The 57,671-nt window shown below is 70.7% G+C and carries 50 protein-coding genes and 2 pseudogenes (1 of these 52 running past the window's edge); 35 read left to right on the forward strand and 17 right to left on the reverse strand.

Features of this window, described 5'->3' with window-relative positions; all coding sequences use genetic code 11:
- Positions 1 to 111: 111 nt before the first annotated feature.
- The 4 genes and pseudogenes from AB0D48_RS08735 to AB0D48_RS08750 form a co-directional block, all read right to left on the reverse strand.
- Complete coding sequence (locus AB0D48_RS08735; protein ID WP_362392349.1) at positions 112 to 702, reverse strand: malonic semialdehyde reductase; 591 nt, start codon at positions 700 to 702, stop codon at positions 112 to 114.
- A gap of 95 nt (positions 703 to 797) precedes the next feature.
- Positions 798 to 1,016 (reverse strand): exodeoxyribonuclease VII small subunit, encoded by a 219-nt coding sequence (locus tag AB0D48_RS08740; protein ID WP_362392352.1) that lies wholly within the window; start codon positions 1,014 to 1,016, stop codon positions 798 to 800.
- A 74-nt stretch (positions 1,017 to 1,090) separates the two neighbouring features.
- A complete protein-coding gene (gene xseA / locus AB0D48_RS08745) occupies positions 1,091 to 2,320 on the reverse strand; it encodes an exodeoxyribonuclease VII large subunit (RefSeq protein ID WP_362392355.1) in 1,230 nt (409 codons plus the stop codon).
- Between the two features lie 158 nt (positions 2,321 to 2,478).
- Positions 2,479 to 2,652: pseudogene (locus tag AB0D48_RS08750) on the reverse strand (amino acid permease); the annotation flags it as partial.
- A gap of 69 nt (positions 2,653 to 2,721) precedes the next feature.
- Between AB0D48_RS08750 and AB0D48_RS08755 the strand changes: the two are divergent.
- Positions 2,722 to 3,726, forward strand: a complete 1,005-nt coding sequence (locus AB0D48_RS08755; RefSeq protein ID WP_362392358.1) for a 4-hydroxy-3-methylbut-2-enyl diphosphate reductase — start codon at positions 2,722 to 2,724, stop codon at positions 3,724 to 3,726.
- 21 nt (positions 3,727 to 3,747) lie between these two features.
- Complete coding sequence (gene ppgK, locus AB0D48_RS08760; RefSeq protein WP_362392361.1) at positions 3,748 to 4,485, forward strand: polyphosphate--glucose phosphotransferase; 738 nt, start codon at positions 3,748 to 3,750, stop codon at positions 4,483 to 4,485.
- 35 nt (positions 4,486 to 4,520) lie between these two features.
- Here ppgK and AB0D48_RS08765 read toward each other — a convergent pair whose 3' ends face one another.
- Complete coding sequence (locus AB0D48_RS08765) at positions 4,521 to 4,922, reverse strand: DUF6542 domain-containing protein (RefSeq protein ID WP_362392364.1); 402 nt, start codon at positions 4,920 to 4,922, stop codon at positions 4,521 to 4,523.
- A 249-nt stretch (positions 4,923 to 5,171) separates the two neighbouring features.
- Between AB0D48_RS08765 and ychF the strand changes: the two genes are divergently transcribed.
- Positions 5,172 to 6,260, forward strand: coding sequence for a redox-regulated ATPase YchF (gene ychF, locus AB0D48_RS08770; RefSeq protein ID WP_362392367.1), 1,089 nt, complete (start codon positions 5,172 to 5,174; stop codon positions 6,258 to 6,260).
- A 110-nt stretch (positions 6,261 to 6,370) separates the two neighbouring features.
- Here the strand turns inward: ychF and AB0D48_RS08775 are convergent, their stop codons facing one another.
- The 3 genes and pseudogenes from AB0D48_RS08775 to AB0D48_RS08785 form a co-directional block, all read right to left on the reverse strand.
- Positions 6,371 to 6,952 carry a Uma2 family endonuclease gene (locus AB0D48_RS08775; protein ID WP_362392370.1) on the reverse strand — a complete coding sequence of 194 codons (582 nt, stop codon included), beginning with the start codon at positions 6,950 to 6,952 and terminating at the stop codon, positions 6,371 to 6,373.
- A 918-nt stretch (positions 6,953 to 7,870) separates the two neighbouring features.
- A pseudogene (locus AB0D48_RS08780) lies at positions 7,871 to 8,047 on the reverse strand (Uma2 family endonuclease); the annotation flags it as partial.
- A 218-nt stretch (positions 8,048 to 8,265) separates the two neighbouring features.
- Complete coding sequence (locus tag AB0D48_RS08785) at positions 8,266 to 9,273, reverse strand: superoxide dismutase (protein WP_362392373.1); 1,008 nt, start codon at positions 9,271 to 9,273, stop codon at positions 8,266 to 8,268.
- An 80-nt stretch (positions 9,274 to 9,353) separates the two neighbouring features.
- Here AB0D48_RS08785 and AB0D48_RS08790 point away from each other — a divergent pair, with 80 nt between their 5' ends.
- The 4 genes from AB0D48_RS08790 (at position 9,354) to AB0D48_RS08805 (ending at position 13,340) form a co-directional block, all read left to right on the forward strand.
- Positions 9,354 to 9,791 (forward strand): MarR family transcriptional regulator, encoded by a 438-nt coding sequence (locus tag AB0D48_RS08790; RefSeq protein ID WP_362392376.1) that lies wholly within the window; start codon positions 9,354 to 9,356, stop codon positions 9,789 to 9,791.
- Between the two features lie 212 nt (positions 9,792 to 10,003).
- Positions 10,004 to 11,101, forward strand: a complete 1,098-nt coding sequence (locus tag AB0D48_RS08795) for an alpha/beta hydrolase-fold protein (RefSeq protein ID WP_362392379.1) — start codon at positions 10,004 to 10,006, stop codon at positions 11,099 to 11,101.
- Positions 11,102 to 11,457: 356 nt separating this feature from the next.
- Positions 11,458 to 12,552, forward strand: coding sequence for an alpha/beta hydrolase-fold protein (locus AB0D48_RS08800; RefSeq protein ID WP_362392382.1), 1,095 nt, complete (start codon positions 11,458 to 11,460; stop codon positions 12,550 to 12,552).
- 5 nt (positions 12,553 to 12,557) lie between these two features.
- A complete protein-coding gene (locus AB0D48_RS08805; RefSeq protein ID WP_362392385.1) occupies positions 12,558 to 13,340 on the forward strand; it encodes a trypsin-like peptidase domain-containing protein in 783 nt (260 codons plus the stop codon).
- Between the two features lie 24 nt (positions 13,341 to 13,364).
- On the opposite strand, the gene AB0D48_RS08810 is transcribed toward AB0D48_RS08805, so the two are convergent.
- From AB0D48_RS08810 to AB0D48_RS08820, 3 genes are all read right to left on the reverse strand, one after another.
- Entirely contained in the window at positions 13,365 to 14,300 is a 936-nt protein-coding gene (locus AB0D48_RS08810; RefSeq protein WP_362392388.1) for an EamA family transporter, read from the reverse strand.
- A 54-nt stretch (positions 14,301 to 14,354) separates the two neighbouring features.
- The gene (locus tag AB0D48_RS08815) at positions 14,355 to 15,173 is read right to left on the reverse strand and encodes an isocitrate lyase/phosphoenolpyruvate mutase family protein (RefSeq protein WP_362392391.1); all 819 of its coding nucleotides are present in this window, start codon (positions 15,171 to 15,173) and stop codon (positions 14,355 to 14,357) included.
- A 414-nt stretch (positions 15,174 to 15,587) separates the two neighbouring features.
- Positions 15,588 to 16,685 (reverse strand): pyridoxal-phosphate dependent enzyme, encoded by a 1,098-nt coding sequence (locus AB0D48_RS08820; protein WP_362392394.1) that lies wholly within the window; start codon positions 16,683 to 16,685, stop codon positions 15,588 to 15,590.
- A 230-nt stretch (positions 16,686 to 16,915) separates the two neighbouring features.
- On the opposite strand from AB0D48_RS08820, the gene AB0D48_RS08825 reads away from it, so the two are divergent.
- The 7 genes from AB0D48_RS08825 to AB0D48_RS08855 all read left to right on the forward strand — a co-directional run bounded on the left by AB0D48_RS08825 (position 16,916) and on the right by AB0D48_RS08855 (position 25,084).
- A complete protein-coding gene (locus AB0D48_RS08825; protein WP_362392397.1) occupies positions 16,916 to 18,487 on the forward strand; it encodes a S8 family peptidase in 1,572 nt (523 codons plus the stop codon).
- A gap of 127 nt (positions 18,488 to 18,614) precedes the next feature.
- Positions 18,615 to 19,781 (forward strand): DUF4190 domain-containing protein, encoded by a 1,167-nt coding sequence (locus AB0D48_RS08830; RefSeq protein WP_362392400.1) that lies wholly within the window; start codon positions 18,615 to 18,617, stop codon positions 19,779 to 19,781.
- Positions 19,782 to 19,918: 137 nt separating this feature from the next.
- Positions 19,919 to 20,671 (forward strand): GntR family transcriptional regulator, encoded by a 753-nt coding sequence (locus AB0D48_RS08835; RefSeq protein ID WP_362392403.1) that lies wholly within the window; start codon positions 19,919 to 19,921, stop codon positions 20,669 to 20,671.
- A 435-nt stretch (positions 20,672 to 21,106) separates the two neighbouring features.
- On the forward strand, positions 21,107 to 21,292 hold the full coding sequence (locus tag AB0D48_RS08840) for an SPOR domain-containing protein (RefSeq protein ID WP_362392406.1): 186 nt from the start codon (positions 21,107 to 21,109) through the stop codon (positions 21,290 to 21,292).
- A gap of 27 nt (positions 21,293 to 21,319) precedes the next feature.
- Positions 21,320 to 21,745, forward strand: a complete 426-nt coding sequence (locus AB0D48_RS08845) for a (deoxy)nucleoside triphosphate pyrophosphohydrolase (RefSeq protein ID WP_362392409.1) — start codon at positions 21,320 to 21,322, stop codon at positions 21,743 to 21,745.
- 139 nt (positions 21,746 to 21,884) lie between these two features.
- The gene (locus tag AB0D48_RS08850; RefSeq protein ID WP_362392412.1) at positions 21,885 to 22,313 is read left to right on the forward strand and encodes an ATP-binding protein; all 429 of its coding nucleotides are present in this window, start codon (positions 21,885 to 21,887) and stop codon (positions 22,311 to 22,313) included.
- A gap of 212 nt (positions 22,314 to 22,525) precedes the next feature.
- Positions 22,526 to 25,084: a SpoIIE family protein phosphatase gene (locus tag AB0D48_RS08855; RefSeq protein ID WP_362393024.1), complete on the forward strand. Its 2,559-nt coding sequence runs from the start codon at positions 22,526 to 22,528 to the stop codon at positions 25,082 to 25,084.
- 191 nt (positions 25,085 to 25,275) lie between these two features.
- On the opposite strand, the gene AB0D48_RS08860 is transcribed toward AB0D48_RS08855, so the two are convergent.
- From AB0D48_RS08860 to AB0D48_RS08885, 6 genes are all read right to left on the reverse strand, one after another.
- Entirely contained in the window at positions 25,276 to 25,992 is a 717-nt protein-coding gene (locus tag AB0D48_RS08860) for a PspA/IM30 family protein (RefSeq protein WP_362392414.1), read from the reverse strand.
- Between the two features lie 50 nt (positions 25,993 to 26,042).
- Positions 26,043 to 28,049, reverse strand: coding sequence for a TPM domain-containing protein (locus AB0D48_RS08865; RefSeq protein WP_362393027.1), 2,007 nt, complete (start codon positions 28,047 to 28,049; stop codon positions 26,043 to 26,045).
- A gap of 127 nt (positions 28,050 to 28,176) precedes the next feature.
- Complete coding sequence (locus AB0D48_RS08870; protein WP_362392417.1) at positions 28,177 to 29,019, reverse strand: succinate dehydrogenase/fumarate reductase iron-sulfur subunit; 843 nt, start codon at positions 29,017 to 29,019, stop codon at positions 28,177 to 28,179.
- 2 nt (positions 29,020 to 29,021) lie between these two features.
- A complete protein-coding gene (locus AB0D48_RS08875; RefSeq protein ID WP_362392420.1) occupies positions 29,022 to 30,917 on the reverse strand; it encodes a fumarate reductase/succinate dehydrogenase flavoprotein subunit in 1,896 nt (631 codons plus the stop codon).
- 1 nt (position 30,918) lies between these two features.
- The gene (locus tag AB0D48_RS08880; protein WP_362392422.1) at positions 30,919 to 31,743 is read right to left on the reverse strand and encodes a hypothetical protein; all 825 of its coding nucleotides are present in this window, start codon (positions 31,741 to 31,743) and stop codon (positions 30,919 to 30,921) included.
- A 118-nt stretch (positions 31,744 to 31,861) separates the two neighbouring features.
- Positions 31,862 to 32,086: a hypothetical protein gene (locus tag AB0D48_RS08885; RefSeq protein ID WP_362392425.1), complete on the reverse strand. Its 225-nt coding sequence runs from the start codon at positions 32,084 to 32,086 to the stop codon at positions 31,862 to 31,864.
- Positions 32,087 to 32,431: 345 nt separating this feature from the next.
- Between AB0D48_RS08885 and AB0D48_RS08890 the strand changes: the two genes are divergently transcribed.
- The 21 genes from AB0D48_RS08890 to AB0D48_RS08990 all read left to right on the forward strand — a co-directional run.
- On the forward strand, positions 32,432 to 34,846 hold the full coding sequence (locus AB0D48_RS08890; protein ID WP_362392428.1) for an ABC transporter family substrate-binding protein: 2,415 nt from the start codon (positions 32,432 to 32,434) through the stop codon (positions 34,844 to 34,846).
- 346 nt (positions 34,847 to 35,192) lie between these two features.
- A complete protein-coding gene (typA, locus tag AB0D48_RS08895) occupies positions 35,193 to 37,097 on the forward strand; it encodes a translational GTPase TypA (protein ID WP_362392431.1) in 1,905 nt (634 codons plus the stop codon).
- A 434-nt stretch (positions 37,098 to 37,531) separates the two neighbouring features.
- Positions 37,532 to 39,184, forward strand: a complete 1,653-nt coding sequence (locus tag AB0D48_RS08900) for a peptide ABC transporter substrate-binding protein (RefSeq protein WP_362392434.1) — start codon at positions 37,532 to 37,534, stop codon at positions 39,182 to 39,184.
- Between the two features lie 177 nt (positions 39,185 to 39,361).
- Positions 39,362 to 40,285 (forward strand): ABC transporter permease, encoded by a 924-nt coding sequence (locus AB0D48_RS08905; protein ID WP_362392437.1) that lies wholly within the window; start codon positions 39,362 to 39,364, stop codon positions 40,283 to 40,285.
- Positions 40,286 to 40,316: 31 nt separating this feature from the next.
- Positions 40,317 to 41,246 (forward strand): ABC transporter permease, encoded by a 930-nt coding sequence (locus AB0D48_RS08910; protein WP_362392440.1) that lies wholly within the window; start codon positions 40,317 to 40,319, stop codon positions 41,244 to 41,246.
- A gap of 17 nt (positions 41,247 to 41,263) precedes the next feature.
- The gene (locus tag AB0D48_RS08915; protein WP_362392443.1) at positions 41,264 to 42,319 is read left to right on the forward strand and encodes an ABC transporter ATP-binding protein; all 1,056 of its coding nucleotides are present in this window, start codon (positions 41,264 to 41,266) and stop codon (positions 42,317 to 42,319) included.
- Positions 42,312 to 43,457: a dipeptide ABC transporter ATP-binding protein gene (locus tag AB0D48_RS08920; RefSeq protein ID WP_362392446.1), complete on the forward strand. Its 1,146-nt coding sequence runs from the start codon at positions 42,312 to 42,314 to the stop codon at positions 43,455 to 43,457. Before AB0D48_RS08915 ends, AB0D48_RS08920 begins: the two co-directional genes overlap by 8 nt.
- Positions 43,458 to 43,582: 125 nt before the next feature.
- Positions 43,583 to 44,527, forward strand: a complete 945-nt coding sequence (locus AB0D48_RS08925) for a GNAT family N-acetyltransferase (protein ID WP_362392449.1) — start codon at positions 43,583 to 43,585, stop codon at positions 44,525 to 44,527.
- A 106-nt stretch (positions 44,528 to 44,633) separates the two neighbouring features.
- On the forward strand, positions 44,634 to 46,268 hold the full coding sequence (locus AB0D48_RS08930; protein WP_362392452.1) for an ABC transporter substrate-binding protein: 1,635 nt from the start codon (positions 44,634 to 44,636) through the stop codon (positions 46,266 to 46,268).
- Positions 46,269 to 46,360: 92 nt separating this feature from the next.
- The gene (locus AB0D48_RS08935) at positions 46,361 to 47,284 is read left to right on the forward strand and encodes an ABC transporter permease (RefSeq protein WP_362392455.1); all 924 of its coding nucleotides are present in this window, start codon (positions 46,361 to 46,363) and stop codon (positions 47,282 to 47,284) included.
- Positions 47,285 to 47,372: 88 nt separating this feature from the next.
- Positions 47,373 to 48,305 carry an ABC transporter permease gene (locus AB0D48_RS08940; protein ID WP_362393030.1) on the forward strand — a complete coding sequence of 311 codons (933 nt, stop codon included), beginning with the start codon at positions 47,373 to 47,375 and terminating at the stop codon, positions 48,303 to 48,305.
- 12 nt (positions 48,306 to 48,317) lie between these two features.
- Positions 48,318 to 49,301 (forward strand): ABC transporter ATP-binding protein, encoded by a 984-nt coding sequence (locus AB0D48_RS08945; protein ID WP_362392458.1) that lies wholly within the window; start codon positions 48,318 to 48,320, stop codon positions 49,299 to 49,301.
- Positions 49,294 to 50,391 carry a dipeptide ABC transporter ATP-binding protein gene (locus AB0D48_RS08950; RefSeq protein WP_362392461.1) on the forward strand — a complete coding sequence of 366 codons (1,098 nt, stop codon included), beginning with the start codon at positions 49,294 to 49,296 and terminating at the stop codon, positions 50,389 to 50,391. Before AB0D48_RS08945 ends, AB0D48_RS08950 begins: the two co-directional genes overlap by 8 nt.
- Positions 50,392 to 50,745: 354 nt before the next feature.
- Positions 50,746 to 50,940: a hypothetical protein gene (locus AB0D48_RS08955; protein ID WP_053677094.1), complete on the forward strand. Its 195-nt coding sequence runs from the start codon at positions 50,746 to 50,748 to the stop codon at positions 50,938 to 50,940.
- Between the two features lie 24 nt (positions 50,941 to 50,964).
- Positions 50,965 to 51,861 (forward strand): N-acetyl-1-D-myo-inositol-2-amino-2-deoxy-alpha-D-glucopyranoside deacetylase, encoded by an 897-nt coding sequence (mshB, locus tag AB0D48_RS08960; RefSeq protein ID WP_362392464.1) that lies wholly within the window; start codon positions 50,965 to 50,967, stop codon positions 51,859 to 51,861.
- Entirely contained in the window at positions 51,858 to 52,241 is a 384-nt protein-coding gene (locus tag AB0D48_RS08965; protein ID WP_362392467.1) for a DUF6113 family protein, read from the forward strand. Before mshB ends, AB0D48_RS08965 begins: the two co-directional genes overlap by 4 nt.
- Before the next feature lie 343 nt (positions 52,242 to 52,584).
- Positions 52,585 to 54,447: a peptidoglycan binding domain-containing protein gene (locus AB0D48_RS08970; protein ID WP_362392470.1), complete on the forward strand. Its 1,863-nt coding sequence runs from the start codon at positions 52,585 to 52,587 to the stop codon at positions 54,445 to 54,447.
- 132 nt (positions 54,448 to 54,579) lie between these two features.
- Positions 54,580 to 55,515, forward strand: a complete 936-nt coding sequence (locus AB0D48_RS08975; RefSeq protein ID WP_362392473.1) for an ABC transporter ATP-binding protein — start codon at positions 54,580 to 54,582, stop codon at positions 55,513 to 55,515.
- Complete coding sequence (locus AB0D48_RS08980; protein ID WP_362392475.1) at positions 55,512 to 56,252, forward strand: ABC transporter permease; 741 nt, start codon at positions 55,512 to 55,514, stop codon at positions 56,250 to 56,252. Before AB0D48_RS08975 ends, AB0D48_RS08980 begins: the two co-directional genes overlap by 4 nt.
- 4 nt (positions 56,253 to 56,256) lie before the next feature.
- Entirely contained in the window at positions 56,257 to 57,423 is a 1,167-nt protein-coding gene (locus AB0D48_RS08985) for a sensor histidine kinase (protein WP_362392478.1), read from the forward strand.
- Positions 57,420 to 57,671, forward strand: partial view of a response regulator transcription factor gene (locus tag AB0D48_RS08990; protein ID WP_362392481.1) — the 5' portion only. 366 nt of this gene lie beyond the right edge of the window; 252 of the gene's 618 nt are visible here — the first part of the coding sequence; it begins with the start codon at positions 57,420 to 57,422; its stop codon lies off the right edge, out of view. Before AB0D48_RS08985 ends, AB0D48_RS08990 begins: the two co-directional genes overlap by 4 nt.

Raw genomic sequence — 57,671 nt, forward strand, 5'->3', positions numbered from 1 at the left:
GGGCCCCCGTGCCTCCTTCCGGGAGGCGCCCCGGGGCGGGCGCCGCCGCGCCCCCCCCCCCCGGGGGCCCCGCGGCCGTTTTCGTGCTCGGACGCCTCGGGCGCCTCGGGCTCAGACGGTGGTGACGACCTCGTCGAACGCCAGGCGCGGGGAGCGCGGGAACCAGGCGTCCTCGCCCGGCTTGCCGATGTTGACGATCATCAGCGGGGTGTGGTCGGCGTCCAGGAACTCCTTCTGGATGCCGGCGAGGTCGGCGCCGGTCATCGGGCCCGCGGCCAGGCCGGCGGCGCGGACGCCCACGATGAAGTACGCGGCCTGCAGCGCGGCGTTGAGCAGGGCGGACTGCTCGCGGACCGGACGCTCGGCGAAGAACATGTCCTTGGCCTGCGGGAAGTGCGGCAGCAGCTGCGGGAGCTCCTCGTGGAACTCGTTGTCCGCGGAGAGGATCGCGACCAGTGGGGCGGCGGCCGTCTTGGCCTGGTTGCCCTCGGCCAGGTGCTTCACGAGACGCTCGCGGGCCTCGGGGGAGCGGACCAGCGTGATGCGCAGCGGGGTCTGGTTGAAGGCGGTGGGGCCGAACTTCACCAGGTCGTATATCGCCTGGACCTGCTCCTCGGTGACCGGCTCGTCGGAGAACGAGTTGGCCGTGCGGGCCTCGCGGAACAGCAGGTCCTGCGCGGCGGAGTCAAGAACGAGAGACATCGGAAGCCTTCTTCCATCCGGGTGTGAAGCGATGTCCCCGACTCTACGGCGAAAGTAGGTGAATTTTCAACTAAATTCCTCGGCGGTGACCGGGATCACTCCTCCTCGGCCGAGTCCCGGGCCGCGAGCGCCGAGTCGAGCCTGGCCCTGGCCCCCTCCAGCCAGTGCCGGCACACCTTCGCCAGCTCCTCGCCGCGCTCCCAGAGCGCGAGGGAGTCCTCCAGGGACGTCCCGCCCGCCTCCAGCTTGCGGACGACCTCGATGAGCTCGTCGCGCGCCTGCTCGTACCCCAGCGCCGTCTCGGCCTCTGCCATTCCCGTTTCCACCCTGTCTGTGTAGTGCGACGTGTTGATTGCGGCTGTGTACCGCGTCCGGGGCCGCAGGCCCGCTACTCGGACGCGACCAGTGGTACCGGGGTGACCGTCACGGAGAACTCGCCCTCCGCGACCCGCGCGCGCAGCACCTCGTCCGCCGAGACCTCCTCCGGCGAGCGCACGACGTGCCCGTCAGCCCGCTGGAGCACGGCGTACCCCCGTTCCAGGGTGGCCGCCGGCGACAGCGCCACCACCCGGGCCAGCGTGTGCGCGAGCTCCGAGTCGGCCCGGTCCAGCAGATGCCCGAGCGTCCGCCGGCCGCGCGCCAGCAGCGCCTCCAGCTCGTCCTCGCGGGTCTCCACCATCCGCTGCGGGTGGACGAAGACCGGCCGGGCGAGGGCGTGCGCCAGGCCCCGCTCCTCCCGGTCGAGCAGCCCGCTCACCGCGCGCAGCCCCCGGCCCTGCAGCTGGCGTACGCGCTCCAGCTCCTCGCCGACGTCCGGGACCACCTTCTTGGCCGCGTCCGTGGGCGTGGAGGCCCGCAGGTCCGCGACCAGGTCCAGCAGCGGCGAGTCCGGCTCGTGACCGATCGCCGAGACCACGGGGGTGCGGGCCGCCGCGACCGCCCTTACGACCTCCTCGTCGGAGAAGGGCAGCAGGTCCTCCACGCTGCCGCCGCCGCGCGCCACGATGATCACGTCGACCTCGTCGAGGGCGTCGAGCTCCTTGACCGCCTGGATCACCTGGGGCACCGCGTGCACCCCCTGGACGGCGACGTTGCGCACCTCGAAGCGGACCGCCGGCCAGCGCCGCCGGGCGTTCTCCAGGACATCGCGCTCGGCCGCCGAGGCCCGCCCCACCACCAGGCCGATCAGCTGCGGCAGGAAGGGCAGCGGCTTCTTGCGGTCCAGCGCGAACAGCCCCTCCGAGGCGAGGGACCGCTTGAGCCGCTCCAGCCGGGCCAGCAGTTCGCCGATGCCGACCGGCCGTATCTCCGTGGCCCGCAGCGACAGCTGCCCGCGCGGTGCGTACCACTCCGGCTTGGCCAGTACGACGACCCGCGCGCCCTCCGAGACCGCGTCCGCGACCTCGTCGTAGACCTGGCGGAAGCAGGTCACGCTGACCGAGATGTCGTGCGAGGGATCGCGCAGCGTCAGGAAGACCACCCCCGCTCCCGGCCGCCGCGAGAGCTGCGTGATCTGCCCCTCCACCCACACTTGGCCGAGCCGCTCGATCCAGCCCCCGATGAGCCGGGACACCTGCCCTACCGGCAGCGGCGCCTCGGCCGACGTATTGAGTCCCATGCACGCAGGCTAACGGGCGCCGCTGACAGCGTCTCAGGCTCTGGCGAGGGTGTCGGGATCCGGACGGTCGCCAGGGGCGGTCGTCAGAGGTGCCGCCGGCTGGTCGCCATAGGCGGTCGCCATGTGTAGTGGTCAGAGGCGGTGGTCAGAAGTGGTGGTCAGAGGCGGTCGTCGGGGACGCCGCCAGGGGCGCCTTCGCCGCGCCGTCTGGGCGAAGAGCACCCCCAGGCCGACCGCCAGCCACGCCGCCCCACCAGCTGCGCCGTCCAGGAGGCTTCCACGATCACCGCGACGGTCACCGCCGCGCCCAGCACCGGGGTCACCAGGTGCCTCCCCTTCGGGTCTTCCGGGCAAGTGTGTGCCGTACGGGCGACGACCGGCCTGCTGGAGACCCCCGTACGATGGAGCGTATGACTGCTCCCGCCCCTGCTCCCGCTTCCCGCCGTGTCCTGCTCGCCGCGCCCCGCGGCTACTGCGCGGGCGTGGACCGAGCCGTGATCGCCGTCGAGAAAGCCCTTGAGCAGTACGGCGCGCCGGTCTACGTGCGGCACGAGATCGTGCACAACAAGTACGTCGTCCAGACGCTGGAGAAGAAGGGCGCCATCTTCGTCGAGCGGACGGAGGAGGTCCCCGAGGGCTCCATCGTGATGTTCTCCGCGCACGGTGTGGCGCCGGTGGTGCACGAGGAGGCGGCGCGCGGCAAGCTCGCGACGATCGACGCGACCTGCCCGCTGGTCACCAAGGTGCACAAGGAAGCCATCCGGTACGCGAACGAGGACTTCGACATCCTCCTCATCGGCCACGAGGGCCACGAAGAGGTCATCGGCACCTCCGGCGAGGCCCCGGACCACATCACGATCGTGGACGGTCCGGACGACGTCGCCGGCGTCGAGGTGCGCGACGAGTCCAAGGTCGTCTGGCTGTCGCAGACCACGCTCTCGGTCGACGAGACGATGGAAACGGTCGACGCGCTGAAGACCAAGTTCCCGCTGCTGGTCTCGCCGCCGAGCGACGACATCTGCTACGCCACCTCCAACCGGCAGGCCGCCGTCAAGCAGATGGGCGCCGACTCGGACCTGGTCATCGTCGTCGGCTCGAAGAACTCCTCGAACTCGATCCGCCTCGTCGAGGTCGCGCTGGACGCGGGCGCCCGCGCCGCGCACCTGGTCGACTTCGCGAGCGAGATCGACGAGGCCTGGCTGGAGGGCGTCACCACGGTCGGCCTGACCTCGGGCGCCTCGGTGCCGGAGGTCCTGGTCGAGCAGGTGCTCGAGTGGCTGGCGGAGCGCGACTATGTGGACGTGGAGATCGTCAAGACCGCCGAGGAGTCGATCGTCTTCTCGCTGCCGAAGGAACTGCGCCGCGACCTGCGCGCCGAAGCGGCGGAACTGGTCGCCGACAAGTAACTCCTTTCGTACGGTATGTCCATGCAGATCATGGGTGTGGACATCGGCGGTACAGGGATCAAGGGCGCTCCTGTGGACCTGGACCGCGGCGACCTGGCACAGGAGCGCCACAAGGTACTGACACCGCATCCGGCCACCCCCGAGGGGGTGGCCGGATGCGTTGCGGAGGTGGTCGGCGCCTTCTCGTGGACGGGCCCGGTCGGGGTCACCTTCCCGGGAGTGGTCACGAACGGGATCACCCGTTCGGCGGCCAACGTCGACAAGGCGTGGCTCGGCGTCGACGCGGCGGCGCTGCTCACGCGCGAGCTGGGCGGGCTGCCCGTCACGGTCCTCAACGACGCGGACGCGGCGGGGGTCGCGGAGATGACGTACGGGGCCGGTCGAGGCCGGGGCGGCACGGTCATCATGCTCACCCTGGGCACGGGCATCGGGAGCGCCCTGTTCACGGACGGACGGCTGGTGCCGAACACGGAGCTCGGGCACCTGGAGCTGAAGGGCCACGACGCGGAGACGCGGGCGTCGGTCAAGGCCAAGGAGGACGGGGACCTCACCTGGGAGCGCTGGGCGCACCGGCTCCACAAGTACCTGGCGCACGTGGAGATGCTGTTCTCCCCGGACCTCTTCATCCTCGGCGGCGGCGTCAGCCGCAAGCCGGAGAAGTTCCTGCCGCTGATCGAGGGCATCCGGGCCGAGATCGTCCCGGCCAAGCTCCAGAACAACGCGGGGATCGTGGGAGCGGCGATGGCGGCGAAGCACTAGGCCCTGCCGCCCGTTCGGGCCCTGAGGGGGCGGTGTTACGCCGTTCTCCGGGGCAGCCTTCGCCTGCCGATGAGTACGGCTTTGCGCACCACGGCGATCAGGGCGGCGACCAGCGTCCCCGCGTACAGCCAGCCCGCGTGCAGGGACAGGGCGGACACCAGCCCCATCAGCTGCCCGCCGAAGCCGCCGGAGCCGCCCGAGATGGGCCACACTCCGGCGGCGAAGGCGATGGGGACGGTGATCGGGGCGGTGATCAGGTCGGCGGGCCGTACCCAGAGGGCGGTGGCGGCCGCTACGGGCAGGAAGAGCAGCCCGTAGACGAAGAGCGAGGAGCCGAAGAGCAGCCAGCAGATCCCGCCGGCCAGCAGCATGGCGGCGCACGCGAACAGCCCGCCGCCGAGCCCGGTCAGCCGGGGCAGGGGCATGCGCCGCGTCATCGAGGGCAGGGGGCGGCCGCCGCCCTGGGCGGGTACGGCCGCGGGCCGCGTTCCCCTTCGCTGGGCCGGGGGTCGCTGCGGGTGAGGGGCCGGTCGCGTCCTGTATTGCTCCACGCCCTCCACGCTAGGCGGGGGGAGCGCGGTATCCGCGTGGGGACACGCGTACATCCACCGCCACTCATCGGAAAGTAAACTGTCCGATGGCCCACCTCCGGGCCGCCGCCCCTCCAGCTACGGGAAGTCGCCAACGTGTCGCTCACGATCGGAATCGTCGGCCTGCCGAATGTCGGCAAGTCGACCCTGTTCAACGCCCTGACCAAGAACGACGTGCTGGCGGCCAACTACCCGTTCGCCACGATCGAGCCGAACGTCGGCGTCGTCGGCGTCCCGGACGCGCGCCTCGCGGTCCTCGCGGGCATCTTCGGCTCCCAGAAGGTCCTCCCGGCGACGGTGGACTTCGTCGACATCGCGGGCATCGTGCGCGGCGCCTCGGAGGGTGAGGGCCTGGGCAACAAGTTCCTGGCCAACATCCGTGAGTCGGACGCGATCTGCCAGGTCATCCGCGCCTTCAAGGACGAGAACGTCGTACACGTCGACGGCAAGGTCTCGCCGAAGGACGACATCGAGACGATCAACACCGAGCTGATCCTCGCCGACCTCCAGTCCATCGAGAAGGCAGAGCCTCGCCTGACGAAGGAGTCCCGCCTCCAGAAGGAGAAGGTCGCGGTCCTCGCGGCCGTCGTCGAGGCCAAGAAGATCCTCGAGGCCGGCGACACCCTCTTCTCCAAGGGCATCACCAAGGGCACGGAGCAGGGCGACCTCCTCCACGAGCTGCACCTGCTGACCACGAAGCCGTTCCTCTACGTCTTCAACGTGGACGAGGACGAGCTGGTGGACGACGCCTTCAAGGCGGAGCAGAGCGCGCTCGTCGCCCCGGCCGAGGCGATCTTCCTGAACGCCAAGCTGGAGCAGGACCTCTCCGAGCTGGACGAGGACGAGGCCCTCGAACTCCTCCAGTCGGTCGGCCAGGCGGAGCCGGGCCTGGCCACCCTCGGCCGCGTCGGCTTCGCCACGCTGGGCCTCCAGACGTACCTGACGGCCGGCCCGAAGGAAACCCGCGCCTGGACGATCAAGCAGGGCGCCACCGCCCCGGAGGCGGCGGGCGTGATCCACACCGACTTCCAGCGCGGCTTCATCAAGGCCGAGGTCATCTCCTTCGCGGACCTGGTCGAGTGCGGCTCCGTCACCGAGGCCCGCGCGAAGGGCAAGGCCCGCATGGAGGGCAAGGACTACGTCATGCAGGACGGCGACGTGGTGGAGTTCCGCTTCAACGTGTAGTCGTCTCATTACTGCATGTTAGTTAGTTTCGTCAAACGTGCAGGTCAGAAGGGGTCGGACCCTGACGAGTCCGACCCCTTCTGCATTCGTGCTGACTTGGTGCTGACTTTTCAGCTGCTTCGGGGCGGCGTGAGCTTGTCGAGGTCCAGGCTGACCTCGAAGGGGACCGGGCGCTGGAGGGTGCCCCGGAAGATCCCGGCGGGCGCGTAGGCGCCGGTGGGTTCGTCGAGCTCGTAGACGTGGACGACGGGTGCCCCGTCCTCGTCCTCGATGCACCAGTAGTGCGGGATGCCGGCCTCCGCGTACTTGCGGAGCTTTACTGTGCGATCGCGATGGGCGGACTCCGGGGATACGGCCTCCACGACGAGCTTCACGTCCTCCGGGGCGTACCAGGTGCGGTCGGGGTCATAGGGCAGGTCCGTCAGCAAGAGGTCCGGCTCGGGGCGGTTGCGGGCATCGAGGCGGATTGTCATCTCCCGCTCGACCTCGAATCCGGCCGGCGCCTGCGCCATGAGCGTGGTAGTCAGGGCGGTGACGAGGCGGCCATGCCAGGACCGCTGGGGCGACATCATGAAGACGAGGGCTCCATCGATCAACTCGGTGTGGCGGGGTGCCTCGGGGAGGCGGTCGAGGTCCTCCGCGAACCAGCCTTCCGCGCGCGGCGGGCGCATCCAGTCGGGCAGTGCGGTCATGGCTTCACGGTAGCGGCCCGCAGCTCAAGCTGGAGAGCCAACGATCCCGGCCGGAGGATTTCCGGCAACTTGCCGCGCCATAACCGGCCACCCCCCAAACATCCGGCCATGAGCGACTCATCGGTCCAGATCGCCACGGTGGTCATCTCCGTGGCGGCTCTCGTCTTCTCAACGACGGCCGCGTTTTGGGCCCTCGTCTACAACCGACGTCAGGCGAGAGCGGTCGCGCAAGCCAACGCCCTCACGGAGAAGGCGCAACGCGAGCAGGCGGAGCCGTACGTCATCGTCGACATCAGGCCTCGTATCCCTGGGTCATCGCTGCTCGTGCTGGTGATCGAGAACATCGGTCAGACCCTGGCCCGCAACGTACGCATCTCGGTGAGCCCTCCGCTGCAGACCACTCTGGGGGCCGAGCGGGCCGGGACTCTCAACGTGCTGTTGGTCGTCCCATCGCCACCCTGCCTCCGACGCGCCGCATTCCCTTCGGAGCGCGCACCAGATCGCCAAGCACCTCAAGAGAAGTGCGGATGCGCAGGAGGGGCAGTTGCGCTCCGTCGAAGCACTGAGCCGTCAGATTCAGAGGGGAATGGAACGTCAGAACCCGGAACACAGGTCGGACATTGAGGGCTCTGGCTCGGTGGAATCCGCGATCCATCAGATCCCATGCAGCCGCTGGGCGATGAAGGCGATCTCGCGTGATGGATGACGTGATCCCGTGCTGATTCTGTGCTGACTTAGCCCGCTCAGAACCACGTTTCCGCAGGTCAGAGCTCTACGCGACACGTTCCGCTTCAGCGTGTGAGCGGATGAAATAACACCACGTCGCTGACGTGGCAAACATGCAGTTCAGAAGGGGTCGGACTCTGTTTAGTCCGACCCCTTCGTTGTCACCGTGCTGGATGAATCTGCACCGTGTTTTGCGACCGTGAGCATGGTGACGAGGTGGCCATGCCACCACCTCTGGGGCGACATCATGAAGACGAGGGCTCCGTCGATGAGCTCGGTGTGGCGGGGCGCCTCGGGGAGGCGGTCCAGGTCCTCCGCGAACCAGCCTTCCGCGCGAGGCGGGCGCATCCAGTCGGGCAGTGCGGTCATGGGTCAACCGTAGCGATTGCAGCCCTCGCGAGGGGGTGTGTGCCGTTGATCCGTACTCGGCGCGGATGACCGGGCGCTCGGGCTCCGGTGCGCCTGCTGCCCCTGACCGCGACGCGATCAAATGTGCAGGTCGGAAGGGGTCGGGCGCTACGGAGTCCGACCCCTTCTGTGTTTCCGCCGTGGGCGGCACACCCGGCCGGTCCGTGACGGCGCGCTCCCTACAGGCCGCGGACCGAGGCGATCGTGAACGTGGTGGGGGTGCCGGAGCCGGGGGACACGGGGCCGCCCTTGTCGAACTGGGAGCGGACCACCAGGGTGCGGCCCGGGGTGTGGGCGAGGGTCGTGGGGATCTGCAGGGACGGGTCCGTGATCGTGTGGAGCAGGCGGGCGCGGGTGCCGTCCTGGCCGAGCCGCCAGCGGGTCAGCGTGTTGGTGGTGTTGTGCGCCACGCGCAGGGTGCCGTCGGGGGAGAGGTCGAGGCCGTCGCCGGCCTTGAGGTCGGCGCCGCCCAGGTCGACGCGGCGGACGGCGCCGGTGCGCAGGTCCACGCGGTAGAGGTCGCCCTCGGGCATGTCGACGGTGAGCAGGTAGCGCCCGGCCCGGTCCGAGACGATGCCGTTGAGGCTGAACGAGCCCGCCGGGCGGGGGCGCAGCGCCGGAGTGAGGTCGTACGCCTCGGTCAGGGTGCCGCTGCCGGCGGCCAGCTGGGCCGGAGTCACTCGGTAGATCACCCCGCGGACGCTGTCGGTCAGGTACGCGTTGCCGTCCGGGGTGAGGGTCAGGTCGTTGACGAAGCGGGGGGAGGTTCCGGCCACCTCGAAGTGGGCCAGACGGGCCCCGGTCGCGGTGTCGTAGACGGAGACGCCTGCGGTGGAGTCCGTGACCCACAGGCGGCCCCGGGCGTCGACGCGCAGGCCGTTCGCCGTGTGGCGCCCGTCGGTGCCGGAGGGCAGGAACACCTCGGCCTCGGGCCGGCCGGGGCGGGCCCGGTAGACGGTGCCGTCCGCGTACGAGCCCACGTAGACGGTGTGGGTGCGGGGGTCCGTGGCTATGCCCTCCGGATAGACCTTCGCGCCGGGCAGGGTGAAGGCCGTGGATATACGGGCGTCAGCGGCGGGCGTCACGGCCTGGGCGGGGCCCGCTCCGCACACCAGCGCCCCGGCGAGGGCCGCCGTCAGTGCCGCCGCCATGGCCGGGAGCCGCCGCCGCTTCGTCGAGTACGTCATCACATGTGTCCTCTACTGAGTAGGTGAAGGTGAATGTAAGTTAGAGCTCTAATGCATGCAAGTGGCCGTAGGATGCGGGAATGACCTCCATGGCCCCCGCGGAGCGCATCGGCTCGCACCTCAAGCGCGCTGAGCAGGCACTTCTCGCGGCGAAGAACGCAGCGTGCAAGCCGGCCGCAGTAACGGTTCCGCAGTACGCCGCGCTGCTCTGGCTGGACGAGAAGCCCGGCATCTCCGCTGCCGCGCTCGCGCGGCTGTGCGGGGTGACCCCGCCGACCATGAACACCGTGCTGAAGAACCTCCAGGAGCGCGGGTTCATCGAGCGGACCCCGCACGAATGGCATCGCAACGTGCTGGAGACCCGGCTCACCGACGAGGGGCGCGCGGCGCTGGAGTTGGCCGATTCCGGTGCGGTGCGGGTGGAGCGGGCGCTCGCCGCGGCGTTCACCGAGGAGGAGCGGGAGCAGCTCGTACGGCTGCTCGGCCGGTGTGCGGAGGTGCTCGACGGCCAGCGTTGACACGCCCGTCGGGACACCGGTGGGGACACCGGATGGGAGCCCGTTGGGCCACTGGTCGGGACACGTTGCGGCGCCCCCTGTTCCGCTGAGGATCCCTTGATGTTTTTGCTGAATTCGGAACTGGGTGGGGGATTCGTACATCCCACCCCCTAGGGGATGCCCAGCCGTTCTGCTCCGCCCCGGGGCAGCCATGATCGTTCGGAGCGAAGTCCGTGCACGAGTACCCGCAGCGCCCGCAGCCCAAGCGCTCCCGCCGTCGAATATGGATCGCCGCGGTGGTCGCCCTCGTGGTCCTGCTCGGCGGTGGCGGCGGTTTCGCCGCCTGGAAGCTGGACTGGTTCTCCGGCAACGGCGAGAAGGTGAGCTTCGGCAAGGCCGCGCCGACCCCCGCCGCGGAGCAGCAGGCCACCCCCAGCGGGTCCCCGTCCCCCAAGCCCACCGGCGACCCGGACGTGCTCATGCCGACGGGCCCGAAGTCCGACTTCAAGCAGACCACCAAGCTCGACGACGGCACGATCATCGCCAAGACCCGCCTCGCGGGCGCGAAGTCCGGGTTCGAGGGTGACGTGTGGGTGTGGGCGCCCAAGGAGTACGACGACCCGAAGTACGCCAAGAGCGGCTTCCCGGTGCTCATCGCGCTCCCCGGCGGCAACGGCTTCCCGGCCAACTACTGGTCCGACCGGAGCCTCGGCCTCCAGAAGGCCATCAGCGAGGGCGTCCAGGCCGGTACCAGCCTCCCGTTCGTCGTGATCATGCCGGTGCTCAACCCGGACAACAAGTACTACTACGACGGCGCCGACATCCCCGGCCAGCCCAAGATGGGCACCTGGATCGCCGAGGACGTCCCGGACTTCGCCAAGGCCAACTTCCGTACGTACAAGTCCCGTGACGGCTGGGCCTTCATGGGCTCCTCCTCCGGCGCGTTCGTCGGCATGAAGACGGTCCTGCAGTACCCGGACCGGTTCAAGGCCGTGATCGCCAGCGGCGGCGAGATCGTTCCCGACTCCCCGCTCTGGAAGGGCCACCAGGCCGAGATGGACGCGAACAACCCGGAGACGCTCGCCAAGAAGCTGATCGACGCCAACGGGCCCGAGGTCTACATCAACTTCCAGGTCGGCACCAAGGAGAGCGGGAAGGGGCGGATGACGAAGTTCCAGCAGCAGTACGGCAAGGGCCCCGTCAAGATCACCATCCGCGACATCCAGAACGGCGAGCACAACGGCTGGCACTACGTGCGGGGCATGAAGGAAGGCTCCCTGGAGTGGATCAGCAAGGTGCTCAAGGCTCCGCAGCCCGAGACCGCCGGCTGACACCCGTAGCGAGGCCCGCACTGACGTCCGTACCGAGGGGCTCGTGCTGACGCCCGTACCGAGGGGTCGCACTGATGCCCGTACGGAGGGGCTCGTGCTGACGCCCGTGCTCGGGGTCGCACTGACGCCCGTACCGAGGCTCGTAGAGGCCCGTACCCAGGCCCGTACCCAGGCCCGTTCGGCGCCCGTACCCCCGCGCGCACGGCACGTGGTGAACACCTCGTGGTGCTCACCACGTCACCCCCGTCCCAGGCAACCCATCCCGTCGTTCATACCTCTGTAAAGGGTGTAAGGGGGACCGATCGGTCCGACCCGCGCTCCGCAGCGAGCGCCGGAGAAGGAACGGGACAAAATCCGTGCAGCATGACCAGCAAGGCGACGGCAGCCCCACGACCAAGGGCGGCCGTCGCCCCAAGCGCCTGCGCCTGATTCTGATCGGCGGTGGGCTCGCGCTCACCCTCACGGCCGGGGGCGCCGCCGCGTACAAGTACGGCCTCTTCTCGGACATAGGGGATCCGGTGTCCTTCGGGAAGGTCGACGCCGACGTCAAGCCGAAGGCCTCCAAGGCCTCCGACGTCCGGCCGGGCGTACGCATGCCCACCGGCCCGAAGGCCGAGTTCGTCCGCACCAGCCGGCTGCCGGACGGCACCCAGATCGGCCGGACCACGCTCACCGGCGCGAAGTCCGGTTTCACGGGTGACGTATGGGTGTGGGTGCCGAAGGAGTACGACGAGCCGAGGTACGCCAAGAGCGCCTTCCCGGTCCTGATCTCCCTGCCCGGCGGCCGCGGCTACCCCACGAACTACTGGGGCACGGGCCCCGGCCTCGGCCTCCAGAAGGCCGTGAGCGACGGGGTGAAGGCCGGTACCAGCCTGCCCTTCATCCTGATCATGCCGGTGCACAACGCCGACACCAAGCACCACTTCGACGCCTCGGACATCCCCGGCCAGCCCAAGATGGGCACCTGGATGGTCGAAGACATCCCGGATTTCACGAAGGCCAATTTCCGCACCTTCACGTCCCGCGACGGGTGGGCCTTCATGGGCTCCTCGGCGGGCGGATTCGGCGCCTTCAAGCACGTCCTGAAGTACCCCGACCGCTTCAAGGCGGCCATCGCGAGCGGGGTCGACATCGTCCCCGACTCCCCGCTGTGGAAGGGAAACACACAGGCCATGGACGCGGACAACCCGGAGAAGCTCGCCGAGAAGCTGATCAAGGACGGCGGTCCGGACGTCTACATCAACTTCCAGATCGGCACCGCGGAGACCGGCCGAGAGAAGGCCGAGCAGTTCATGAAGGACTACGGCAAGGGCCCCGTGCACACCACGCTGCAGGTGATCCAGGATGGTGAGCACAACGGAAAGTCGTACGTACGCGGCATGAGGGAGGGCGCACTGGCGTGGATCAGCAAGGAGATGCTGGCACCGACACCCGACCCCGGCGTGCGGTGAGCCCGGTGGCGAAGGGGGCATCGGTGGCCGCCGCCGCGGGGATCGCGGCGGTGTTCGCCGTCGCGTTCCTCGAGGCGCCCGGCGACCGGCAGGTGCACCCCTTCCCCACCGTCGGCGTCCTCACGGCCAACGGCGAGCACTGGTGCACGGCGAGTGTCGTCGACAGCCCGGAGGGCAATGTCGTCGCCACCGCGGCGCACTGCGTGGCCCCGCCCGGCGAGGACGGGCAGCCCGGAGAGCTCGCCCACGACGGCCATGCCATCGGTGAGCTCGCCTTCGCTCCCGCCTTCTCCGGAGAGGGCTCCGGCAGCCACCCGCTGGGGGTGTGGAAGGTCAGTTCGATCCACGTGGACGAGCGCTGGACGAAGTGGGGCGAGGACACCGCCGACTTCGCCTTCCTCACCATCGCCCCGGACGAGGACGGGCGCAGCATCCAGGACGCCGTGGGCGGCCGCGGCGAGGCGCCGAAGCCCGAGTGGACCTCCGGCTACCAGCGCGACGTGACCGTCGTCGGCTATCCGGAGTCCGAGCACAACCCGCAGAACAAGCCCGTCTCCTGCACGACGCAGACCCGCCACGACGAGGACGACCCCGACATGCTGTACATCAGCTGCGCCGGGTTCTGGACCGGGACCAGCGGCAGCCCCTGGATCGCCGACCGGGGCGGTCCGGTCGGGCCCGGCCGGCTCATCGGGGTGCTGAGCGGCGGGGACACGGACGTGGACTCCACGGCCGCGCTGTTCGACGAGCGCGCGAAGGCGCTGTACGAGCGGGCCGCGCGTGGCTGAGCGAGGCCCGCGCCGGCTCCCCCGCTACCTGCGCTCCGTACTGACGATCACGCCCACCGCCGCCACGACGATCGCGCCGCCGAGCAGGATCGGCCAGGTCAGGGCCTCGTCGAGGATCAGCGCGCCGAGTGCGACGGCCACCACCGGATTGACGTACGCGTACGTGGACACCAGCGACAGCGGCGCGGCCTGGAGCAGCCACACGTACGCCGTGAAGCCGACGAGCGAGCCGCAGACGACGAGGTAGCCGAGGGCCAGCCAGGAGGCGGTGGAGAAGGCCGCCGGGTCCAGACCTCGGTGCTCACCGCGCAGCAGGCCGACCAGCACTCCGGCGACCCCGCCCGCGAGCATCTGGTACGCGCTGCCCGTGAAGGGATTGCCCGGCAGGCTCACCTTCGACGCCGAGAACGAACCCAGCGACCACAGCACCGACGCCGCCACCACCAGCAGCACGCCGGACAGCCGTACCTCTCCGCTCAGCCCCGGGCTGGTCAGCACCGCCAGCCCGGCCAGGCCGACCAGGACCCCGCCCAGGGTGCGCAGGGGCGGCCGGTCCCCGGTGCTCGCCCGAAGCACCACCACCCACATCGGCACCGCCGCCACCAGCAGCGCGGCCAGCCCGGACGGCACGGAGGTCTCCGCGAGCACGACCAGGCCGTTGCCCCCGAGGATCAGCAGGAGGCCGACCAGGACCGCGGAGCCGAGCTGGGCGCGGGTGGCCTTGAGTGCGGCAGTGCCGTACCGCCAGGCGACGGCGACGGTCAGCAGCAGCCCGGCGGCGATGAAGCGGGCTCCGGCGGAGAGGAAGGGCGGCATGGTCTCCACGACGATCCGGATGCCCAGGTAGGTCGAGCCCCAGACGACGTAGACGAGCAGGAGGGCCGTCCACACGGCGCCGGTGATCTTGCGGTCCGGGGTGGTGGCCGTCGGCTTGCTGTCCACCGGAGTCGATATGCGCATGACCCGGATCCTCTCAGTCGTTGATCCGCTCTGATCCGCTCTGATCTGCCTTGGTCAGCCCTTGAGCAGGCCGTTCAGCTCACCGTACGGGAGGGAGTCCGCGAGCGATCCGTAGGTGCCGTCGGCGAGCAGCTCCTCGGCGGCGCGGCGGACCACGGCGTACGCGGCTTCGGCGACCCAGGACCCGAGGCTGACGCGGGCGGCGCCGAGGGCCCCGAACTCGGCCACGGTGGGGGCGCCGGGGCCGACGAGGACGTTGAGCGGGGCGTCGATGCCCTTGGCGAGCTCGGCGACGGTGGCCGGATCGGTGACGCCGGGCACGAAGATACCGCTGGCTCCCGCCCGGAGGTAGGCGGCGGCGCGGGCGAGGGTCTCGTCGAGGCGGCCGGCGGGGTCGCCGAGGCCCTTGAGGTAGGTGTCGACGCGGGCGTTGATGTACAGCGGGACGCCGGCGGCCTCGGCCGCGGAGCGGGCGGCGGCGACGCGCTCCGCGTGCTCGGCGGGGACGCGGGTGCCGTCCTCGATGTTGACGCCCACCGCGCCGGCGGCCAGCACCCCGGCGACGGTCTCCGCGACGGCGGCGGGGTCGGCGCCGAAGCCGCTCTCGATGTCGGCGGTGACGGGGACGGAGACGGCGGCGGCCACGCGGGCGACGAGGTCGAGGGCGCGGTCCCGGGCCAGGGCGTCGCCGTCGGGCGAGCCGAGGGACCAGGCGACGCCGGCGCTGGTGGTGGCGACGGCCGGCGCGCCGGCCGCCTCGACGATACGGGCGCCGGCGACGTCCCAGGCGTTGGCCAGGGCGAGAGGGGCGGCGGGGGTGTGCATCGCCGCGAATGCGCGGGCCCGGGCGGCGAGGTCAAGGTTGCTGGTCATGCGCCCAGTTCAGCAGACCGGCCCGATCGGGTCTCGCGAGTTTCCGACACGAACGTCCGGCCCGGCGCCGCTGCCGGGGGGCTCCGCCCCCGCCCGCGCGTCTCACACGCGTCGGCGCGGCTGGGTGGGTGCGCCTCGAGGGTCGGCGGGGCTCAACGATCGGGGCACCGCCCCGGACCCCGCGCCTCAAACGCCGGCGGGGCCGGATTCGGCTGATGCCGTCCGCACACGGCACACGGCGGGGCCGGATCGCCCGCAGGGCAATTCCAGCCCCGCCGGCGTTTGAGGCGCGGGGGGTCCGGGGCGGAGCCTCCCGGCAGCGGCGGCGCCTGTTTGGTTGGACCATCCGACCATCCGACCATCCCCCGGCAGCGGCGCGGCACCGTTTGGGCGGACCATGCCCCTCGGCCGCGCCTACTTGGCGCCCGCCCCGCACAAGGGGAGGACCGCCGTGCGGCCCTGGAGGGGGTTGTCCGGGGCCAGGGGACCGACCGCGGCCCAGCAGGCGGCCGCCGTCGGTTCCACGAAGAGACCGCGACGGGCCAGGTCCCGCCGGGCCTCGCGCACGTGGTCCTCCGGGACCGTCAGGAACGTGCCGCCGGACTTGCGGACCGCCGCCAGGATCTGGCGGGCCCGCGGAGGCGCCGGGATCGCGATCCCCTCCGCCAGGGTGGGCAGTTGCGGCACCGGGTCCGCTTCCTCGGCGCCCGCGGCGAACGCCCGCGCCAGCGGGGCCACCGCCTCCGCCTGTACGGCGATCAGCGCCGGCGGCCTGACTCCGCGCCGGGCCAGTTCCTCCACGGCCAGCGATGCCCCCAGCAGGAGGGTGCCGTTGCCCACCGGGACGACCAGGGCTTCCGGGAGCCGGCCGCCGAGCTCCTCCCACACCTCGTACACGTACGTCTTCGTACCGTGCAGGAAGTACGGGTTGAAGACGTGGCTCGCGTAGAAGACCCCCGCCTCGTCCGCGGCCTCCCGGGCCGCCGCCGCCGCGGCCTCGCGGCCTCCCGGGACCAGCCGTACGGCCGCCCCGTGTGCCCGCATCCGGTCCGTCTTCCCCTCCGAGGTGCCCTCCGGCACGAAAACTTCACAACTCAGTCCGGCCCGGGCGCAGTACGCCGCCACCGCGGTCCCCGCGTTGCCGCTGCTGTCCGCCACCACCCGCCGCGGGGCCAGCCGCCGGGCCAGCTCCGCGAGCATCACCGCGCCCCGGTCCTTGAACGACAGCGTCGGCATCAGGAAGTCGAGTTTGGCGTGAACCCGCTCCGCCAGCGGCACCATCGGAGTGTGCCCCTCCGCCAGCGACACGGAGAACGCCCCCGGCAGCGGCAGCGCCGCTGCGTACCGCCACAGCGAGTTCGGTCCGGCGGAAGGTTCCAGCACACTGGCCGGATCCGGCGTGAAGTCGAGGTCCCAGGGGCTGCCGCAGACCGGGCAGCACCAGGGGGCGGTCCGGACGTCCGCGCGGGTGCCGTCCTCGGGGCAGACGTATCCGGGGAGTGCGTGCGTCATGTGCGGGGCGCCTTTGCTCAATCATGGCCTGTGTATGGCACGGATGTTACGGCTCGGCCGGGCTCTTGTGGGTCGCGACGACGGTGCGTCAACCTTTTGGTGGCGACAGCCCGTTGGGCCGAATGGTTTGTCATGGACATGGCTATTCCGCCATGTCCCGTGCGACCCTGCGGCGCGTACGGCTCCGCCTCACCCCCCGCAGCGCACCACCTATGAGGAGGACCCCTCACATGTCCGTGATGCGTCACACCCGCCGCAAGACGGCCGGCATCAGCGCGATCGCCGTCGTGGCCCTCGCGCTCGGCGCGGCCGCCGCGTTACCCGCTTCCGCGGCCGGCAACGCCCCGCTGGGCGTCATCGAGAACGCAGGTGCCGCCGGAACCGTCTCCGGCAGCTACATCGTGACCCTGAACGACTCCGCCGCCCGCTCCACCGCGGACAGCGGCAAGGCCGTGGCCGAGCGGTACGGCGCGAAGATCGACCGGACCTACAGCGCGGCCCTCAACGGATACTCCGTCGAGGTCTCCGAGGCGCAGGCCAGAAAGCTGGCCGCCGACCCCGCGGTCAAGTCGGTCGTCCAGAACCGCGTCTTCACCGTCGACGCCACCCAGCCCAACCCGCCCTCCTGGGGCCTGGACCGCATCGACCAGCGGGCGCTCCCGCTGAACCAGAGCTACACCTACCCGGACAAGGCCGGCGAGGGCGTCACCGCGTACATCATCGACACCGGCGTCCGCAAGACGCACCAGGACTTCGGAGGGCGCGCCTCCGACGGCTACGACGCCATCGACAACGACAACACCGCGCAGGACGGCCACGGCCACGGCACGCACGTCGCCGGCACCGTCGCGGGCGGGTCGTACGGCGTGGCCAAGAAGGCCAGGATCGTCGGCGTCCGCGTGCTCGACAACAACGGCTCCGGTACGACCGCCCAGGTCGTCGCGGGCATCGACTGGGTGACGCGCAACGCCGTCAAGCCGGCCGTGGCCAACATGTCGCTCGGCGGCGGCGCGGACTCCGCGCTCGACACCGCCGTACGCAACTCCATCGCCTCCGGCATCACCTACGGCGTCGCCGCGGGCAACGAGTCCACGGACGCCTCGACCAAGTCCCCGGCGCGCGTCGCCGAGGCCATCACGGTCGGCGCCACCACCAGCACCGACGCGAAGGCCAGCTACTCCAACTACGGCTCCGTCCTGGACATCTTCGCGCCGGGCTCCTCCATCACCTCCTCGTGGGGTACGGGCGACACCGCCACCAACACCATCTCCGGTACGTCGATGGCCACGCCGCACGTCGTGGGCGCGGCCGCCCTCTACCTGTCGCAGAACCCGTCGAGCACCCCGGCCCAGGTCCGCGACGGCCTGGTCGCCGCGGCCACCCCGAACGTGGTGACCGGCCCCGGCACCGGTTCCCCGAACCGACTGCTCAACGTCGGCACCGGCGGCACCGTCCCGCCCGGCCCGCGCTTCGAGAACACCGCGGACTACGCGATCAACGACAACTCGACCGTCGAATCGCCCGTCACGGTCAGCGGCGTCTCCGGCAACGCCCCGGCGGCCCTGTACGTCCCCGTCGACATCAAGCACACCTACATCGGTGACCTGAAGGTCGACCTGATCGCCCCTGACGGGACCGTCTACACCCTGCACAACCGGGCCGGCGGCAGCACGGACAACATCAACCAGACCTACACGGTCAACGCCTCGTCCGAGGTCGCGAACGGGGTCTGGAAGCTGCGCGTGAACGACAACGCGAACATCGACACCGGCAAGATCGACTCCTGGGCGCTCCAGTTCTGAGGACGTGACCCGAGCACACCGGCTGAGCCGCGATGAACAGGCGGGGGCGACCGACAGGGCGGGCGCCCCCGCTGCGTACTATTCGCGAATTCGTTCGCCCCCGCCCTGTGATGGAGTCCCTCACCCCGTGAGCACCCCGCCGAGCCCGCCGCCCGGACCTGGCCACTCCTGGCCCCCGCCCGCTCCGCAGTCGGTGTGGGCGCCGCCGCCCGGCTACGGGCAGTCGCAGTCGCAGCCGGAGCTCAACGGCTTCGCGCTCGCCTCGCTCCTCGTCGGGCTGCTGTGCCTGCCGCCGCTGGGCATCGTCTTCGGCGTCGTGGCCCTCGTACAGATCACGAAGAAGGGCCAGCGGGGCAAGGCGCTGGCGATCGTGGGCCTGGTGCTGTCCGTGGTGATGACCGGAGTCCTGGCGGTCACCGTCGACCGGGTCGGCGGGGCGGTCCGCGACCGGCTCGACGCGATGAGCGAGCTCAGCGACGTCGAGGGCGACCTCACGGACCTCGACGACCTGCGGGCGGGCGACTGCTTCAACGTCCCGGACGGGGACCTGCTGGCCGAGCGGCCGCTGACGTACAAGGTCGACTGCGCGCAGGCGCACCACGGAGAGGTCACCGCGTCGAAGGCGACGGACCTGACGGGCGTGCCCGAGTCGGACGAGGCGGACCGCGCGTCCGAGGAGGCCTGCTGGAAGGCGCAGGACGAGTACGCGATGGACACGTGGGCACTGCCCGCGTACGCGGACATGTTCTACTTCGCGCCCTCACGCCAGTCCTGGCGCCAGGGGGACCGGCGGCTGCTGTGCGTGATCGGCACGACCGAGGAGGAGCAGCGGGGCAGCCTGCGCCGGGACGCGCGCATGCTGAAGCCCGAGCAGGCGGCGTTCCTGCGGGCCGCGAACGCCGTCGAGTTCCTCGTTGGCCGGGCGCCCGAGGAAGAGATCGAGGACGCGCTCCCGGAACACCAGGCGTGGGCGCGCGAGGTGTACGCGGCGCTGGGCGAGGAGGCGAAGGTGCTGGAGGCCGACAAGGCCCGGCCGGGACTGGAGAAGGCCGTCCAGGCGCAGCTCAAGGAGATCGGGGCGGCCCGCGCGGCGTGGCAGCGGACCTCCCAGGCGAAGACGGCGGCGGACTTCGACAAGCAGTGGGGCCGGGCCCTGGGCGCGATGTCCCTGGACACGGAGAAGGCGCTGCGCGGCGCGTACGGGCTCTCGACGGAGGTTCCCGAGTGGCTGGAGGACTCCTCGGGCAGTCCGGAGGGCGAGCCCGGCCGGGGCCCCTCGGCACAGGCGGCGTGACGTCGTCGGGGTAACGCCTGGTAACGGGTTTGAGTGACCTGGCTTCATCACTTCGGGTGAAACTCTGGCCCTTGCTTGCGATGTACAACCGTCGGTTGCCAGGGTGTAGCTGTCTGTCAACCTGATGGGAGTGGCCAGTGACTTTCGGTGAGCAGCCGGCCTACCTGCGCGTGGCCGGGGATCTGCGACGGAAGATCGTCGACGGTTCCCTTCCCCCGCACGCCCGGCTCCCCTCGCAGGCCCGCATCCGCGAGGAGTACGGGGTCTCCGACACCGTGGCGCTGGAGGCGCGCAAGGTCCTCATGGCGGAGGGCCTGGTCGAGGGCCGGTCCGGGTCGGGTACGTACGTACGGGAGCAGCCGGTGCCGCGGCGGGTCGCGCGCTCCGGCTACCGCACGGGCGGCGCCTCGACGCCGTTCCGTCAGGAGCAGGCGGACTCCGGCGCGCGCGGCACCTGGGAGTCGAACAGCGAGCAGGCTGCTGCGCCGGCGGAGATCGCCGAGCGGCTCGGCATCCAGCCGGGCGAACGGGTGATGCGGACGCGGTACGTATTCCGTGACGCGGGGGAGGCGATGATGCTGTCGACCTCGTGGGAGCCGCTCTCCGTGACCGGCCGGACCCCCGTGATGCTGCCGGAGGAAGGCCCGCTGGGCGGCTCCGGGGTGGTCGACCGGATGGCCGCGATCGACGTCGTCGTGGACAACGTGGTGGAGGAGGTCGGCGCACGGCCGGGCCTGGCGGAGGAGATCTTCCTCCTGGGCGGGGTCCCGGGACACGTGGTGCTGGTGATCGGGCGCACCTACTTCGCCTCTGGCCGCGCCGTGGAAACCGCCGACGTGGTCGTCCCGGCGGACCGCTACCGCCTGTCGTACCACCTCCCTGTGCGTTAGACCCTCTCGCCGAAGTCCGCCCGGCCCGCGACGCCATGGCCCGGCCGCCGCCGCGCCCGTGCGGCCCGCCCGCCGGGGCTCGCCACCTGTGCGTTCCGCCCGCCGGGGCTCGCCCCTGACCCGCGGGTCCGGGGGTGTGACGCCCTGATGATGCGGGGTCGGGGTGTAACCCCCCGGGCAGTCTCCAGGGGTGATGGAGCGTCACGGGCGGGCCCGGGTTCCCTCGTCACGGCCGGCCCGCCCCCTCTCACCGGCATCCGTGCGCCGGATCCGAGCCGGAGCGCACGGCCCACTCGCACGCGTGGCCGGATGCGTACGCCCCCGAGGTGCCTCTTCGTGAAAAACCGTATCCGCTCCGTAAAGTCCGGGCGTAAGCTCAGGCATATGCGCAATGCGGTTTCCTGGGCAGGTACGCCGGCGGAGGGTGAAAACGCGATGAACGACAGCGGTGCCCTGCTCCCGTGGCACGTCATACGTCAGGACGACAACGGCAACCGCTACCGGGTGGGCCGCTACCCCACCCGGGCCGAGGCCCAGAAGGTCGTCGACAGCCTCGACGACCAAGGACACAAGCAGCTCTACTGGGTCGAGCGGATCGGTCAGACCGCCACGATGAATTGAGCGACAGCGTTGACATAGGCTCCGTCCATGACTGTACGAGTGGTCGTGGGCGGAGCCCTTTGTCATGAGGGGCGCCTGCTGGCCGCCCGCCGCAGTGCACCCCCCGAGCTGGCCGGACGCTGGGAACTGCCCGGCGGCAAGACCGAGCCCGGCGAGTCCGCCCCCGAGGCCCTGGTACGCGAACTGCGCGAGGAGCTCGGCGTCGAGGCCGAACCGCTGGAGCGGATCCCGGGGGAGTGGCCGCTGAGACCCGGTCTCGTCCTGCACGTCTGGACCGCCCGCCTGGTCTCCGGCGAGCCCGCGCCGCTGGAGGACCACGACGAGCTGCGCTGGCTGGGGCCGGAGGAGCTGGAGTCGGTGGACTGGCTCGACCAGGACCGGCCCGCGGTCGCCGAAGCCGGGCGCCGTCTGCGCGGAGAGGGCGCAGGGGGGCGCGTGACGCTCGCGCTGTAGGCCGTCTGCGCCACAGTGCGCCGTGCGTGCGGGATCGAGTGGTACGACGCCCCAAATATCGGGTATGTCGCTATTAATCCCTGTCTCGTCCCCCTTTCGTCCCCGACGAACCGGACTGGGGTCCCAGCTGGCCCGGGAAGTGATCGGCGTGATCGACACAGACGGTGAATGTGCCGAGTGGGCCTTCCCCGCCGAGCCCGGTGCCGTCCGCACTGCCCGCAACGCCGTGCGCGGCACCCTCCGGGCCTGGGGTCTGGACTCCATCGGCGATGTGACCGTCCTGCTGGTCAGCGAGCTCGTCACCAACTCCCTGCGGTACGCGTCCGGCCCCATCGGTGTCCGTCTGGAACGTCGGAATCCGGCCGTCGGCGGAGCGGGGGGCGGCCCCGCACTGCTCGTGGAGGTTTCCGATCCGCTTCCGGATCCGCCCCGCGAGCGGGTCGCCAGAGCCGACGACGAGGGCGGCCGGGGACTGCACCTCGTCGCCGTCTCCTCGAAGCGCTGGGGGACCCGCCACGGGAAGTCGGGCAAAACTGTGTGGTTCGAGTTGGCCCTTCCTGGTGAGTAACAAGGGGAAGGGTGGCCGTCCATCACATGAGGTGGCTAAAAACTAACGGGACCTTTTTGTGATCGTGAACGCCGTGCCGTCAGGGGCCGTGGTGCTGAATACTGCGGTCATGGCCGGTCCGGTTGCGGTGAGCTGGAGGGGACGGTCGCGTGAGCGAGATACCTGCGCAGGCACATCAGACCAGGGTGCCCGGGGAGACATGGCACGACTCCCTGTGGCACAGCAGTCCGCCTGGCTCGATATATGACTACATAAAGGTCGCTTCCTTCTCGATCGGACCCGACGGGCTCATCGATCAGTGGAGTCTGCGCGCCGAGGAACTCTTCGGACTGACCGCCGCCCAAGCCGTGGGCCGCGATCCGGTCGACGCCTTCATGCCGCCCGAGCTTCGTGCCGGCGGACACCGCCGGGTCGCCGAGATCCTCGACGGCAAGGAGTGGACCGGCCTCGTCCCGTTCCGGATCCCGGGCGGCGACGGCGAGCACGGCGTGGCCGAGATCTATGTGATGCCCACCCAGACGGAAGCCGCCGAGCGGGCCGCGCTGTGCGTCGTCGTCGACGTTCGCGCGCTGCGGCGGATCGAATCCGATCTTGCGGCCTCCCAAGCCATATTCGGCCAATCTCCCTTCGGCTTCCTGCTCTTCGGTACGGACCTCACCGTGCAGCGCGCCAACCGCCGCTTCGCCACCGTCTTCGGCGGCGCCGCCGAAGAGCACCGGGGCCGGACCGTGCACGACTACCTCCCGGTTCACGAGGCGGACCGGATGGCCGAGGCCCTGCGCCGGGTGCTGGAGACCGGGGACTCGGTGACCGACCTCCGGATCACCGGGGCCGCCCCCGGAAGCCGGGAGAACCGGCACTGGTCGATCAACCTCTACCGCGTGCACGGCGGCACGGGCCGGCCCATCGGCGTCGCCGGCATCGGCACCGACGTCACCCGCCGCCACCTCGCCGCCCGCGAGGCCGCCGGAGTACGGCGAAATCTCGCGCTGCTCAACGAGGCCGGACACCGCATCGGGAACTCCCTCGACCTGGAGACCACCGCCCGCGAACTCCTCGACGTCACCGTCCCCGGGTTCTGTGACCTGGCCGCCGTGGACCTCTACCAGGGGCTGCTGCTCGGCGACGACGACCGGCCCGCCCGTCCGCAGGGCCCCGGGGTGCCCTCGCTGCCGCCCGGGCTGGGCGCCGGACGGGCTCCGTCCGCGCCCCTGCGGCGGGTCGCCTTCGCCTCCGCCGTCTCGGACGCCCCGCTGTCGGGACCGGGCGCGCCGGTCTCCGTAGGGGAGATCCACCGCTATCCGGCGGCCTCGCCCGGCGCGCTGGCGCTGCGCACGGCGCGGCCGCGGCTGATCGAGGGCGGCGGACCGGACGGCCTCGTGCAGTCCACGCTGGTCGTGCCGATGGTCGCCCACGACACGGTGGTCGGCCTCGCTCAGTTCTCCCGTACGAAGGGCAGCGAACCCTTCGGGGAACGCGACCGGGCGGTCGCGGTGGAACTCGCCGCACGGGCCGCCGTGTGCATCGACAACGCGCGGCTCTACCGGCGCGAACACGAGCGGGCGCTGATACTGCAGCGCAGCCTGCTGCCGCCCGGCGACCCGGAGGCGGCCGGTCTGGACATCGCCTGCCGCTACCTGCCGGGGAACGCGGCCACCGAGGTCGGCGGCGACTGGTTCGACGTCATCGAACTCCCCGGCCACCGCACGGCGCTGGTCGTCGGCGACGTGATGGGCCGCGGGCTGCGGGCCGCCGTCGCGATGGGCGAACTGCGGACCGCCGTACGGACCCTCGCGCTGCTCGACCTCGAACCGGCGGAGGTGCTGACCGCGCTGGACGAGATCGCCCGGGGCCTCGGGGCCCCCGGCGGATCCCAGCAGGCTTCGCGTGCGGCCCTGCACTCACGGGACGCGGACCGCTCCGAGGTGTACCTCGCCACCTGCGTGTACGCCGTCTACGACCCGGTGACGCGGCGCTGCACGATCGCCAACGCGGGCCACATGCCCCCCGTGTTGGTGGAGCCGCCCGAGGAGGGCGGGGCGGCGCGGCCCGCGCTGCTGCTGGAGGTACCGCCCGGGATGCCGCTGGGCGTGGGCGGGGAGCCGTTCGAGGAGGTCGAGGTGGACCTGCCGGAGGGGGCGCTGCTCGCGCTGTACACCGACGGCCTGGTCGAATCCCGCGACCACCCGCTGGAGGAGGGCCTGCGCGGCCTGCGCGAAGCCCTCGCGGACCCGGTCCGCCCGCTGGAGGACGTCTGCGACCACGTCCTGAACACGCTGCACACCCGGCACGGGGAGGACGACATCGCCCTGCTGATGGCGCGGGTGCAGGGCCTGCCGGTCGACGCGGTGGGGGACTGGCAGCTGCCCCGCGAGGCCCGTTCGGTGGGCCGGGCGCGGGAGCTGGCGCGGGCGAAGCTGCCGGCGTGGGGCCTGGAGGGCCTGCTGGACACCACCGAACTGCTGGTCAGCGAACTCGTCACCAATGCCCTGCGGTACGGGGAGGGCGAGATCCGGCTGCGGCTGCTGCTGGACCGGACGCTGGTGTGCGAGGTGTGGGACGCGAACCTGGTCCAGCCGCGGCGCCGGCGGGCCCGCGACACCGACGAGGGCGGGCGCGGCCTCCAGCTGGTGGGCCTGCTCTCGGCCGGCTGGGGCACGCGCCGCACCCACCGGGGCAAGACGGTCTGGTTCGAGCTCCCCCTGCCGGGCGCGGCGGCGGAGGCGGTCTCGGAGCTCTCGGCGGAGCAACTGCTGAGCATGTACGGCTGACCGCCGCCGGGGCTCCGCCCCGCGCACCCCGCGCCTGACATGCCGGCCGGGCCGGACACGGCTGATGCCGCCCGCCCGGCGCGGGCTGGATGACGCGGGGAAATTCCAGCCCCACCGGCGTTGGAGGCACGGGGGCACGGGGGCTCGGGGCGGCCCCCCCCGCAGAGGCGCCGCACCCGCCCCCGGAAGGGTCAGGCCGCGCCCGCCTTGAGCGCGGCGAGCCTGGCCTCGATCTCGCTCTGCTTCCCCAGGTCCTCCAGGGACTCGAACTGCGCGTCCAGTGAGGACGCGGCCAGTTCCTGCTTGCCCATCGCCAGGGCCTCCTCGCGGCGGACCTTCTCCTCGAAGCGGTTCAGGTCGCTCGTCGGGTCCATCACGTCGATGTTCTCCACCGCGTCCAGCATCGTGTTCTGCGCCTGCGCGGTCTTCGCCCGGGCCACCAGCTCGTCGCGCTTCGCCTGGAGTTCCGTCAGCTTGTTCTTCATCGACTCCAGGCCCGACTTGAGCTTGCCGACGACCTCCGTCTGGGCGGCGATCACCGGCTCCGCCGTCTTCGCCTCCTTCTCCGACTGCATCTGCCGGCCCAGCGCCACCTTCGCGAGGTTGTCGAACTTGTCGGCATCCGCCGCGGAACCAGCCGCCCGCAAGCCGTCCGCCTTCTTGCTCGCCGCGAGGGCCTTGCCGCCCCACTCGGCGGCCGCCTCCACGTCCTCCTTGTGGTCCGCCTCCAGCATCCGGAGGTTGCCGATCGTCGTCGCGACGGCCTGCTCCGCCTCCGAGGTGTTGTTCGTGTAGTCGCGGATCAGCTGGTCCAGCATCTTCTGCGGGTCCTCGGCCTGGTCCAGCAGGGCGTTGATGTTGGCTTTGGCGAGCTGGGTGACGCGGCCGAGGATGGTCTGCTTGCTCATGAGGGGTCTCTCCCGTGCTCCGGATGAGGGGGTTGGTGTGTGCGTACCGTTCAGAAGCGGCCGCCGCCGCCCATCCGGCCGCGGGTCCCGCCGCCGCCGAAGGATCCGGGTCCACGGCCCCCGCCTCCTGCGAAGCCCCCGCCTCCCCCGAAGCCGCCCCCGCCCCGCAGGATCTCGCCGAGGATGATCCCGCCCAGTACGGCGCCGCCCCCGCCGCCCGAGCGCCGGCCCCCGTACGGGTCCTGGTACGCCCGTACGTCCTGCTCCGCCAGCTGCTGCGCCTGGCGCGCCAGCGCGTCCGCCTGCTGTGCCTCCGCCAGCGCGCCCGCCGGGTCCCCGGCCGTCAGGGACACCGCCCGCTCCAGGTGCCGCCCGGACTCCGCCAGCCGGGTGCGGGCCTGGCTGCCGACCGCCCCCCGGCTGGTGGTGACGTAGTCCGTGGCCGCCCCGATCGCGCTGCGCGCCGAGAGCATGGCCTGGTCCAGCAGGGCCGCCGCCCGCTGTCGGCCCGTCTCCCGCTCCCGCGCCCCGGAGAGGGACTCGTCCAGCGCCGCGTCGGCCTCCTCGACGCGGCGCAGGGCGTCGATCGGGTCGTACCGGCCGCCCGCCTGTTCCTGCTGTACGTCGGCCAGCACGGACTCGGCCCGGCCGATGCGGCCGCGCAGGTCTGCCGTCGAGGTGCCCTCCGCGGTGCCGGTCAGCAGCCCGCGCGCGTCCGCGAGGTCGGCCTCCGTCTCGTTGAGCGCGCCCGGCAGCTTCCCGGCCGCCTCCGCCAGCTCCTGCGCCCGCCGCTCCACGGCGTCGACCAGGGTCGCGGCCTGGTCCACGGCGCTCTCGGCGGCCCGCACGTGCACGGCCGCCGTGCCGTTGTCGCCGCCGTCCACGGCCGTACGGGCCTCCCCGAGGTGGGTGGTGGCGAACAGCAGCCGGTCCTTGGCCTGTTCGGGGTTGGCGGCGACGGGCGAGGACGCGGAGTCCGCGTACCGCCGCGTCAGCGCGGTCAGGGTCGCCTCGGCCGTCGTGGTGCGGCCGCTCAGCGCCCGGAAGTGTGCCTCGACGGTGGCGAGGGCCTGCGGGGCGTTCTTCTCCAGGTCCCGCAGCCGGTCGAAGTCCGCCGATTCGGCGTCCAGCCGCCGACTCGCTTCCGTGCACCGGGCGACGATCTCGTCCAGCATCCGGCGCCGGGGCGCGTCGTCCTCCGGGTAGGCGTCGTCGAGCTGCTGGCGCAGCCGGAAGGCGTGCGTCAGCTCGCCCTTGGCGTACTCCACGGCCGCGGTGAACGGGACGACCGCCTCGTCCCCGAACTGCGCGGAGGCAAAACCGAGTTCCTCGGTGCTCGTACGGACGGAGTCGTCGGTCTCCACCAGCAGCGCCTTGGCCCGGGCGTCCAGTTCCGGCAGCGGGAGCCGGTCCGGCGCTCCTTCGGGCCAGCCCGGGCCGGTCGTGGTACCGCGGCCGCCGGCGCCGATCTCGGCGTCCTTGCGCTTGCGGCGGCGGTACGCGTACACCCCCAGCGCTCCGGCGGCGCCGACCGCGACCACCGGAAGGACGAAGTCCCCGGCCCCGTTCTCCCCGCTCGTCCCACCGCCGGGGTCGGCCGGGCCCGGGGTGATGGCGGGTACGGGTACGGGCTGCCCGCCGAGCACGGCGTCGTAGCCGCGGGCCGCGCCGACGGCGGCGCCCGCCCAGTCGTTCTGCTTCAGGGCGGGCTCGATGGCGGTCCGGGCGACGGCAGCGAGCTGCTCCTCGGTGAAACCGGAGTCGACGGCGGCGGAGTAGGCGTACTGACGGGCCCCGGTCGCCACCGTCAGCAGCACGTCGTCCTGGCCCAGGCCGTTCTTCGCCGCGGTGGCGTCGGCCCAGCTCTGCGCGGAGCGCCCGGAGAAGTCGCGCACGTACGCCACGAAGAGCTGGATCCGCCGGTCGGCGTACAGCTTGTCGAGTGCCGCGGTGACCTCGGCCTTCCGGTCCCCCAGCGCGCCGACCCGGTCGGTGATCTGACCTTGCTGCGAAAGGGTGACGGGATCGTCGGCCCGCGCGGGCGGTGCGCCGGCCACGCCCCCGCCGCCGAGCGCCAGCAGCGCGGCGGCGAGGGCGAGCCCGGCCCGTACGCACAGCCCGCTTCGCGGTCTGCTTCTCGTCTCGCTTCTCGGCGGAATCACATATCGGAGATTATGGTCGGTTTCACCCCTCCGCACCCGGAGTCGCGCCCGGAGCGGCGCCCGGCGTCGCAGCCGGAGCCGCAGGCGGTGACTCCGGGTCGGACCGGCGCCGGATCTTGTTCCCCAGCCACACCAGCGGGTCGTACTTGCGGTCCACCGCCCGCTCCTTCAGCGGGATCAGTGCGTTGTCGGTGATCTTGATGCCCTCGGGGCAGACCTCCGTACAGCACTTGGTGATGTTGCAATAGCCGAGCCCGTGCTCCTCCTGCGCGGTGCGCTTGCGGTCCAGGCCCGCCTCCGCCGCCGCGTCCAGGGGGTGCATGTCCAGCTCCGCCACCCGCATCAGGAAGCGCGGACCGGCGAAGGCGGTCTTGTTCTCCTCGTGGTCGCGCACCACGTGACAGGTGTCCTGGCACAGGAAGCACTCGATGCACTTGCGGAACTCCTGCGAGCGTTCCACGTCCATCTGCTGCATCCGGTACGCGCCCGGCGCCACCCCTTCCGGCGGCACGAAGGCCGGGACCTCCCGCGCCTTCCGGTAGTTGAAGGACACGTCCGTGACCAGGTCCCGCACGACCGGGAAGGCGCGCAGCGGGGTGACCGTGATCGTTTCCTCGCGCGTGAACGTCGACATGCGCGTCATGCACATCAGCCGCGGCCGCCCGTTGACCTCCGCGCTGCAGGAGCCGCACTTGCCGGCCTTGCAGTTCCAGCGCACCGCGAGGTCAGAGGCCTGGGTGGCCTGCAGCCGGTGGACGATGTCCAGGACCACCTCCCCGTCGTGCACCTCGACGGTGAAGTCCCTGAGCGATCCGCCCTCGGCGTCGCCCCGCCAGATCCGGAAGCTCGCGTCGTACGTACTCATTTCTAGAGCTCCTCTTCGGCGAGGTACTTGACCAGCTCTTCCTTCTCGAAGAGCGCGAGCAGGTCCGGGCGGACGGGATCGGTACGGGTCCGGACCAGCGCGATCCGGTCGGCTGCCGGATCCGCCGGCGCCGGGTCGACGGGACGGCACAGCAGGTTCACCGGGCGCCAGCTCCGCTCCATCGCCGGGCAGTCCTCGCGGGTGTGCCCGCCCCGGCTCTCGGTGCGCTCCAGGGCCGCGCGGGCCACGCATTCGCTGACCAGCAGCATGTTCCGCAGGTCCAGCGCCAGGTGCCAGCCCGGGTTGAACTGCCGGTGCCCCTCGACACCGGCCCTGGAGGCCCGTTCGCGCAGGGACGCGAGCTTCTTCAGGGCCTCTGCCATCTCGCCCGCCCGGCGGATGATGCCGACCAGGTCGTTCATGGTCGTCTGGAGCTCCTGGTGGAGCGTGTACGGGTTCTCCGCGCCCTCGGCCGCGTGGAACGGGGCCAGCGCCTCCGCGGCGGCCGCGTCGATCTGCGCCTGGGAGACGGCCGGGCGCCCGGCCGGCGAGGAGGCGTACTCAGCCGCGTGCAGCCCGGCCCGCCGGCCGAAGACCAGCAGGTCGGAGAGGGAGTTCCCGCCGAGCCGGTTCGAGCCGTGCATCCCGCCCGCGACCTCGCCCGCCGCGAACAGCCCCGGCACCCCGACCGTGGCGGCGGTGTCGGAGTCGACCGCGATCCCGCCCATCACGTAGTGGCAGGTCGGACCGACCTCCATCGGCTCCGCCGTGATGTCCACGTCCGCCAGCTCCTTGAACTGGTGGTACATCGAGGGGAGCCGCCGCTTGATCTTCTCGGCCGGCATCCGGGTGGACACGTCCAGGAAGACCCCGCCGTGGGGGGAGCCGCGGCCCGCCTTCACCTCGGAGTTGATGGCGCGGGCCACCTCGTCGCGCGGCAGCAGCTCGGGCGGACGCCGGTTGTGGTCGGGGTCCTCGTACCAGCGGTCGCCCTCCTCCTCCGACTCGGCGTACTTCTCCTTGAACACGTCGGGGATGTAGTCGAACATGAACCGCTTGCCCTCGGAGTTGCGCAGCACCCCGCCGTCGCCGCGCACGGACTCGGTGACGAGGATGCCCTTCACCGACGGCGGCCAGACCATGCCCGTGGGATGGAACTGGACGAACTCCATGTTCAGCAGGGGCGCGCCCGCGAGCAGCGCCAGCGCGTGGCCGTCACCGGTGTACTCCCACGAGTTCGAGGTGGTCTTGAAGGACTTGCCGATCCCACCCGTGGCCAGGACCACCGCCGGTGCCTCCAGGACGAAGAAGCGGCCGGACTCGCGCTCGTAGCAGAAGGTCCCCGAGACCCGCTCTCCTTCCTTCAGCACGCGGGTCACCGTGCACTCCTGGAAGACCTTGAGCCGGGCCTCGTGGTCCCCGTACTCCTTGAAGTCCTCCTGCTGGAGGGCGACGATCTTCTGCTGGAGGGTGCGGATCAGCTCCAGGCCCGTGCGGTCGCCGACGTGCGCGAGGCGCGGGTACTCGTGGCCGCCGAAGTTGCGCTGGGAGATCCTCCCGTCGGGGGTGCGGTCGAAGAGGGCGCCCCAGGTCTCCAGCTCCCAGACCCGGTCCGGGGCCTCCTTCGCGTGCAGTTCCGCCATCCGCCACTGGTTCAGGAACTTGCCGCCGCGCATGGTGTCGCGGAAGTGCACCTGCCAGTTGTCGCCCTCGTTGACGTTGCCCATGGAGGCGGCGATCCCGCCCTCCGCCATCACCGTGTGGGCCTTGCCGAAGAGGGACTTGCAGATCACGGCCGTACGGGCGCCGCGCTCGCGGGCCTCGATCGCGGCCCGCAGGCCGGCGCCGCCCGCGCCGACCACCACCACGTCCCACTGCTGCCGTTCCACTTGAGCCATCTCAGAAGATCCTCGGGTCGGTGAAGGCGCCGCTGGCCAGCAGGTACACGTAGAAGTCGCACAGGGCCACGCTGACCAGGGAGGCCCACGCCAGTTGCATGTGGCGGGAGTTGAGCCGGCTGATCCAGCCCCACAGCCGGTAGCGCACCGGGTGCTTCGAGAAGTGCCTGAGCTTGCCGCCCATGATGTGGCGGCAGGAGTGGCAGGACAGCGTGTACGCCCAGATCAGCACGATGTTGACGACGAACAGCAGGCTTCCGAGGCCCATGTGGCCCCACTCGTAGTGCTCGTCACGGAAGGTCAGCACGGTGTCGTACGTGAGGATGCCCGCGACCGGGACCGCCGCGTAGAAGAAGTACCGGTGCATGTTCTGGAAGATCAGCGGGAAGCGGGTCTCCCCGGTGTACTTCGCGTGCGGCTCGGCGACCGCGCACGCGGGCGGCGAGGCCCAGAAGCCCCGGTAGTAGGCCTTGCGGTAGTAGTAGCAGGTCAGCCGGAAGCCCAGCGGGAAGACCAGGATCAGCAGGGCGGGGGACAGGCCCCACCAGCTGCCGAAGAGGTCCCAGTTGGGGCCGCCGCGCATCTCCTGGCAGTTCTCCGCGAGGCACGGGGAGTAGAAGGGGGAGACGTAAGGGGCCGCGTAGTAGTCGGCGTTCGCGAAGGCCCGCCAGGTCGAGTAGACGATGAAGGCGAGCAGCCCGGCCGCGGTGCCGGCGGGGGCCAGCCACCACCGGTCGGTACGCAGGTGCCGGGCAGCGATCGCGGCCCGGGAGGCGTCGTGGACGCCGCCGGGCCGCTGCTGGGGTGGTCGTGTGCCTGTGGCCAAAGGGGACTCCGGGAGGAGTGATGAGGGGTGGCCCAGGAGGCCCGGCCGCCTCGGGCGGCCGGGCCAGATGGGGGAGCGGGTCGAAGCGGGTCGTACTGCTGGAGCGGGGTGGCCGGCGTCAGGGGGCGCGGCGGTCGCGCGCGCCCAGGCCCTCGTCGTCGGTGTCCGTCCACAGCGCGTTGTCGTACGGCGTGTCCGGGATGGTCACCATCCGGGACTGATCCGGCGAGGCCGACGGCGTCGCCGGCTTCTGCCGCTTCGCCTGCTGTTCCAGCTGCTCGACCTTGCGCGTCAGCTCGTCGAGGTTGCGCCGTACGGCAGTCAGATCGTCTTGCAGGGACATGATTTGCCCTCACTTCCGCAGGTGCGGTGGCAGCGCTCATGTGCGCCTGCGAGTGTCGCGCTTCCCGTCCCCGGTTGTGAAGGGACGTGCAGCGATTGCGGGCGCGCAAGCGTGAACTGTGCGCCCCTCCCTGGACCCCATTGTCATCCCTCTTCCGAGGGAATGCCTGTTTGCCGCGCAAGCCGCATTGGTCCGCACGGGTGGGGTTCGCGGCGTGGCGCGAGGCGGCTGCGGGGGGTACGGGGGGCGGTCGATTTCAGTGGGTTCCGGCAACCGGTGTGATCAGCTCCATATACCGCCGAACGTGATCATGCTTCCCTGACGCCCGCCCCGGAGGTACCACCCATGTCCCAGAGAAGGCGCAGGTCCTTGGCGCTCCTGACCTCGGGAGTCCTCGCACTGCCGCTCCTCACGGGCTGCGGCGCGGGTGACGACGAGGGCGGGCCGGTCGCCGCCGGACAGGACATCGCGACGACCGCCCGCGACAAGGTCGCCGACGGGGGCGTGCTGCGGTGGGCGGTGGACGCCCTCCCGGAGACCCTGAACACCTTCCAGGCCGACGCGGACGCCGCCACCGGCCGGATCGCAGCCGCCGTGCTGCCGCACCAGTTCGTGATGGACGCCAAGGGGCGGCCGGTGGCCAATCCCGACTACCTGGAGAAGGCGGAGGTCGTCGAGCGGGAGCCGAAGCAGGTCGTCCTGTACAAGCTGAACCAGCAGGCGGTGTGGAGCGACGGCCGCGAGATCGGCGCCCCCGACTTCGTCGCGCAGTGGCGGGCCCTGAACGGCAAGGATTCGGCGTACTGGACGGCCCGCAACGCCGGCTACGAGCGGATCGAGAAGATCGAACGGGGCAAGAACGACCTGGAGGTCAAGGTCACCTTCGCCAAGCCGTACGCGGACTGGCGCTCCCTCTTCAGCCCGCTCTACCCCAAGCAGGTCACCGGCACCCCGGACGCCTTCAACGAGGGAGCCCGCGGCGCCCTCAAGGTCACCGCCGGACCCTTCGGCCTCGGGGCCATCGACAAGAAGACCGGCACCGCCGCCCTGAACCGCAATCCGCGCTGGTGGGGTCAGCCGGCAAAACTGGACACGCTGGTCCTGACGGCGGTGCCCCGGGCGGAGCGCCCGGCGGCGCTGGCCGCCGGCAAGCTCGATCTGGCGGAGATCGACCGCACCGGTGCCGACCGGATCGCGCTCGCACACCGGGATGCGAAGAAGCAGGACGGCGCGGGCGGCGCGGGCAGCGCGGACGGTGCGGGCACGGGCGGGGCCCCGGCCCACGGCCCCGGCGCCTCGATGACCGCAGCGGAGGCCACCCTGTCGTGGGCGGTCGCCTTCGGCGCGGACGAGGACAAGGCCCAGGCGGAGAAGGCGACCCGGCAGAAGAACGCGGAGGCGGTCAGCCGGTACGCCGACGAGCAGGCGGCCCTGCGGGCCTTCACCGTCCGCAAGTCCCTGGAGCCGGCCTACACGCAGCTCGCGATGAACGGCGCCGGCGGCCCGCTGGCCGACGAGCGGGTCCGCCGGGCGGTGGCCCGGGCGCTGGACCGCAAGGAGCTGGCCGAGATCGTACTGAAGCCGCTGGGCCTGCCCGCGAAGCCGGTCGGCAGCCACGTGGCACTGGCCGGGCAGCAGGCGTACGCCGACAACAGCGAGGCGCTGGGCGGCCAGGACACCCAGGCCGCCCAGGCCCTCCTCGCGGACGCGGGCTGGCGCCGGGGCGGCAAGCTCACCGAGCCCCCGGGCACGAAGGCCGGCCCGGAGAGCGAGCAGCAGGACGACGGGAAGACCCCCGCGGGCTCCGGCACGGGCAACGACGGCCTCTACATCGTGGGCGAGGACGACGAGCGCAACGGCGACCACGGCGGCACGCACGGCAGCCGCCCCGAGGGCCCCGCGGGGCACAGCGGCGACGGCGCGCTCCCCGAGGGCGTGGCGTACGGCCCCGACGGCGAGATCGTCGATGCGGACGCCTTCGCCCCGGAGGCGCAGGCGCAGGACCGGTCCTCCCCGGTGCTGGTCCCCGCGCCGTTCGCGGAAGGGCAGGAGGCGGCCCTGCGGGCCCAGGCCGCCGCCGCGGGAGCCGTCGAAGACGGCAAGCGCAGCCCGGCCCGCGACGGCGAGGCCGCGGAGCCCGCCGAGCCCGCCAAGGGCTCCGCACCCCCGGCCAAGCAGGCCGTACGCACCTCCGGCGCCATGCTCGCCAAGGACGGAAAGCCGCTCAACCTGCGCTTCGTCCTCCCCGCGGGCCCCGGATCGGAGTCCCTGCGCACGGTCGGCGAGCGGATCGCCCAGATGCTCCGGAAGATCGGCGTGAGCACCGAGATCACCAAGGTGGCCGACGAGAGCTTCTTCAAGGACCACATCGCCTCGGGCCAGTACGACCTGGCCCTCTACTCCTGGCCGGCGACCGCGTACCCGGCCACCGACGCCCGGCCGATCTTCGCCAAGCCGGAGCCCGCCGCGGACGGCTCGCTCCTCGTCGAACAGAACTACACGCGGGTCGGCACCGACCACATCGACCAGCTCTTCGACCAGGCGGCCGGCGAGCTGGACGAGACGCAGGCCCGTGACCTGATGCGCAAGGCGGACGCCCGGATCTGGGCCGCCGCCGGCTCCGTCCCCCTGTATCAGCGCCCGGAGCTGGTGGCCGTCAAGCCGGCCCTGGTCAACGCGGGGGCCTTCGGACTCGGCGCTCCCCGCTTCCAGGACATCGGCTGGAAGAAGCCCGCGACCGCCAAGGGCAAGAAGAAGTAGCGCGAGGAGGAGAGCGGGAGAAGAAGTGGTGACAAAGGGGTGCCTGTCAGGTTGACCTCGGGATTCCAAGCTCAGATGTGACTCAAGTCGCTTGCCCGCCGGATCCCCCGGCGGGCAAGGTCGTGCACACCCGTTGACCCGCATGAATACAGGCCGGACCGGCGGTCGGCGCACCCCACCCCGCGTCCGGCCTCCCTCATTCGTCCGGCCTCTTGACAGACCCCCGGCAGGCAGTTCCCGCCACGCGACGTACCATGGGGTAAGGCCGTGGCAGGTTTTCGCCCGGTCGAGGCGCGCGTGCCAGGCCGTACGCGACGCCATCCACGATCCCGGGAGAAGCGCCGAAGTGCCCACGCGCCACGACATCCGTAACGTCGCCATCGTCGCCCACGTCGACCATGGCAAGACGACCATCGTCGATGCCATGCTCAAGCAGGCCGGTGCCTTCGCCGCCCACCAGCACCTCGACGACCGCATGATGGACTCGAACGACCTGGAGCGTGAGAAGGGCATCACGATCCTCGCCAAGAACACGGCGGTGAAGTATCACCCCAAGGACGGCGGGGCCCCGATCACGATCAACATCATCGACACCCCCGGCCACGCCGACTTCGGTGGTGAGGTCGAGCGCGGTCTGTCGATGGTGGACGCCGTCGTTCTGCTGGTGGACGCCTCCGAGGGTCCGCTGCCCCAGACCCGCTTCGTCCTGCGCAAGGCCCTGCAGGCGAAGATGCCGGTCATCCTCTGCATCAACAAGACGGACCGCCCGGACTCCCGGATCGACGACGTCGTCAACGAGACGTACGACCTCTTCCTGGACCTGGACGCGACCGAGGAGCAGATCGAGTTCCCGATCGTCTACGCCTGCGGCCGTGACGGCATCGCCTCGCTGACCAAGCCCGAGGACGGCACCGTCCCGGCGGACAGCGACAGCCTGGAGCCGTTCTTCTCCACCATCCTGGAGCACGTCCCCGCCCCGGTGTACGACGAGGAGGCCCCCCTCCAGGCCCACGTCACCAACCTGGACGCCGACAACTTCCTCGGCCGCATCGCGCTGCTCCGCGTCGAGCAGGGCGAGCTGCGCAAGGGCCAGACCGTCGCGTGGATCAAGCGTGACGGCACCATGTCGAACGTCCGCATCACCGAGCTGATGATGACCGAGGCGCTCACCCGCAAGCCGGCCGAGGTGGCGGGCCCGGGTGACATCTGCGCGGTCGCCGGTATCCCCGACATCATGATCGGCGAGACCCTGGCCGACCCGGAGAACCCGATCGCGCTGCCGCTGATCTCGGTCGACGAGCCGGCGATCTCCATGACCATCGGCACGAACACCTCGCCGCTGGTCGGCCGTGGTGGCACGGGCAAGGGCGCGGACGCGAAGTCCGCGGTCAAGGACCGCAAGGTCACCGCCCGCCAGGTCAAGGACCGCCTCGACCGCGAGCTGGTCGGCAACGTCTCGCTCCGCGTCCTCGACACCGAGCGCCCGGACGCCTGGGAGGTCCAGGGCCGCGGTGAGCTCGCGCTCGCCATCCTGGTCGAGCAGATGCGCCGCGAGGGCTTCGAGCTGACCATCGGCAAGCCGCAGGTCGTCACCCAGGAGATCGACGGCAAGGTCCACGAGCCGGTCGAGCGCATGACGATCGACGTGCCCGAGGAGCACATGGGCGCCGTCACGCAGCTCATGGGCATCCGCAAGGGCCGCATGGACAACATGTCGAACCACGGCTCCGGCTGGGTCCGCATGGAGTTCGTCGTCCCGTCGCGCGGCCTCATCGGCTTCCGCACGGAGTTCCTGACCAACACCCGCGGTACGGGCATCGCCCACTCGATCCACGAGGGCCACGAGCCGTGGTTCGGCCAGCTGGTCACCCGCAACAACGGTTCGCTGGTCGCCGACCGCGCCGGTGCGGTCACCCCGTTCGCGATGATCAACCTGCAGGAGCGCGGTGTCCTGTTCACCGACCCCGGCACCGAGGTGTACGAGGGCATGATCGTCGGCGAGAACTCGCGCTCCGACGACATGGACGTGAACATCACCAAGGAGAAGAAGCTCACCAACATGCGTGCGGCTTCCGCGGACAACACCGAGAACGTGGTGCCCCCGCGCAAGCTCTCCCTGGAGCAGTCCCTGGAGTTCTGCCGCGACGACGAGTGCGTCGAGGTGACCCCGGAGGCCGTCCGCATCCGCAAGGTCGTCCTGGACCAGAAGGAGCGCTCGCGCACCGCGTCGCGCGCCAAGTCCGCCAAGTAGCCACTCCTTTCCGGGCGCTGCCCGGGGGTGGCTGAAAATCAGCGCACAAGCCACAGCCCGTCTTCTCGCGACCTTCGCGCAAAGACGGGCTGTGGGCTTTTGTCAAGCGGTTTGTGACGTCCATGTGTCCGCATACCGACCGTGACACTCCGGAAGAAGAACTAACCGTCCGTTTCGCGCGTGTCTGTCTCCTATCCGTTTGTCCGTATTTCGGGTTTTCGCCATGCGCTGATGTTGTGAAAACGAGACCACTTAAGTGTGGTTTACAGTCTGGGCGTCCCTGAGGATGGCTCCATTGAGCTCGGGTCAATGGGTCACACGCTGTGGGGAGCGTCGACTCACGAGCACACGACGGGACCGGATTTCGCTGTCAGGGGTGTCAGCGGGGGATGGCCCTTCCTTATCGACAGTGACTCCTGAGGAGGCAATTACCCATGCGCGGAGCAACGAGCGCCAAGTGGGTCGTGGGTGCCGTCATCGTGGCGATGGCTGCCACGGCGTGTGGCGGTGGCGACGGAGACAAGAAGGACAACGCGGGCGGCAAGGGCGGTGGAACCTTCCGCCTCGGTATCACCGAGCCGACCGCGATCGACCCGTTCAACGTCCAGGAGTCCGAGGGCGCTCTCGTCGCGCACAACCTCTTCACCGGGCTGTACAGCGCCACCCAGGACGGCAAGCTGAAGCCCGAACTCGCCGAGTCGGTGCAGACCAGCGACGACGGCAAGATCTGGACCTTCAAGATCAAGCCGGGCACCAAGTTCTCCAACGGCGAGGTCGTGGACGCCGAGGCCTTCATCCGCGGCTGGACCCGTGTGGTCGCCAAGGAGTCCGCCTCCGACGTCGCGTACCCGATGGAGGGCATCGCCGGCTACAAGGAGCTCAACGGTGGCACCGCCACCACCTTCGCCGGTGTGACGGCTCCTGACGCCAACACCCTCAAGGTCGAGCTCTCCAGCGGTGACTTCGAGTTCGACAAGAAGACCGTGCACTCGGCCTTCAGCCCCGTCCCGAAGGTCGCCGGCGCGGCGAGCAACAAGGCGTACAACGACGCGCCGATCGGCAACGGCCCGTTCAAGATGGCGGGTGCCTGGGAGCACAACAAGTCGATCACGCTCGTCCGTAACGACGACTACGGCTTCGAGAAGGCCAAGCTCGACAAGGTCGAGATCTCGATCCTGAACGCGGCCAACGGTTCCACCCTGGAGTACCAGGGCTTCCAGTCGGGTCAGTTCGACTGGGCGCGTATGCCCACGCCGCAGATGCCGGTGGCGAAGGCCAAGTACGAGCCGAAGAAGCAGTGGATCGAGGCCGACACCAGCGGTATCAACTACCTGGTCGCCTTCAACCAGCAGGCGCCGCTGAACAACGTCGACGCGCGCAAGGCGATCTCGTACGCGATCGACCGTGACGCCATCGCCAAGGGTGTCTTCCAGGGTCTCCAGAAGCCCGCCACCTCCGTCCTCCCGCCGTCCTTCGCGGACACGTACCAGGACGGTGTCTGCACCTCCTGCGTCAAGCAGGACAAGGAGAAGGCCAAGGAGTACGCGGCCAAGGGCGGCCTGAAGCCGGGCACCGTCATCGACTTCGGCTACAACACCGGCGCCGGCCACGAAGAGTGGGTCCAGGCCATCGCCCAGCAGCTGAAGGACGTCCTCGGCCTCGAGGTCAAGCTGAACGGCAAGCCGTTCAAGGAGGCCCTGGCCCAGCAGCAGGACAAGGCGACGGGTGGCCTGTGGCGCTCGGCGTGGGGCGCGGACTACCCGACCCCGGACAACTTCCTGTTCCCGCTGCTCGCCACCGGTTCGATCAACGAGGACCCGGAGACGGGCAAGGCCCAGGGTGACAACCGCGGCCGTTACAGCAACCCGAAGTTCGACGAGCTGATCACCCAGGCTCGTAGCACCAAGGACGCTGCCGCGCGCGCCAAGATCTACAAGGAGGCTGAGAAGCTGGCGGTCGACACCGACCAGGCCCTCATCCCCACGTGGAAGCGCACCCAGTACCGCCTCGCGAACACGGAAAAGTTCACCAACGTGAAGATGGACTTCTTCGAGGACCCGAACCTCGCTGAGATCGCCGCCAAGTAGCAGCCTCCTCAACATCAGGTAGGCGAAGGTCGTGGGGGCCGGAGTTACGTCTTCGACCCCCGCGGCCTTCGCTCAGTCCCGGGCGCACCCCTCTCGTCGAATCCGCGCCCGGATGCGGCCAATCTCCCGATCGGATGATGCCGCCAATCCCCACGCTCAGTATGTGAAGGAGGCATCGTGGGCAGATATGTGATCCGGCGGCTCGGACAGATGGTTGTCGTTCTCTTCGGTGCGACGGTTATTCTCTTCTGCTGTCTTTTCGTGCTCCCCGGCGACCCGGTGGGTTCGCTCGGCGGTGACAAGGCCCGTGACCCGGCTGTGGTGGAACAGCTCCGGGAGCGCTACGGCCTCAACGACCCGCTGCCCGTCCAGTACGGGAACTTCGTCAAGCACCTCGCGCAGGGTGACCTCGGTGAGGACTACACCCAGCGCCGGCCGGTGACGGAGGTCCTCGGGCCGAAGCTCGTGAACACCGCGCAGCTCGCCCTGGCGGCCATCGTCCTGGACATCGCGATCGGCTTGCTGGCAGGCCTGATCGCCGCGTTGTTCAGATACTCCTTCTGGGACGTGCTGATCACGCTGTTGACCACCATGGCCGTCGGCTTCCCGTCCTTCGTGATCGGCATGGTCCTGCAGAAGGTCTTCGTGATCCAGCTCGAATGGGTCCCGCTGATCTCCGACGGCACGATGAAGTCGCTGATTCTGCCTGCCTTCACACTGGCCATCCTCGACGCCGCCCTCGTGGCGCGGCTCATGCGCGGCACCATGCTCGAGGTGCTGCGGGCCGACTACGTCAAGACGGCCGTCGCCAAGGGTCTGCCGCGGCGGACCGTGCTCGTCAAGCACGTCATGCGGAACTCGATCATCCCGGTCATCACGTACCTGGGTATCTCCTTCGGCTCCCTGCTCGGTGGTGCGCTGATCACCGAGGCGATCTTCAACTGGGACGGCATCGGGCTCGCCCTGGTGCAGGCGGTCCAGCAGCAGAACAACCCGATCATCATCGGCGTCGTGAGCTTCGGTGTCGGCGTGTTCGTTCTGCTCAACCTCATCGTCGACCTGTTGTACGCGGTCCTCGACCCGCGCATCCGTCTCGCCTGATCCCAGGCAGCCCGTTCTAGGAGTCATACCCATGACCGAGCTCACCAAGAGCACATCGGTGGCGGGGGACGCGACCGCACCGGCGCAGGGCGCGACGGCGGAGGCCGAACCCGCCGTCGCCCGCGTGACCCAGTGGGGCGAGATCCGCCACCGCTTCCTCGCCAACAAGCTGGCGGTCGTAGGCCTCGGCCTCGTCCTGCTGCTGTTCCTCACCGCGATCTTCGCCCCGCTGATCGCACCGCACGACCCGTACGCGCAGGACCTGACCAACACCCTGCAGGACCCGGGCAACGGGCACCTGCTCGGAACCGACGCCCTCGGCCGCGACCAGTTCTCGCGCATCATCTACGGCTCCCGCATCGCCGTGGAGATCGGTCTGGCGTCGATCTTCCTGGCGTGCCTCATCGGCATCGTCGTCGGCGCCCTGGCCGGCTACTTCGGCCGCGCCACCGACTCGGTGCTGATGCGCATAGCCGACGTCTTCTTCGCCTTCCCGCTGCTGATCGGTGCCATCGTCATCATCCTCGTGATGGGCCGAGGCATCACCCCGGTGATCATCTCGCTGGCAGTCTTCTCCTGGCCGACGGTCTCCCGTCTGCTGCGCAGCTCGATCCTGTCGGTCCGCGAGGCCGACTACGTGCTGGCCGCCCGCGCGCTCGGCGCGGGCACCCGCCGGATCATCGTGCGGCACATCATCCCCAACTCCATCGCCGCAGTGATGGCCTACGCCGCGTTCAGCGTCGGCGGCGCCATCGTGGCCGAGGCCTCGCTGTCCTTCCTGGGCGTGGGTGTCAGCCCGGAGATCCCGGAGTGGGGCAACATGCTCGCCGCCGCCAAGGACTTCATGGGCGTCAAGGACTTCCTGTGGACCTACCCCAGCATCGCGATCGTGCTGACGGTCCTTGGCTTCGTATTCGTCGGCGACGGGCTCCGCGACGCCCTCGACCCGAAGCTGCGCTAGAAGGGCGGCACCACCACATGACTGCTTCAAGCATCACCGCAGACGTGCCCCGGCAGAGGGGCGAGGGCGCCGAGGCGCCCGTACTCGAAGTGCGCGACCTGCACGTCGAGTTCGCGACCCGCGAAGGCGTGGTCAAGGCCGTCAACGGCGTGAACTACAGCGTCGCGTCCGGCGAGACCCTCGCCGTCCTCGGCGAGTCCGGCTCCGGCAAGTCCGTGACCGCTCAGGCGATCATGGGCATCCTCGACTCGCCCCCCGGGCGGGTCGCCAAGGGAGAGATCCTCTTCCGCGGTCAGGACATCCTGAAGCTTCCGGAGAGCGAGCGGCGCAAGCTGCGCGGCCCGAAGATGGCGATGATCTTCCAGGACGCGCTGTCCGCGCTGAACCCGGTCTTCTCCGTCGGCAACCAGCTGAGCGAGATGTTCCGCGTCCACCAGGGCATGTCGCGCAAGGACGCCAAGGCGAAGGCCATCGAGCTCATGGACCGGGTGAAGATCCCCGCGGCCAGGAGCCGGGTCAACGACTACCCGCACCAGTTCTCGGGCGGCATGCGCCAGCGCATCATGATCGCGATGGCGCTCGCCCTGGAGCCGGACCTGATCATCGCGGACGAGCCCACCACGGCGCTCGACGTGACGGTGCAGGCCCAGGTCATGGACCTGTTGGCGGATCTGCAGCGCGAGTACAACATGGGTCTGATCCTGATCACCCACGACCTCGGCGTCGTCGCCGACGTGGCGGACAAGATCGCCGTGATGTACGCGGGCCGCATCGTCGAGCAGGCCCCGGTCCACGAGCTGTACAAGCGCCCCGCGCACCCGTACACCCGAGGACTGCTGGACTCGATCCCGCGCCTGGACCAGAAGGGCCAGGAGCTGTACGCGATCAAGGGTCTGCCGCCCAACCTGCTCAAGACCCCCTCGGGCTGCGCCTTCAACCCGCGCTGCCCCAAGGCGCAGGACATCTGCCGTACCGAGGTCCCGGCCCTGCTGCCGGTGACCGAGCAGGACGGCACCGAGCTGGTCGGCCGCGGCAGCGCCTGCCACTTCCGGGAGGAGCAGCTCCATGGCTGAGTTCGACAAGAAGGATGACGCCGTGGACGCCACCCCCGGTATCAGCGAGGTCGAGGTCGTCGAGGCGGCGACCGAGACGGCGGCCGTGGCCGCCATCGAGGCGCCCGTCGACCGCGGCGAGCCGATCCTGCAGGTGCGCAACCTGGTCAAGCACTTCCCGCTGACCCAGGGCATCCTGTTCAAGAAGCAGATCGGCGCCGTCCGCGCGGTCGACGGGATCTCCTTCGACCTGCACCAGGGCGAGACCCTCGGCATCGTCGGCGAGTCCGGCTGCGGCAAGTCGACCGTCGCCAAGCTGCTGATGCTGCTGGAGACGGCGACGTCCGGCGAGGTCTTCTACAAGGGCCAGGACATCACCAAGCTGTCGGGCAAGGCCCTCAAGGCCGTGCGCCGCAACATCCAGATGGTGTTCCAGGACCCGTACACCTCGCTCAACCCGCGCATGACGGTCGGCGACATCATCGGCGAGCCCTTCGAGATCCACCCCGAGGTGGCCCCGAAGGGCGACCGGCGCCGCAAGGTCCAGGAGCTCCTGGACGTGGTCGGTCTGAACCCGGAGTACATCAACCGGTACCCGCACCAGTTCTCCGGCGGTCAGCGCCAGCGCATCGGCATCGCCCGCGGCCTGGCCCTGCAGCCCGAGATCATCATCTGCGACGAGCCGGTCTCCGCGCTCGACGTGTCGGTGCAGGCGCAGGTCATCAACCTGATGGCGAAGCTGCAGGACGAGTTCAACCTCTCCTACATCTTCATTGCGCACGACCTCTCGATCGTCCGGCACATCTCGGACCGCGTGGGCGTCATGTACCTGGGCAAGATGGCCGAGATCGGCAGCGACGCGCAGATCTACGACCACCCGACCCACCCGTACACGCAGGCGCTGCTCTCCGCGGTGCCCGTCCCGGACCCGGCGGCCCGCGAGGGCCGCGAGCGGATCATCCTCACCGGTGACGTCCCGTCCCCGGCCAACCCGCCGTCGGGCTGCCGTTTCCGCACCCGCTGCTGGAAGGCCGAGGAGAAGTGCTCCACGGAGGAGCCGCTGCTGGCGGTCCCGGAGCGCTTCAAGGGCCTGGACACGCACGCCGCGCACGAGTCGGCCTGCCACTTCGCGGAGGAGAAGGCCATCCTGGCCGTCTGATCCCCGCGGGCGTTCGTCCACCAGGGCGCCCGGCACCGGACTTCCTCCGGCGCCGGGCGCTCCGGCGTTTCCCGTACGGGCAAAGTCAGTTGCACCCGCGTGCCGCCCGGGCGGAGAGTGGGCCGATGACCGCCATGCTGACCGTCCGGCCCGCCGGGCCCGGGGACGCGTCCGACATCTGCGCCCTCCTCAACGCCGTCGACATGATCGAGATCGGTCGGCCGGAGACCGACCTGGGCACCGTGGAGGCCGACCTCCACCACCCCGACGTCGACCTGGCCACCGACTCCTGGCTCGCCTTCCAGGGCGGCCGGCTCGTGGCCTACGCCCTGGTCTGGTCCGACGCCGGGCCGGGCAGGATCGACAGCGACCACTACGTGCTGCCCGGGCACCGGGAGGCCGCGCGCCGGCTGTTGGAGCTCATGGAGGCCAGGGCCCGGGAGATGGCCGCCGGGGCCGCGGCGCGCCGGCTGCGGCTCCAGCTCAACGTCGAGCCCACCCTCGACCTCGACCTGCTCACCGGCCGCGGCTACCGCACCGTCCGCCGCTACCAGGTCATGACCCGGCGCCTCTCCCCGGCGGCCGACCTGCCCCCGGACCTTCCCGTCGAAGGGCTCGCCCTGCGCCACTGCGCCGCCGACGAGGCAGACCGCCGCCGGGCCCATGCCCTGGTCGAGCAGACCTTCGCGGCGCACTTCGGCCACGTGGAGCGCGCGTACGAGCCCTGGCTGGACCACCTCGCCGCCCGTGAACTCGACTGGTCCCTGGTGTGGATCGCCTCCCTGCCCGGCGCGGGCGACGTGGCCGTGCTGCTGACCCGGGACGACCGTACGAGCATGGGCTGGCTCAGCCACATCGGCGTACGGGAGGACCTGCGCGGCCGCGGCATCGGCGGGTTCCTGCTGCGCCACGGCTTCGCGGTCTACGCGGCGCGCGGCCGGGACACCGTGGGCCTCGGCGTGGACACGCAGAACGAAACCGGCGCACTCGCGCTCTACGAGGCGCACGGGATGGGCCTGCACTACGCCGTCGACTCCTGGGAGCTGCCTTTGCTGCACCCAGAGGGGTGACAGGCGGCGGGAGCGAGGGTGCAATCGGTCCAACCGGGGGTGTGCGGGACCCTACATAGGGTGACATTGGGCCCAAGTGAGTCTTGGGATCCATAGGAGGCACTCCATGCGCGGAGCCACCCACGCCAAGTGGGCCGCATGTGCGGTGGCCGTCGCCCTCGCGGCGACGGCCTGCGGCGGCGGAAGCGACAACGGCGGAGGCGGTGGCGAGGGCGCGGGGATCGTCAGCTCCTCATGGGGTGACCCGCAGAACCCGCTGGAGCCGGCCAACACCAATGAGGTGCAGGGCGGCAAGGTCCTCGACATGCTCTTCCGGGGTCTCAAGCGCTACGACGCGAAGACCGGCGAGGCCAAGAACATGCTCGCCGAGAAGTTCGAGACGACCGACAGCCAGAACTTCACGATCACACTGAAGGACGGCTGGAAGTTCAGCAACGACGAGCCGGTCACCGCCCAGTCCTTCGTGGACGCCTGGAACTACGCGGCGGACGTGCGCAACAAGCAGAACAACTCGCCGTTCTTCTCCGACATCGTCGGTTACGAGGACCTGCACCCGGCCTCCGGCGAACCCAAGGCGAAGACGATGAAGGGGCTGGTGGTCAAGGATCCCACGACCTTCACCGTCGCCCTGAAGCAGAAGTTCTCCACCTGGCCCGAGACCCTCGGCTACCAGGCCTTCTCCCCGCTGCCCAAGGCCTTCTTCACCGACCACGCGGGCTGGCTCGCCAAGCCCGTCGGCAACGGCCCGTACATGGTGGACTCGTACACCAAGGGCACCGGGATGAAGCTGCGCAAGTGGGACGGCTACCCCGGTACGGACAAGGCCCAGAACGGCGGGGTGGACCTCAAGGTCTACACCGACAACAACACCGCCTACACGGACCTGATCTCCGGCAACCTCGACCTCGTCGACGACGTGCCGGCGCAGCAGCTGAAGAACGTCAAGAACGACCTCGGCGACCGGTACATCAACCAGCCGGCCCTCATCATCCAGACCCTCACCTTCCCCCTGTACGACCCCCAGTGGAGCAAGGCGGGCTCGGAGAAGGTTCGCCTGGGAATCTCGCGGGCGATCAACCGCGACGAGATCACCAAGCAGATCTTCCAGGAGACCCGCACCTCCGCCAAGGACTGGACCTCCCCGGCCCTCGGGGAGAAGGGCGGCTTCTCCGCCACCCTCTGCGGCGACGCCTGCGTCTACGACCCCGCCGAGGCCAAGAAGCTCATCCAGGAGGGCGGCGGGCTCCCCGGGGGCAAGGTCACGCTGACCTCCAACGTGGACACCGGCTCGCACCGCGACTGGATGGACGCCGTCTGCAACAGCATCAACAACGCCCTCGGCGAGGGCCCGGTGTGCACGGTCAACCCCGTGGGCACCTTCGCCGACTTCAGGAACCAGCAGAGCAGCTACAAGCTGACCGGTCCCTTCCGCTCCGGCTGGCAGGCCGATTACCCGCTGATCCAGAACTTCCTCCAGCCGCTGTACTACACCGGCGCCTCCTCCAATTACGGGAAGTTCAGCAACCCGGACTTCGACAAGCTCATCGACCAGGCCAACCAGGAGAGCGACGCGGCGAAGGCGGTCGCCACGTTCCAGGACGCCGAGAAGATCCTCGCCGAGCAGATGCCCTCCATCCCGCTCTGGTACCAGAACGGCAGCGCCGGATACTCCGAGCGGCTCACGGACGTGGCGCTCAACCAGTTCAGCGTCCCGGTCTACGACGCGATCAAGGTCAGCTGACCGGCTGACGGATCGCACGGATCCGGGCCCCCCGCCGCGCGGGGGGCCCGCCGAACACCGACACGGGCCCACCCACACACATGGAGCACTCCATGGGACGTTATGTGATCCGGCGGCTGCTCCAGATGATCCCGGTGTTCATCGGCAGCACCTTCCTGATCTTCTTCATGGTGTACGCGCTCGGTGACCCGGTCGCGGCCCTCTTCGGCGACAAGGCACCCGACCCCGCCACCGCCGCGCGCATCCGCAAGGACCTCTACCTCGACCAGCCCCTGTGGAAGCAGTACCTCCACTACATGGGCCAGATCTTCCAGGGCAACTTCGGCACCGCCTTCAACGGGCAGCCGGTCACCGAGCTCATGGCCAGCGCCTTCCCCGTCACGCTGCGCCTGACCATCATCGCGATCGTCATCGAGATCGTCTTCGGCATCACCCTCGGCGTGATCAGCGGGCTGCGCCGCGGCAAGTCCGTCGACACCTCCGTCCTGGTGCTCACCCTCGTCGTCATCTCCGTGCCCACCTTCGTGACGGGCTATCTGCTCCAGTACCTCTTCGGCGTCAAATGGGGCTGGGTCAAACCCACCGTCTCCCCGGACGCCCCCTTCAACGAGCTGATCCTGCCCGGCATCGTGCTCGCCCTCGTGTCCCTGGCGTACGTCACCCGGCTCTCCCGCACCTCGATCGCCGAGAACGCCAAGGCCGACTACGTCCGCACCGCCACCGCCAAGGGGCTGCCGCGCCGCCGGGTCGTCAGCCGGCACCTGCTGCGCAACTCCCTCATCCCCGTCATCACCTTCATCGGCACCGACATCGGCGCCCTGATGGGCGGAGCCATCGTCACCGAGCGGATCTTCAACATCCACGGCGTCGGCTACCAGCTCTACCAGGGCATCCTGCGCAACAACTCGCCCACGGTCGTCGGCTTCGTGACGATCCTCGTCATCGTCTTCCTGCTGGCGAACCTGCTCGTCGACCTGCTCTACGCGGTCCTGGACCCGAGGATCCGCTATGCCTGAACCCGAGCGTCCCGCAGGCCCCGGCGGCTACGACCCCGTGGGGCCGCGCCCCCACGAGGCCGTCTCCCCCACCGGCCAGGGCGGTCCCATGGATCTGGCCCTGGAAGAGGCGGAGAGCGTCGAGAGCATCGAGGGGGCCGCGGGGCTCCGCGGCCCCGGCCCCGGCCCCAAGGAAAAGGCCCGCTCGCTGTGGTCCGACGCCTGGCACCAACTGCGCCGCAACCCGGTCTTCGTCGTCTCCTCGCTGATGATCCTCTTCCTGATCGTCATCTCGATCTGGCCCCAGCTCATCGCGAGCGGCGACCCCCTGCAGTGCGACCTGTCCAAATCGCAGCAGGGCTCTTCCCCCGGGCACCCCTTCGGCTACGACACCCAGGGCTGCGACGTGTACACCCGTACCGTCTACGGCGCCCGTGCCTCCATCACCGTCGGCGTCTGCGCCACGCTCGGCGCCGCGCTGCTCGGCTCGGCGCTCGGCGGCCTCGCCGGATTCTTCGGCAGCTGGGGCGACGCCCTGCTCTCCCGGGTCGCGGACATCTTCTTCGGCATCCCGGTCGTCCTCGGCGGCCTGGTCTTCCTGTCCGTCGTCACCAGCACCACCGTCTGGCCCGTCGTCGGCTTCATCGTCCTGCTCGGCTGGCCCCAGGTCGCCCGCATCGCCCGCGGCTCGGTGATCACCGTCAAACAGAACGACTACGTCCAGGCCGCCCGGGCGCTCGGCGCCGGCAACGGCCGGATGCTGCTGCGGCACGTGGCGCCCAACGCCGTCGCGCCCGTCATCGTGGTCGCCACCATCGCGCTCGGCACGTACATCGCGCTGGAAGCCACCCTGTCCTTCCTCGGTGTGGGCCTGCGTCCGCCCACCGTCTCCTGGGGCATCGACATCTCCAACGCGGCCTCGCAGATCCGCAACGCCCCGCACATGCTGCTCTACCCGGCGACCGCGCTCAGCCTGACCGTGCTCGCCTTCATCATGCTCGGCGACGCGGTGCGCGACGCCCTCGACCCCAAGCTGCGCTGAGGAGCCCCGCACATGCTGCTCGAAGTCCGCGACCTGCACGTGGAATTCAAGACGCGCGACGGAGTCGCGAAGGCGGTCAACGGCGTCGACTACTCGGTGGACGAGGGCGAGACCCTCGCCGTGCTCGGCGAGTCCGGCTCCGGCAAGTCGGTGACCGCCCAGGCCGTGATGGGCATCCTCGAAGTGCCGCCGGGCCGGATCGCGGGCGGCGAGATCCTCTTCAAGGGCCAGGACCTGCTCAAGATGAAGGAGGAGGACCGGCGGAAGATCCGCGGCGCCCAGATGGCGATGATCTTCCAGGACGCCCTCTCGTCCCTGAACCCCGTGCTCAGCGTGGGCGCGCAGCTCGGCGAGATGTACCAGGTCCACCGCGGCACGTCCCGCAAGGACGCCAGGGCCAAGGCCGTCGAGCTGATGGACCGGGTGAAGATCCCGGCGGCGAAGCAGCGGGTGGGGGACTACCCCCACCAGTTCTCCGGCGGCATGCGCCAGCGCATCATGATCGCCATGGCGCTGGCCCTGGAGCCCTCGCTGATCATCGCGGACGAGCCGACCACCGCCCTGGACGTCACCGTCCAGGCCCAGGTGATGGACCTGCTGGCCGAGCTCCGGCGCGAGCTGAACATGGGCCTCATCCTGATCACCCACGACCTGGGCGTGGTCGCCGACGTCGCGGACAAGATCGCCGTCATGTACGCGGGCCGGATCGTCGAGGCGGCCCCCGTCCACGAGATCTACAAGGCGCCCGCGCACCCGTACACCCGTGGCCTGCTGGACTCCATCCCGCGCCTGGACCAGAAGGGCCAGGAGCTGTACGCGATCAAGGGCCTGCCCCCGAACCTGCTGGCCATCCCGCCCGGCTGCGCCTTCAACCCGCGCTGTCCGATGGCGCAGGCGGTGTGCCGTACCGACGTCCCGCCGCTGTACGAGGTGACGGAGTCGCCGGTGGAGCGGACCAGCGCCTGCCACTTCTGGAAGGAGTGCCTTCATGGCTGAACTCCTGGAAGTGAAGGACCTGGTCAAGCACTATCCGCTGACGCAGGGCATCGTCTTCCGCAAGCAGATCGGTGCGGTCAAGGCCGTCGACGGGGTCTCGTTCGGCCTGCGCGCCGGCGAGACGCTGGGCATCGTCGGCGAGTCCGGCTGCGGGAAGTCGACCGTGGCCAGGATGCTGGTCAACCTGGAACGGCCGACGGCGGGCGCGATCTCGTACAAGGGCGAGGACATCACCAGATTGTCGGGGCGCGCCCTCAAGGCCGTCCGGCGCAACATCCAGATGGTCTTCCAGGACCCGTACACCTCGCTCAACCCGCGCATGACGGTCGGCGACATCATCGGGGAGCCGTACGAGATCCACCCCGAGGTCGCCCCGAAGGGCTCGCGCCGGCGGAGGGTCCAGGACCTGCTGGACGTGGTCGGCCTCAACCCCGAGTACATCAACCGCTATCCGCACCAGTTCTCCGGCGGCCAGCGCCAGCGCATCGGCATCGCCCGCGGCCTGGCCCTCCAGCCCGAGATCATCGTCGCCGACGAGCCGGTCTCCGCGCTGGACGTCTCCGTGCAGGCCCAGGTGATCAACCTGCTGGAACGCCTCCAGGACGAGTTCAGCCTGTCGTACGTGTTCATCGCGCACGACCTGTCGATCGTGCGGCACATCTCCGACCGGGTGGGCGTCATGTACCTGGGCCGGATCGTCGAGATCGGATCCGACACCCAGATCTACGACCACCCGACCCACCCGTACACCCAGGCCCTGCTGTCGGCCGTACCCGTCCCCGACCCGGAGGCCCGCGCCCACCGCGAGCGCATCATCCTCTCCGGCGACGTGCCGTCCCCGGCCAACCCGCCCTCGGGCTGCCCCTTCCGCACCCGCTGCTGGAAGGCGCAGGAGCGGTGCGTGGTGGAGGTGCCGCTGCTCGCGGTCCCCGCGGTCTTCCCGTCCGGCCCGGCGGCCCACCCGTCGGCCTGTCACTTCGCGGCGGAGAAGCAGGTGGTCCCGCCGACGGCTCCGCCGCCTCCGCCCCCACCTCCTCCGTCTCCGCCCCCACCTCCTCCGGCTCCTCCGTCTCCGCTGACGAAGGAGTAGTGCAGACGGCCGATCATTTCCGGCCACCCCCGGACGTCCGGCGCGGAAACGGCGGCCACTGCTCTCAACGTCGTTTACACAGGGGCAACTTGACCGTTTCTGCCCCGAGATCCAGGGCATGCAGCCTTGGCGACGTGCGGCCGTGCGGGTGCCGACAGCCGGCCGGAGAGGCGTACAGCCCCTCCGGCCGGCCTCCCCCGTGACCCTGCCCATGCGCGGCGTGCGCCCCTTGTGCTGCCGGATTTCGATCGATGCGCTGGCACGGATAGTTATGATCCGTAGCGCACGGTGGGTATGACTCTCGCCGAGCACGAATCGTGTACCGATGTCCGCTCGACGTGGAGGTGAAACGCCGTGGCACTCTCGATCTCGGCCGTGGTGCTGCTGGCGATCGTCGTATTCCTGCTGGTCCGAAGGTCGGGCCTGAAGGCGGGACACGCGGTGGTCTGTGTGCTCCTCGGGTTCTATCTGGCGAGTTCCACCATCGCCCCGACCCTCAGCCAGCTCACTTCGAACGTGGCCAGCATGATCAGTGGGCTCAAGTTCTGATCCCTGCCTCGTAGGCTAGGCGCCATGAACGGTCTTCCCGCCCGTCGGCTGCTCCTCGTGCACGCGCACCCGGACGACGAGTCGATCAACAACGGCGTCACCATGGCCAAGTACGCGGCCGAGGGTGCCCACGTCACGCTGGTGACCTGCACCCTCGGTGAGGAGGGGGAGGTCATCCCCGCCGAGCTGGCCCACCTGGCGGCCGACCGCGACGACGGCCTCGGCGCCCACCGCGTCGGCGAACTCGCCGCCGCCATGGCCGAACTGGGCGTCAGCGACCACCGGTTCCTCGGCGGCCCCGGACGATTCCGGGACTCCGGGATGATGGGCGTCCCGCAGAACCACCGCCCGGAGGCCTTCTGGTCCGCCGACGTGGACGAGGCCGCCGCTTACCTCGTGGAAGTGATCCGGGATGTGCGCCCGCAGGTGCTCGTCACCTACGACCCGGACGGCGGCTACGGGCACCCCGACCACATCCAGGCGCACCGGGTCGCCATGCGCGCGGCCGAACTCGCCTCGGAGGGCGCGTACCGGCGCGACCTCGGCGAGCCGCACACGGTCGGGAAGGTCTACTGGAACCGCGTTCCCCTCTCGGTGGTCGAGGAGGGCTTCGCCAAGCTGCGCGCGGTCGGCAACGAGGTGCCCTTCCCGGGGCTGGCCTCGCCGCAGGACGTGCCGGGGGTCGTCCCCGACGAGCGGATCACCGCCGAGATCGGCGACGAGGAGCGGTTCGTGGCGGCGAAGGCGGCCGCCATGCGCGCCCACACCACCCAGATCGCCGTGGACGGGCCCTTCTTCGCGCTCTCCAACGACCTGGCGCAGCCGCTGTTCGCCCGGGAGTACTACGAACTCGTCGAGGGCACGCCGGGCGCACCGGCGGGCGAGCGCGAGCACGACCTGTTCGCGGGGGTGGACGCGTGACCGGGACGCTGACCCCCGGGCGGCTCGCCGGCTGCCTGGGCCTGCTGGTCGTGGGCGCGCTGACCGGCCTGGCCGGCTGGCTGGTGGTGGACCTGTGGTTCCCCGGTGGTCTGCTGCTCGCGCTCCTGGCCGCCTTCGGGCTGTTCCTCGGCGGGCGGATCGCGCTCGGGACCGGACTCGGGGTGGGCGGGGCCGCGGTCGGCTGGTTCCTCGCGTACGTGCTGCTCGGGGTCCCGCGCCCCGAGGGGGACTTCCTGCTCAGTTCGTCCGGAATCGGCATGTACGCCTACCTTTTGGGCGGGACGGTGCTCGCTGTGATGTGCGCCACGATGCGCGGTCCGCTGGATCGGCCGGTTTCGGCCGCGCGGTCTGCCAAGTGACGTGGTGTCGGACTCCTTAGGAGGTCGGCGCGAGGCGAGCGCACGGGAGCCCGAGGGCCACTTCAGGGGGGTTTGGCGGGGCCTATGAGGAACCAGTGATTCCCTTGGGTCAGTTGCGCGGCGGCGGCGGCCAGTATGGTGGACGGGCCGCCGAGCTGCCCGCGCACGGTATGACGGGCGGCGGAGCCAACCGGGAGAACCTGCCTTGAGTCGTGAAACTGACAGTTCGTCCTCCGGGCCCAACGGGCGCGGTGGAGCCGCTTACCCCTCGGGTACGCCGCCGTATGGAACCGGCCAGTATCCGTCCACGGACGCTGCGGCGACCGCCCCGGAGGAGAACCCTGTGACCTCGAAGCCGTCCACGCCCGATTCCGACGGGCCCAAGACCGAGACCACCCTGACGACCCGGATCCGGATCAACATCCCGGGTTCGCGGCCGATCCCTCCGGTGGTCGTACGCAAGGCGATGGGCAGCACCTCCGGAGCGGCGGGCGCCGCGCCGGAGACGCGGCCGGCGCCGCAGCAGGCATCCGAACCGGTGCCCGGGCGGGCGCCCGAGCCGCCGCTCGCGCAGCGGCCGAAGCCCGTGCCGACGCGCATCGAGGCCGAGCAGGAGCCGGCCCGTGCCCAGGGCGCGGGCGAAGCCGAGGAGCCGGCCAGCAACTGGTTCGCCCCCCGCAAGGCGCCCGCTCCGGCCCCGGCCCCCGCGCCGGCGCCCACCCCGCCACCCCTGCCCGTCCGGGAGCAGACTCCGCCGCCCGGGCCCGGAGCGGGCTCCGCCCCCGCCCCGCGGGTCACCCCGCCGCCTCCGGCCGGGCCGGGCGCCGGCTTCCCGCCGCCCGCGCGCACCCAGGCCCCGCCCCCCGACGCGGGCTTCGCGCCGCCGCGCACGCCGCCCCCGCCGGTCGCGGACTACCGCCCGGGCTTCTCCCCGGCCCCGCCCGCCCCCGGCGGCCCCGGCGTCGGATCGACCCAGGGCTTCCCAACGTACGGGAGCGGCCAGGACGACTCCGGCCCCGTCACCGAGGCGTTCCCCGTCTACGACAGCCAGAGTGAGGGCTTCCCGGGCCCCACGGGCGGCCCCGGCTACGGCTCCGGCCCTCTCGGCGGCCCCGTCGGCGGCCCCCCCGGCGAGGAGTCGCCGCGCTGGCCCGGACCCGAGGCGGGACCGGGGACGACCCCGGTCCCGCCGCCCGCGCCGGCCGTGCCGCGCCCCACGCCCGCGCAGCAGAAGGCCGCCCCCGCCAAGGCCGCCAAGCCCGCCAAGAAGGGCCGCTCCAAGCTGGTCCTCCTCGGCGGCGCCGCCGTGGTCCTCCTCGGCGTGGCCTACGGAGCCGGGCTGCTCCTCAACCACTCCGACGTCCCCAAGGGCACCACCGTCCTCAGCGTCGACATCAGCGGCAGCCGGGACGAGGCCGTGGCCAAGCTCCAGACGGCCTTCGGCACGCGCGCCGCCGCCCCGCTCCAGCTCAGCGTCGGCGGCAAGCAGGTCGAGCTGAAGCCCGAGAAGGCCGGCCTGACCCTGGACAGCCAGACCACCGTCCGCAACGCGGCCGGCAGCGACTACAACCCGATCACCGTCATCGGCTCCCTCCTCGGCAACGAGCGCAAGGCCGACGCCGTGATGCCGGTCGACGAGGAGAAGCTCCAGGTCGCGCTCCAGGAGCTCGCGGGCACCTCCGGTTCGGCCACCGAGGGCACGATCAAGTTCGACACCGGCAAGGCCGTTGCCGTCCCCGGCACCCCCGGCACCACCCTGGACGTGGACGCTTCCGTGGAGCAGGTCACCAAGGCCTTCCGCGACATGGTCGCCACCGGCAAGCAGACCGTGCCCGAACTGCCGGTCACCACCAAGGCCCCGGTCATCGACCAGGCCGAACTCGACCGGGCCATGAAGGACTTCGCCGAACCCGCGATGTCCGCCAACGCCGTCGTCAAGATCGGCACCAAGTCCGTCCCCTTCGGCAGCAAGACCCTGCCGAAGATCCTCAGCATGCAGGCGGTGGACGGCCACCTCGTCGAGAAGTTCGACCTCGTAGCCCTCAAGGAGGGCTACGGGAACACCTTCGACGGCATCCTGATCACCCGCGGCGACGGCTCCAAGACCGCCGTCACCCCGCAGGACGTCGCCGGAGCCCTCGTCAAGGCCCTGCGCGGCAAGACGACGGCCGAGCGGACGGCGGTCATCGACACCAACGCCGGCTAGGAAGCCCCCTTCACAGTGCCCCCGCCCCGACCGGTCGGGGGCACTGTCACGTCCGCCGCATGACATCCGTCATGCGCCACCCACGACGGTCGACACTGCCGCGCGAGACCCCGTACGGGCGAGTCTTGAGCCATGACGACGACCGCGACACGCACCGCGCAGACCGCCACCGACACCGTGGTGAGCTTCGACAACGTGAGCAAGAGCTACGGCACGGTCCGGGCGGTCGACGGCCTCTCCCTCACACTCCACCCGGGCGAGACCGTCGCACTGCTCGGCCCCAACGGCGCCGGAAAGTCCTCCACCCTCGACCTCCTGCTCGGCCTGCGCCCCGCCGACTCCGGCTCCGTCCGGCTCTTCGGCACCACCCCGCGCGAGGCCGTCGCCGCCGGCCGCGTCGGCGCGATGCTCCAGAGCGGCGGCCTGATGGAGGACGTGACCGTGCGCGAACTGGTCGCCCTCGGCTGCTCCCTGCACCCCCGCCCGTACCCGGTGGACGAGGTGCTGACCCGCGCCGGAGTGGACGGCATCGCCGACCGGATGGTCAACAAGCTCTCCGGCGGCCAGGAACAGCGCGTCCGCTTCGCCCTCGCCACCGCCGGCCACAGCGACCTGATCGTCCTGGACGAGCCGACCACCGGCATGGACGTGACCTCCCGCCAGGCCTTTTGGGCCACCATGCGGGAACAGGCCGCCCAGGGCCGTACCGTCCTCTTCGCCACGCACTACCTGGAAGAGGCGGACGCCATCGCCGACCGGGTACTGGTCCTCAACAAGGGCCGGCTGCTGGCCGACGGCACGGCCGCCGAGATCAAGGCCAGGGCGGGCGCCCGGAAGGTCTCCTTCGACCTGGACGGCCGTGACGCCGCGGACGAGCAGATGCTCCGCGCCCTGCCCGCCCTCACCGCCTACGAGCGGCACGGCGCGACCGTGCGGCTCCAGTCCCACGACGCCGACGCGACCGTGCACGCCGTCTACGCGCTCGGGCTCTACCCCCGCAACCTGGAGGTCGCGGGTCTCGGCCTGGAACAGGCCTTCATCGCCCTCACCGAGGAGGCCTCGAAGTGAACGCCCTGGTCAAGCTCGAAATAGCCCGAGCCCTGCGCAACAAGAAGTACCTCTTCTTCACCGTGCTCTATCCGGCCGCCCTCTTCCTGATGCTCGGCGGGACCCTCGACGGCACCACGAGGGTCATGGGCACCGAACTGACCATGCCCGCCTTCTACATGGTCGCCATGGCCTCCTTCGGCGCCCTGACCGCCGTCCTGATGGGCAACAGCGAGCGCATCGCCAAGGAGCGCGAGAAGGGCTGGGTCCGCCAGCTCCGGCTCACCGCCCTGCCCGGCCGCGGCTACGTGCTCGCCAAGACCGCCAGCGCCGGAGTGCTCTCGCTCCCGTCCATCCTGGTCGTCTTCGCGGTTGCGGCCGCGGTGAAGGACGTACGCTTCGCCGCCTGGCAGTGGCTCGCCCTCACCGGTGCGATCTGGGCAGGCAGCCTCGTCTTCGCCGCGCTCGGCGTCGCCATCGGATACCTGGCGAGCGGGGACAACGTCCGCCCCATCACGATGCTCTTCTACTTCGGCCTGTCCATCCTCGGCGGCCTGTGGATGCCCACCACGAACTTCCCGCAGTGGCTCCAGACCCTCGCGAGCTGGCTCCCCACCCACGCCTACGCGGGCCTCGGCCAGGCCATCGAGCTCGGCGGCGCACCGCACGCCAAGGACGTGGCGGTCCTGGCCGTGTACTTCGTACTGTTCACCGGTGCCGCCGCCTGGCTGTACCGCAAGGACTCGATGAAGGCATGAACCAGTGGCGCTGACGCAGGAAGACCACCACCGCACGGGGATCGGCAAACCGCCGGAGAACCGCCGCCAGAAGCTGGTGAAAGGGCTCTGGATCGGCATCTGGCTCTTCTACCTGAGCGCGCCCGTCACCGACCTGATCCACGGCGGACACAGCCCCGGAGCCCGGCTGCTCGGCGGCCTGGGCCTCGCGGCCTTCGTCGCCTGGTACCTGGTGCTGGTCTTCCGCACCGCCCGGCAGATCGCGGTGCGGCGGGTCCTGTTCTCCGTGGTGGTGCTCGCCGCCCAGGCCACGATCCTGTCGCTGGCCCTGGGCCGCGAATGGCTCGTGCTCTTCGTCTACGTGGCCATCTCCTCCGGCGCCGCGCTGCCCGGGGAGATATCCCGCTGGACGGTCCCGGCCGCGACCGCGCTGCTGACGGCGACGGCTTACGCGGTGCCCGGCGGCGAGGCCTACCTGGCCGGCCTGCTGGTCCCGGCCCTGATGGGCGGATTCGCGATGGTCGGCATCCGCGCCATGATCCGGACCACCATCGAACTGCGCGAGGCCCGGGCCACGGTGGCACAGCTCGCGGCCAACGAGGAACGCCTGCGGATGGCCCGCGACCTGCACGACCTGCTGGGCCACTCGCTGTCGCTGATCACGCTGAAGAGCGAGCTGGCGGGCCGGATGCTGCCCGGACAGCCCGAGGCCGCCGCCCAGCAGGTGGCGGACATCGAGCGGGTCAGCCGGCAGGCGCTGGTCGACGTACGCGAAGCCGTGAGCGGCTACCGGCGGCCCACCCTGCCCGGCGAACTCGCGGGCGCCCGGACGGCGCTGGCCGCGGCGGGCGTGGTCGCGCAGCTCCCGGCGGATCCGGCGGACGACCTCTCGGAGGAGGCGGAGTCGGCGCTGGCGTGGTCGCTGCGCGAGGCGGTGACCAACGTGGTCCGGCACAGCGGGGCCAAACGCTGCCGGATCACGCTGGAGACCCGGCAGACCCTCGCCGACCCGGTGGCCGAGCTGATGGTGTCGGACGACGGCACGGGCGGTCCCGCCGTCCCCGGCAACGGCCTGACGGGCCTGACGGAACGCCTGGAGGCGGTCGGCGGCACTCTGTCGGCGGGCCCGGCCGGCAAGACCGGCTTCGCCCTCACGGCCCGTGTCCCCCTGGCCCTAGGATCGGGATCATGACCTCACGCCCCATCCGCATCCTCCTGGCGGAGGACCAGTCGATGGTCCGCGAGGCCCTCGCCGCCCTGCTCGGCCTGGAACCGGACATCGAGGTACTGGCCCAGGTAGCCCGCGGCGACGAGGTGGTGGCGGCGGCCGGCGCGCACGACGTGAACGTCGCGCTGCTGGACATCGAGATGCCCGGCATGACGGGCATCGAAGCGGCCGCGGCCCTGCGGGCCGCGCACCCCGCGATCCGGATCGTCATC

Source organism: Streptomyces sp. NPDC048269 (assembly GCF_040652395.1).
Lineage (GTDB): Bacteria > Actinomycetota > Actinomycetes > Streptomycetales > Streptomycetaceae > Streptomyces.

Bases quoted from the DNA above. Each gene is read 5' to 3' on its own strand.
- AB0D48_RS08810 (WP_362392388.1), bottom strand. From the start codon at position 14,300: ATGCGCATATCGACTCCGGTGGACAGCAAGCCGACGGCCACCACCCCG.
- AB0D48_RS08940 (WP_362393030.1), top strand. From the start codon at position 47,373: ATGGATCTGGCCCTGGAAGAGGCGGAGAGCGTCGAGAGCATCGAGGGG.
- AB0D48_RS08765 (WP_362392364.1), bottom strand. From the start codon at position 4,922: ATGACGCGGCGCATGCCCCTGCCCCGGCTGACCGGGCTCGGCGGCGGG.
- AB0D48_RS08910 (WP_362392440.1), top strand. From the start codon at position 40,317: ATGACCGAGCTCACCAAGAGCACATCGGTGGCGGGGGACGCGACCGCA.
- AB0D48_RS08920 (WP_362392446.1), top strand. From the start codon at position 42,312: ATGGCTGAGTTCGACAAGAAGGATGACGCCGTGGACGCCACCCCCGGT.
- xseA (WP_362392355.1), bottom strand. From the start codon at position 2,320: ATGGGACTCAATACGTCGGCCGAGGCGCCGCTGCCGGTAGGGCAGGTG.
- AB0D48_RS08815 (WP_362392391.1), bottom strand. From the start codon at position 15,173: ATGACCAGCAACCTTGACCTCGCCGCCCGGGCCCGCGCATTCGCGGCG.
- AB0D48_RS08875 (WP_362392420.1), bottom strand. From the start codon at position 30,917: ATGGCTCAAGTGGAACGGCAGCAGTGGGACGTGGTGGTGGTCGGCGCG.
- AB0D48_RS08860 (WP_362392414.1), bottom strand. From the start codon at position 25,992: ATGAGCAAGCAGACCATCCTCGGCCGCGTCACCCAGCTCGCCAAAGCC.
- AB0D48_RS08820 (WP_362392394.1), bottom strand. From the start codon at position 16,685: ATGACGCACGCACTCCCCGGATACGTCTGCCCCGAGGACGGCACCCGC.
- AB0D48_RS08950 (WP_362392461.1), top strand. From the start codon at position 49,294: ATGGCTGAACTCCTGGAAGTGAAGGACCTGGTCAAGCACTATCCGCTG.
- AB0D48_RS08775 (WP_362392370.1), bottom strand. From the start codon at position 6,952: ATGACCGCACTGCCCGACTGGATGCGCCCGCCGCGCGCGGAAGGCTGG.
- AB0D48_RS08930 (WP_362392452.1), top strand. From the start codon at position 44,634: ATGCGCGGAGCCACCCACGCCAAGTGGGCCGCATGTGCGGTGGCCGTC.
- AB0D48_RS08915 (WP_362392443.1), top strand. From the start codon at position 41,264: ATGACTGCTTCAAGCATCACCGCAGACGTGCCCCGGCAGAGGGGCGAG.
- AB0D48_RS08890 (WP_362392428.1), top strand. From the start codon at position 32,432: ATGTCCCAGAGAAGGCGCAGGTCCTTGGCGCTCCTGACCTCGGGAGTC.
- AB0D48_RS08790 (WP_362392376.1), top strand. From the start codon at position 9,354: ATGACCTCCATGGCCCCCGCGGAGCGCATCGGCTCGCACCTCAAGCGC.
- AB0D48_RS08975 (WP_362392473.1), top strand. From the start codon at position 54,580: ATGACGACGACCGCGACACGCACCGCGCAGACCGCCACCGACACCGTG.
- mshB (WP_362392464.1), top strand. From the start codon at position 50,965: ATGAACGGTCTTCCCGCCCGTCGGCTGCTCCTCGTGCACGCGCACCCG.
- AB0D48_RS08935 (WP_362392455.1), top strand. From the start codon at position 46,361: ATGGGACGTTATGTGATCCGGCGGCTGCTCCAGATGATCCCGGTGTTC.
- AB0D48_RS08740 (WP_362392352.1), bottom strand. From the start codon at position 1,016: ATGGCAGAGGCCGAGACGGCGCTGGGGTACGAGCAGGCGCGCGACGAG.
- AB0D48_RS08755 (WP_362392358.1), top strand. From the start codon at position 2,722: ATGGAGCGTATGACTGCTCCCGCCCCTGCTCCCGCTTCCCGCCGTGTC.
- AB0D48_RS08845 (WP_362392409.1), top strand. From the start codon at position 21,320: ATGACTGTACGAGTGGTCGTGGGCGGAGCCCTTTGTCATGAGGGGCGC.
- AB0D48_RS08885 (WP_362392425.1), bottom strand. From the start codon at position 32,086: ATGTCCCTGCAAGACGATCTGACTGCCGTACGGCGCAACCTCGACGAG.
- AB0D48_RS08825 (WP_362392397.1), top strand. From the start codon at position 16,916: ATGTCCGTGATGCGTCACACCCGCCGCAAGACGGCCGGCATCAGCGCG.
- AB0D48_RS08900 (WP_362392434.1), top strand. From the start codon at position 37,532: ATGCGCGGAGCAACGAGCGCCAAGTGGGTCGTGGGTGCCGTCATCGTG.
- AB0D48_RS08840 (WP_362392406.1), top strand. From the start codon at position 21,107: ATGAACGACAGCGGTGCCCTGCTCCCGTGGCACGTCATACGTCAGGAC.
- ppgK (WP_362392361.1), top strand. From the start codon at position 3,748: ATGCAGATCATGGGTGTGGACATCGGCGGTACAGGGATCAAGGGCGCT.
- AB0D48_RS08945 (WP_362392458.1), top strand. From the start codon at position 48,318: ATGCTGCTCGAAGTCCGCGACCTGCACGTGGAATTCAAGACGCGCGAC.
- AB0D48_RS08785 (WP_362392373.1), bottom strand. From the start codon at position 9,273: ATGACGTACTCGACGAAGCGGCGGCGGCTCCCGGCCATGGCGGCGGCA.
- AB0D48_RS08735 (WP_362392349.1), bottom strand. From the start codon at position 702: ATGTCTCTCGTTCTTGACTCCGCCGCGCAGGACCTGCTGTTCCGCGAG.
- AB0D48_RS08870 (WP_362392417.1), bottom strand. From the start codon at position 29,019: ATGAGTACGTACGACGCGAGCTTCCGGATCTGGCGGGGCGACGCCGAG.
- AB0D48_RS08925 (WP_362392449.1), top strand. From the start codon at position 43,583: ATGACCGCCATGCTGACCGTCCGGCCCGCCGGGCCCGGGGACGCGTCC.